44 protein-coding genes (1 of these 44 cut by a window edge) are annotated in these 43,401 nt (G+C 40.9%); 28 read left to right on the top strand and 16 right to left on the bottom strand.

Going from position 1 to position 43,401, the window contains the following annotated elements:
• Positions 1 to 314: 314 nt before the first annotated feature.
• From gyrA to dnaA, 7 genes are all read right to left on the bottom strand, one after another.
• Positions 315 to 2,819, bottom strand: coding sequence for a DNA gyrase subunit A (gyrA, locus tag ACTJJQ_RS16135; protein ID WP_017359864.1), 2,505 nt, complete (start codon positions 2,817 to 2,819; stop codon positions 315 to 317).
• Between the two features lie 234 nt (positions 2,820 to 3,053).
• A complete protein-coding gene (gene gyrB, locus ACTJJQ_RS16130; protein ID WP_024718422.1) occupies positions 3,054 to 4,970 on the bottom strand; it encodes a DNA topoisomerase (ATP-hydrolyzing) subunit B in 1,917 nt (638 codons plus the stop codon).
• Positions 4,971 to 5,027: 57 nt separating this feature from the next.
• On the bottom strand, positions 5,028 to 5,273 hold the full coding sequence (gene remB, locus ACTJJQ_RS16125; RefSeq protein WP_008360920.1) for an extracellular matrix regulator RemB: 246 nt from the start codon (positions 5,271 to 5,273) through the stop codon (positions 5,028 to 5,030).
• A gap of 17 nt (positions 5,274 to 5,290) precedes the next feature.
• On the bottom strand, positions 5,291 to 6,403 hold the full coding sequence (gene recF, locus ACTJJQ_RS16120) for a DNA replication/repair protein RecF (protein ID WP_007497487.1): 1,113 nt from the start codon (positions 6,401 to 6,403) through the stop codon (positions 5,291 to 5,293).
• 16 nt (positions 6,404 to 6,419) lie between these two features.
• Positions 6,420 to 6,635, bottom strand: coding sequence for a S4 domain-containing protein YaaA (yaaA, locus tag ACTJJQ_RS16115; RefSeq protein WP_008347598.1), 216 nt, complete (start codon positions 6,633 to 6,635; stop codon positions 6,420 to 6,422).
• 150 nt (positions 6,636 to 6,785) lie between these two features.
• Complete coding sequence (dnaN, locus tag ACTJJQ_RS16110; protein ID WP_008347596.1) at positions 6,786 to 7,922, bottom strand: DNA polymerase III subunit beta; 1,137 nt, start codon at positions 7,920 to 7,922, stop codon at positions 6,786 to 6,788.
• Positions 7,923 to 8,118: 196 nt separating this feature from the next.
• A complete protein-coding gene (gene dnaA, locus ACTJJQ_RS16105) occupies positions 8,119 to 9,459 on the bottom strand; it encodes a chromosomal replication initiator protein DnaA (RefSeq protein ID WP_250027104.1) in 1,341 nt (446 codons plus the stop codon).
• A 620-nt stretch (positions 9,460 to 10,079) separates the two neighbouring features.
• Between dnaA and rpmH the strand changes: the two genes are divergently transcribed.
• From rpmH to ACTJJQ_RS16050, 11 genes are all read left to right on the top strand, one after another.
• Entirely contained in the window at positions 10,080 to 10,214 is a 135-nt protein-coding gene (gene rpmH, locus ACTJJQ_RS16100) for a 50S ribosomal protein L34 (protein WP_008360908.1), read from the top strand.
• A gap of 78 nt (positions 10,215 to 10,292) precedes the next feature.
• Positions 10,293 to 10,652, top strand: a complete 360-nt coding sequence (gene rnpA, locus ACTJJQ_RS16095; RefSeq protein ID WP_008347592.1) for a ribonuclease P protein component — start codon at positions 10,293 to 10,295, stop codon at positions 10,650 to 10,652.
• A gap of 158 nt (positions 10,653 to 10,810) precedes the next feature.
• Positions 10,811 to 11,593 carry a YidC family membrane integrase SpoIIIJ gene (gene spoIIIJ, locus ACTJJQ_RS16090; protein WP_089374159.1) on the top strand — a complete coding sequence of 261 codons (783 nt, stop codon included), beginning with the start codon at positions 10,811 to 10,813 and terminating at the stop codon, positions 11,591 to 11,593.
• Positions 11,590 to 12,213, top strand: a complete 624-nt coding sequence (gene jag, locus ACTJJQ_RS16085) for an RNA-binding cell elongation regulator Jag/EloR (protein ID WP_057078773.1) — start codon at positions 11,590 to 11,592, stop codon at positions 12,211 to 12,213. The genes spoIIIJ and jag overlap by 4 nt, the downstream gene beginning before the upstream one ends.
• Positions 12,214 to 12,615: 402 nt before the next feature.
• Complete coding sequence (gene mnmE / locus ACTJJQ_RS16080; RefSeq protein ID WP_039169035.1) at positions 12,616 to 13,995, top strand: tRNA uridine-5-carboxymethylaminomethyl(34) synthesis GTPase MnmE; 1,380 nt, start codon at positions 12,616 to 12,618, stop codon at positions 13,993 to 13,995.
• A gap of 17 nt (positions 13,996 to 14,012) precedes the next feature.
• On the top strand, positions 14,013 to 15,899 hold the full coding sequence (gene mnmG, locus ACTJJQ_RS16075; RefSeq protein ID WP_039169033.1) for a tRNA uridine-5-carboxymethylaminomethyl(34) synthesis enzyme MnmG: 1,887 nt from the start codon (positions 14,013 to 14,015) through the stop codon (positions 15,897 to 15,899).
• A 13-nt stretch (positions 15,900 to 15,912) separates the two neighbouring features.
• Positions 15,913 to 16,632 carry a 16S rRNA (guanine(527)-N(7))-methyltransferase RsmG gene (gene rsmG / locus ACTJJQ_RS16070; RefSeq protein WP_440600392.1) on the top strand — a complete coding sequence of 240 codons (720 nt, stop codon included), beginning with the start codon at positions 15,913 to 15,915 and terminating at the stop codon, positions 16,630 to 16,632.
• 105 nt (positions 16,633 to 16,737) lie between these two features.
• The gene (noc, locus tag ACTJJQ_RS16065) at positions 16,738 to 17,613 is read left to right on the top strand and encodes a nucleoid occlusion protein (protein WP_024718432.1); all 876 of its coding nucleotides are present in this window, start codon (positions 16,738 to 16,740) and stop codon (positions 17,611 to 17,613) included.
• 128 nt (positions 17,614 to 17,741) lie between these two features.
• Entirely contained in the window at positions 17,742 to 18,575 is an 834-nt protein-coding gene (locus tag ACTJJQ_RS16060) for an orthopoxovirus pf05708 family protein (protein WP_345911626.1), read from the top strand.
• A gap of 236 nt (positions 18,576 to 18,811) precedes the next feature.
• On the top strand, positions 18,812 to 19,573 hold the full coding sequence (soj, locus tag ACTJJQ_RS16055) for a sporulation initiation inhibitor protein Soj (RefSeq protein WP_008360890.1): 762 nt from the start codon (positions 18,812 to 18,814) through the stop codon (positions 19,571 to 19,573).
• Positions 19,566 to 20,420, top strand: a complete 855-nt coding sequence (locus tag ACTJJQ_RS16050) for a ParB/RepB/Spo0J family partition protein (protein WP_017359871.1) — start codon at positions 19,566 to 19,568, stop codon at positions 20,418 to 20,420. The genes soj and ACTJJQ_RS16050 overlap by 8 nt, the downstream gene beginning before the upstream one ends.
• Before the next feature lie 25 nt (positions 20,421 to 20,445).
• Here ACTJJQ_RS16050 and yyaC read toward each other — a convergent pair whose 3' ends face one another.
• On the bottom strand, positions 20,446 to 21,072 hold the full coding sequence (gene yyaC / locus ACTJJQ_RS16045; RefSeq protein ID WP_242731385.1) for a spore protease YyaC: 627 nt from the start codon (positions 21,070 to 21,072) through the stop codon (positions 20,446 to 20,448).
• A gap of 72 nt (positions 21,073 to 21,144) precedes the next feature.
• Here yyaC and ACTJJQ_RS16040 point away from each other — a divergent pair, with 72 nt between their 5' ends.
• Positions 21,145 to 22,200: a YkvI family membrane protein gene (locus ACTJJQ_RS16040; RefSeq protein WP_007497464.1), complete on the top strand. Its 1,056-nt coding sequence runs from the start codon at positions 21,145 to 21,147 to the stop codon at positions 22,198 to 22,200.
• Positions 22,201 to 22,225: 25 nt separating this feature from the next.
• Here the strand turns inward: ACTJJQ_RS16040 and ACTJJQ_RS16035 are convergent, their stop codons facing one another.
• Positions 22,226 to 22,636, bottom strand: coding sequence for a hypothetical protein (locus ACTJJQ_RS16035; protein WP_007497462.1), 411 nt, complete (start codon positions 22,634 to 22,636; stop codon positions 22,226 to 22,228).
• A 15-nt stretch (positions 22,637 to 22,651) separates the two neighbouring features.
• Positions 22,652 to 23,971 carry a hydrolase gene (locus tag ACTJJQ_RS16030; RefSeq protein WP_440600391.1) on the bottom strand — a complete coding sequence of 440 codons (1,320 nt, stop codon included), beginning with the start codon at positions 23,969 to 23,971 and terminating at the stop codon, positions 22,652 to 22,654.
• Positions 23,972 to 24,265: 294 nt separating this feature from the next.
• Here ACTJJQ_RS16030 and ACTJJQ_RS16025 point away from each other — a divergent pair, with 294 nt between their 5' ends.
• From ACTJJQ_RS16025 to wrbA, 10 genes are all read left to right on the top strand, one after another.
• The gene (locus tag ACTJJQ_RS16025; protein ID WP_440600390.1) at positions 24,266 to 24,472 is read left to right on the top strand and encodes a DUF951 domain-containing protein; all 207 of its coding nucleotides are present in this window, start codon (positions 24,266 to 24,268) and stop codon (positions 24,470 to 24,472) included.
• A gap of 215 nt (positions 24,473 to 24,687) precedes the next feature.
• Positions 24,688 to 25,788 (top strand): redox-regulated ATPase YchF, encoded by a 1,101-nt coding sequence (ychF, locus tag ACTJJQ_RS16020; protein WP_007497458.1) that lies wholly within the window; start codon positions 24,688 to 24,690, stop codon positions 25,786 to 25,788.
• Between the two features lie 108 nt (positions 25,789 to 25,896).
• A complete protein-coding gene (gene rpsF, locus ACTJJQ_RS16015; RefSeq protein ID WP_008347557.1) occupies positions 25,897 to 26,184 on the top strand; it encodes a 30S ribosomal protein S6 in 288 nt (95 codons plus the stop codon).
• 36 nt (positions 26,185 to 26,220) lie between these two features.
• A complete protein-coding gene (gene ssbA, locus ACTJJQ_RS16010) occupies positions 26,221 to 26,763 on the top strand; it encodes a single-stranded DNA-binding protein SsbA (RefSeq protein WP_007497456.1) in 543 nt (180 codons plus the stop codon).
• A 41-nt stretch (positions 26,764 to 26,804) separates the two neighbouring features.
• A complete protein-coding gene (gene rpsR, locus ACTJJQ_RS16005; RefSeq protein ID WP_008347556.1) occupies positions 26,805 to 27,044 on the top strand; it encodes a 30S ribosomal protein S18 in 240 nt (79 codons plus the stop codon).
• Between the two features lie 199 nt (positions 27,045 to 27,243).
• Positions 27,244 to 28,209, top strand: a complete 966-nt coding sequence (locus ACTJJQ_RS16000; protein ID WP_217967631.1) for an ABC transporter ATP-binding protein — start codon at positions 27,244 to 27,246, stop codon at positions 28,207 to 28,209.
• Complete coding sequence (locus ACTJJQ_RS15995; protein WP_156061478.1) at positions 28,202 to 29,719, top strand: ABC transporter permease/substrate-binding protein; 1,518 nt, start codon at positions 28,202 to 28,204, stop codon at positions 29,717 to 29,719. Before ACTJJQ_RS16000 ends, ACTJJQ_RS15995 begins: the two co-directional genes overlap by 8 nt.
• Before the next feature lie 189 nt (positions 29,720 to 29,908).
• On the top strand, positions 29,909 to 30,880 hold the full coding sequence (locus ACTJJQ_RS15990) for a ring-cleaving dioxygenase (protein ID WP_217967632.1): 972 nt from the start codon (positions 29,909 to 29,911) through the stop codon (positions 30,878 to 30,880).
• A complete protein-coding gene (locus ACTJJQ_RS15985; protein WP_024718443.1) occupies positions 30,877 to 31,488 on the top strand; it encodes an alpha/beta hydrolase in 612 nt (203 codons plus the stop codon). Before ACTJJQ_RS15990 ends, ACTJJQ_RS15985 begins: the two co-directional genes overlap by 4 nt.
• A gap of 68 nt (positions 31,489 to 31,556) precedes the next feature.
• Positions 31,557 to 32,171 (top strand): NAD(P)H:quinone oxidoreductase, encoded by a 615-nt coding sequence (gene wrbA, locus ACTJJQ_RS15980; RefSeq protein ID WP_008347543.1) that lies wholly within the window; start codon positions 31,557 to 31,559, stop codon positions 32,169 to 32,171.
• Between the two features lie 48 nt (positions 32,172 to 32,219).
• Here the strand turns inward: wrbA and katX are convergent, their stop codons facing one another.
• Positions 32,220 to 33,809: a catalase KatX gene (katX, locus tag ACTJJQ_RS15975; protein WP_440600389.1), complete on the bottom strand. Its 1,590-nt coding sequence runs from the start codon at positions 33,807 to 33,809 to the stop codon at positions 32,220 to 32,222.
• A 106-nt stretch (positions 33,810 to 33,915) separates the two neighbouring features.
• On the opposite strand from katX, the gene ACTJJQ_RS15970 reads away from it, so the two are divergent.
• The 3 genes from ACTJJQ_RS15970 (at position 33,916) to ACTJJQ_RS15960 (ending at position 36,077) form a co-directional block, all read left to right on the top strand.
• Positions 33,916 to 34,575, top strand: coding sequence for a hypothetical protein (locus ACTJJQ_RS15970; RefSeq protein ID WP_076821503.1), 660 nt, complete (start codon positions 33,916 to 33,918; stop codon positions 34,573 to 34,575).
• Positions 34,576 to 34,724: 149 nt separating this feature from the next.
• Positions 34,725 to 35,219, top strand: coding sequence for an RNA polymerase sigma factor (locus ACTJJQ_RS15965; RefSeq protein ID WP_007497431.1), 495 nt, complete (start codon positions 34,725 to 34,727; stop codon positions 35,217 to 35,219).
• Positions 35,220 to 36,077, top strand: coding sequence for a DUF3298 and DUF4163 domain-containing protein (locus ACTJJQ_RS15960; protein WP_217967634.1), 858 nt, complete (start codon positions 35,220 to 35,222; stop codon positions 36,075 to 36,077).
• Positions 36,078 to 36,118: 41 nt separating this feature from the next.
• Here ACTJJQ_RS15960 and ACTJJQ_RS15955 read toward each other — a convergent pair whose 3' ends face one another.
• On the bottom strand, positions 36,119 to 37,048 hold the full coding sequence (locus ACTJJQ_RS15955) for a manganese-dependent inorganic pyrophosphatase (RefSeq protein WP_048001996.1): 930 nt from the start codon (positions 37,046 to 37,048) through the stop codon (positions 36,119 to 36,121).
• A 303-nt stretch (positions 37,049 to 37,351) separates the two neighbouring features.
• Between ACTJJQ_RS15955 and ACTJJQ_RS15950 the strand changes: the two genes are divergently transcribed.
• From ACTJJQ_RS15950 to rplI, 3 genes are read left to right on the top strand one after another with little or no spacing between them, the layout of a single operon-like run.
• Entirely contained in the window at positions 37,352 to 38,299 is a 948-nt protein-coding gene (locus tag ACTJJQ_RS15950; RefSeq protein ID WP_008347532.1) for a YybS family protein, read from the top strand.
• A 20-nt stretch (positions 38,300 to 38,319) separates the two neighbouring features.
• Positions 38,320 to 40,299, top strand: a complete 1,980-nt coding sequence (locus ACTJJQ_RS15945) for a DHH family phosphoesterase (RefSeq protein WP_217967635.1) — start codon at positions 38,320 to 38,322, stop codon at positions 40,297 to 40,299.
• Entirely contained in the window at positions 40,296 to 40,745 is a 450-nt protein-coding gene (gene rplI / locus ACTJJQ_RS15940) for a 50S ribosomal protein L9 (RefSeq protein ID WP_007497423.1), read from the top strand. The genes ACTJJQ_RS15945 and rplI overlap by 4 nt, the downstream gene beginning before the upstream one ends.
• Before the next feature lie 40 nt (positions 40,746 to 40,785).
• On the opposite strand, the gene ACTJJQ_RS15935 is transcribed toward rplI, so the two are convergent.
• The 4 genes from ACTJJQ_RS15935 to ACTJJQ_RS15920 form a co-directional block, all read right to left on the bottom strand.
• Positions 40,786 to 42,000 carry a CynX/NimT family MFS transporter gene (locus ACTJJQ_RS15935; RefSeq protein ID WP_017368453.1) on the bottom strand — a complete coding sequence of 405 codons (1,215 nt, stop codon included), beginning with the start codon at positions 41,998 to 42,000 and terminating at the stop codon, positions 40,786 to 40,788.
• A gap of 22 nt (positions 42,001 to 42,022) precedes the next feature.
• A complete protein-coding gene (locus tag ACTJJQ_RS15930; protein ID WP_008347524.1) occupies positions 42,023 to 42,166 on the bottom strand; it encodes a YycC family protein in 144 nt (47 codons plus the stop codon).
• 18 nt (positions 42,167 to 42,184) lie between these two features.
• Complete coding sequence (locus ACTJJQ_RS15925; RefSeq protein ID WP_217029227.1) at positions 42,185 to 42,973, bottom strand: alpha/beta hydrolase; 789 nt, start codon at positions 42,971 to 42,973, stop codon at positions 42,185 to 42,187.
• 90 nt (positions 42,974 to 43,063) lie between these two features.
• Positions 43,064 to 43,401, bottom strand: partial view of an iron-hydroxamate ABC transporter substrate-binding protein gene (locus ACTJJQ_RS15920; protein WP_056703837.1) — the 3' end only. 628 nt of this gene lie beyond the right edge of the window; 338 of the gene's 966 nt are visible here — the last part of the coding sequence; its start codon lies beyond the right edge, outside the window; its stop codon occupies positions 43,064 to 43,066.

Genomic DNA, 43,401 nt, shown 5'->3' with positions numbered 1-43,401 from the left:
ATGTATCATAGGATTTTTTTATAAAAACTCGAATTAACAGGTACGTTTTGTCTTGTTTAGTTTTCAAAGAACTTGTTTGTCACTCTCTCAAAGCGACCACTTAAATATATCATATATCTCTATCAATAGTCAACATTTTTCTTGAAAAACATTTTATTTTTTTAAGAAGTTTTTGTTATGAAAGAGATAAAAAATAGAGCCTCTTTTTGCTCCTTTGAAAGATTAACACATATCTATGAAAAAAGCATTATAAACTTCAAAAAAAATCATGTTTTTCAAAAAAAAATAAAGCCGGTGAAAAACCGGCTTTATCTTTACTCAGATTGCTCTTGATCTGACTCTACATTTTCTACGTTTTCTTCACTATTCTCTTCATCGTCTTCTGGTGATTGTTCTACTAATGCCACTGTAGCGACATGTTCATCATCACCTAGACGGATCAGACGGACACCTTGAGTGACTCGGCCTGTTGTGGAGATATCTGAAACAGCCATACGGATGATGACACCACTACCTGTAATAATCATCAAGTCTTCTTCAGCTTCAGCGTTAGTCGCCTTCACTGCAACAAGCGGACCGTTGTTGTCAGTGATCTTGCACGTTTTCAGACCTTTACCACCACGGCTTTGGACACGATATTCTTTTTCAGGCGTTAATTTACCATAACCTTTTTCCGTTACGATCAATACGTTTGCATCTGGCTCAAGGATTTCCATTCCAACGACGATGTCATCCTCAGAAAGTGTGATCCCTTTAACTCCAGCTGCTGTACGTCCCATTTCACGAACATCTGTCTCGTCGAAACGAATGAGCATTCCTTTTTTCGTTCCGATGATGATTTGTTTTTCACCATTGGTTAAACGAACAGCCATCAATTCATCTTCATCACGCAGGCTGAGTGCAATCAAACCGTTGTTACGGATGTTTGCAAATTGAGACAATGACGTTCGTTTCGATACACCGTGTCTTGTTGTAAAGAAGAGATACGAATCTTCATCAAATTCGCTGACTGGAATAATGGCGTTTATCCACTCTCCCTTTTCTACTTCAAGAAGGTTAATAATCGGAATCCCTTTCGCTGTTCGTCCGAATTCAGGGATCTCATAGCCCTTCGCTCGATAGACCTTCCCTTTATTAGAGAAGAAGAGAATCGTATCGTGCGTAGATGTTGAGATCAGCTGTTCAACGAAATCATCTTCGTTGGTTCCCATTCCTTGTACACCTTTACCGCCTCTTTTTTGACTGCGGTATGTTGATGCAGGCAGGCGCTTAATATAACCATTATGAGTCAGTGTGATCACTATATTTTCAACAGGAATCAAATCTTCGTCTTCGATTGTTTCTATACCCGCTGTCACAATTTCTGTGCGACGCGTATCATTGAAGCGTTCTTTGATTTCTGTTAATTCTTCTCTAATGATTTCTAGAACTTTCTCATTGTCTGCTAGAATGGCTTTCAATTCAGCAATCAATTCAACAAGCCCTTTGTATTCATCTTCTATTTTCTCTCTTTCTAAACCAGTCAAACGCTGGAGTCGCATATCGAGAATGGCCTGTGCTTGTTTTTCAGACAAGCTATAGTTTTCCATCAAACCATTTCTTGCAATTTCAGCAGTTTGAGAGCCTCTAATTAAGGCAATGACCTCATCTAAGTGATCAAGCGCAATTCTTAAGCCTTCTAAAATATGAGCTCTTGCTTCCGCTTTACGCAATTCATATGCCGTTCTTCGACGAATGATCACTTTCTGATGCTCAAGGTAATATTCAAGACATTGTTTGAGAGACAACACTTTCGGCTGTCCATCAACAAGTGCAAGCAAGTTAATACCGAAGGACGTTTGAAGTGTCGTTTGTTTATAAAGATTGTTTAATAGAACATGGACGTTTGCGTCTCTTCGTAGTTCAATGACAATTCTCATTCCATTACGGTCAGATTCATCACGAAGATCTGTAATGCCATCAATCTTTTTATCACGGACAAGATCAGCGATTTTTTCGATCAAACGAGCTTTGTTAACCTGGTAAGGAATCTCATTGATGATAATGCGCTGCTTACCACTAGATGTTTCTTCGATATTTGACTTTGCACGTAATGTAATAGAGCCGCGTCCTGTTTCATACGCTTTACGAATACCGCTTCGGCCAATGATTTGTCCCGCAGTTGGGAAGTCTGGACCTGGAATGATGTCCATTAGTTCCTGTGTCGTCATTTCAGGATTTTGACTAATTGCCAATACCCCATCAATCACTTCACCTAGTTGGTGAGGCGGGATATTCGTTGCCATCCCTACAGCAATTCCAGTTGCCCCGTTCACTAATAAGTTTGGGAACCTAGCAGGCATAACGACTGGCTCTCTTTCACTGCCATCGTAGTTATCTTGATAATCAATGGTGTCCTTTGTGATATCACGCAGGATCTCCATCGAAATTTTAGAAAGACGTGCCTCGGTATAACGCATGGCTGCTGCACCGTCTCCATCGACAGAACCAAAGTTCCCGTGCCCTTCAACCAGCATATTACGATAGTTGAAATCTTGCGCCATCCGAACCATCGCTTCATATACAGCGCTATCACCGTGAGGGTGGTACTTACCGATAACTTCCCCAACGATACGTGCAGATTTCTTAAATGGTTTATCACTTGTCATACCTAGGTCATTCATCGCATACAAAATTCTTCGATGCACGGGCTTCAATCCGTCTCGCACATCTGGTAATGCACGCGAAACAATAACACTCATTGCATAATCTAAAAAGGACGTACGCATTTCATGGCTAATATTCACTTCGCGTACATTTGGTGTATGTTGTTCACTCACTATAAGAACCTCCCTTTACGTATCACATGAAATAAATTATGTGGGAGTAAAATATGTATTTATCTTCACAAGACTATTCTCCATTATATCAATAATCTTGCCTTTATACACATTTATTTACTAGAAAATCAACGAAACGCAGAAAACCAGGACATTCGTTTCACGCCCCTGTTTCTTGAAAAACAACCTTATTCCAAACAAGAAATAAGGTTGCTCTCAAGGGGGGATACCTATCTAAATATCAAGATTTTTTACGTATTGTGCATTTTCTTCGATAAAGTTACGTCTCGGCTCTACTTTATCTCCCATTAGCATTTCAAAAGTCTCATCAGCATCGATTGCATCCTCAAGTGTCACTTGAAGAAGTGTTCTCGCATCAGGATCCATTGTTGTTTCCCAAAGCTGAGTAGCATTCATCTCTCCAAGACCTTTATAACGCTGAAGTCCAGGTTTCGGTGTTTGAGGCAGTGTTTTTAACAGTTCATCTAGCTGTTTATCGTTATACACGTATTCAACACGCTTTCCTTGCTGCACTTTATATAAAGGCGGCTGTGCAATATACACATAACCGTTTTCAATGATTTCACGCATGTAGCGATAGAAGAATGTTAGGAGTAGCGTCCGAATATGCGCTCCATCAACATCAGCATCAGTCATGATCACAATTTTGTGATAACGTGCTTTCTCTAAAGTGAAGTCTTCTCCGATTCCGGTCCCTAGCGCTGTAATCATTGAACGAACCTCGTTGTTAGATAAAATTTTATCTAGTCGTGCTTTTTCAACGTTTAGGATCTTCCCTCTTAACGGTAAGATCGCTTGGAAATGTCGATCACGACCTTGCTTAGCAGATCCGCCCGCAGAATCTCCCTCTACGATATAAAGCTCAGAGATGGAAGGATCTTTAGAAGAACAGTCTGCCAGTTTCCCAGGCAAGCTAGAGACTTCCAGTGCACTTTTACGTCTTGTCAGCTCACGTGCCTTTTTGGCAGCCATTCTTGCACGAGCTGCCATCACACCTTTCTCCACAATTTTCTTTGCAGCATCAGGGTTCTCTAGGAGGAATTTCTCAAGTGCTTCGGAGAAGAGGGAGTCGGTAATGGTTCTTGCTTCTGAGTTACCGAGCTTTGTCTTCGTTTGTCCTTCGAATTGAGGGTCTGGATGTTTGATAGAGATAATGGCTGTTAAGCCTTCTCGTACATCTTCACCGCTCAAATTCGAGTCACCATCTTTGAATACGCCATTTTTACGAGCATAATCATTGATCACACGCGTCAGACCTGTTTTAAAGCCTGCTTCATGTGTTCCGCCTTCATACGTGTTGATATTGTTAGCGAAGGAATAGATGTTGCTTGTATAGGAATCGTTGTATTGCAGTGCAACTTCAACGGTGATTCCGTCTTTTTCACCCTCGATGTAAACTGGTTCTTCATGAACGACTTCCTTCGAGCGATTCAAATGTTCTACATAGCTCTTAATACCGCCTTCATAGCAGTATTCGTTTCTTCGCTCTTTGCCTTCACGTAAGTCTTCAATGATGATGTTGACGCCTTTTGTTAAGAAAGCTAACTCACGTACACGGTTAGCAAGTGTGTCGTAATCAAATTCAATGGTTTCAGTGAAAATTTCTGGATCTGGCACAAAATGAGTGGTTGTCCCTGTTACATCTGTTTCACCAATGATCTCTAAATCTCCAACTGGAACACCGCGTTTGAATTGTTGATAATGAATTTTCCCATCACGATATACAGTCACGTCTAAGGTCGTAGATAACGCATTAACAACAGATGCCCCTACGCCATGCAAACCGCCAGATACTTTATAACCGCTGCCGTCAAATTTACCACCAGCGTGAAGAACCGTCATAATGACTTCTACAGCAGGACGTCCCATTTTTTCGTGAATCCCAACAGGAATTCCGCGGCCGTTATCTTTCACTGTGATGCTATTATCTTTTTCAATTTGCACTGTAATGTCTGTACAATAACCAGCTAAAGCCTCATCAATACTGTTGTCGACAATTTCCCATACAAGATGGTGAAGTCCTTTTGCACTGGTTGACCCAATGTACATTCCTGGACGTTTTCTAACCGCTTCTAGTCCTTCGAGCACCTGTATCTGATTTTCATCATAACTATTATGTTGCTGTTCCATTGCCACGTACATTCACCTACACTTTTCTTAAACGATATATTTATATGAATTGAGCTTTTAGACTTCAATTTCAATCACAAATGAAGCACGTTTTTTGAGCGTGCTTGAGGAAAGAGGAGAGTAATACACGGATTCAGTTGTGACGACGATGGATTTGGGTGTCCCTTGTGACAACGAAATGATTTGTTCTTCTTGTTTTTGAAGAAATTCCTCTACAACAGAAGATGACCTCATTTTGTAATCAACAATTGCGACAATCTCTCGTGTAGAAACAACACAATCATCACCTAAATGAATATACAAGACTCACACCTCATTTATCAGTCAATTACTTTTCCACTGGCTACTCTGAAAATTTCCGCTTCTTTCAGGGTGGCGTGGTCGATGCCTTCAACACTCGTAGTGGTGACAAAGGTCTGTACACGTCCCTGAATGGTATGGAGCAAATGAGACTGTCTGTAATCATCAAGTTCAGATAAAACATCATCGAGTAGAAGAATTGGGTATTCACCGATTTCTTCATGAATCAGATCAATTTCTGCCAGCTTTAGTGAAAGAGCTGTTGTTCTTTGCTGCCCTTGAGAGCCATATGTCTGAACATCCCGACCATTCACAAAGAAAAGAAGATCATCTCTGTGAGGCCCCCATAGCGTCACCCCTCGGTCTATTTCTCTGTCTCTTAGTTTCTGAAACGATTCTTCATAGCTATTTTTTATTTTCGACAAGTCTGACGCTTCTGATACCTCTATTGCCGTCTGGTATTGGAGCGTGAGCGTTTCCAGCTCTCTTGAAATCCCAAAATGCAGCGGCTGCGCCCATTTTTCGAGCTGTTTCGTAAAAGTCAGTCTTCTTTTGACAACCTTCGCTGCCGCATCAATCAACTGCTCTGTTAAAATCTCCAGCATCGCTTGATCCGTTTGCTTTCTTGTTTGCAATTGTTTCAAGTAATGATTTCGCTGAGTGAGGATTTTTTGATAGAGCGATAAATCATGCAAGTAGACAGCAGACACTTGTCCAATCTCCATGTCGAGGAATCTTCTGCGGATTTGCGGGCTACCTTTCACAAGGCTGAGATCCTCTGGTGCAAACATGATGGTGTTCAAGGCACCAACATAATGACTGAGTTTCTGTTGTTCAATGTGATTGACCTTGCCCTTTTTTCCTTTTTTTGAGATCACGAGCTGCATGGGGAGTGGACCATTTTTTTTGATGACTCTACCTTCTATTTTAGCATAGTCTTCGTCCCATCGGATAAGTTCTTTATCATTTGACGTACGATGAGACTTTGCCATCGACAATACATAGATCGCTTCCATCAGGTTCGTTTTACCTTGGGCGTTCTCACCAATCATCACATTCACCTTATTGTCGAATTGAAGCTCGGTGTGTTCATAGTTTCGGTATGAAGTTAACGCCAGACTTTGAATGTACATGTATTGTCACCCGTTTCTAATTCACAACTTGAAATGTGCCGTGACCTTCTATCTCGACAACATCTCCTGGGTATAATTTGCGTCCCCGTCTATTATCTGGCTCTTGATTGATGAACACCTCATGTTCACTTAAAAACCACTTCGCCATTCCACCAGATTGAATGACTTCGGCTAATTTCAAAAACTGCCCTAATGTAATCATTTCTGTTTCAATCGTTATCAGATTAGGCATTGTATCGACCTCTTTCAATATCACTAATATCTAATTGTACTAAAAAACAAGACAAGAAGGAAAGGGGGAAAGCGAACTGGGATGAAAGAAAGCTGAGGAAACGAGGAAAAAAGCTGCTGTGCGCTCACACAGCAGCCATTTTAGACCAAATTAATACGTTCTAACTGGAAGAATCAATTGCAAAATGGAATCATCATTTGGCGTGCGTAATAGGAATGGTCTCATTGCGCCAGTGAAACTGACATGAATCTCTGTTCCCTCTAATACTTTTAAAGCATCAAGCATATATTTCGGACTGAAAGAGATTTTGAGATCCTCCCCTTTAATGTCATCTGCTTGCACCGTTTCAACTACTTTACCGATTTCAGGCGAATTAGAAGAAATTTCAAGGCTTTGCGCAGGATCAGCAGAAAGCTTCACAACGTTGTTACGCCCTTCTCTTGCTAAAAGTGACGCGCGATCAATCGCTTGAAGGAATTCTTTCGTATTCACCACTACATCCGTTTTACTTTCTTGCGGAATGAGGCGAGCTGTATCTGGGTAATTACCATCCAGCAATCTTGAGAAGAACAGCACGTTCTGTGCTTTAAAGAGAACCTGTGTCTCCGTAATGACGATGCTCACAAGATCTTGTCCATCATCAAGAATTTTACTTAGCTCTGTTAAACTCTTTCCAGGAATGACCACATTGTACGAGCTTTCCTCGTTAATATCCAACTTCGCTTTTCTTAAAGCAAGACGATGACTATCCGTTGCTGTGCATATTAATTCACCTTTTTCAACCTTCCAGTTTACACCTGTCAAGATAGGTCGTGTTTCTGAGGTGGACACTGCGAAAACCGTTTGACGGATAAGGTTTTTAAGCAAATCTGTTGGAATTTGAAAAGCATGATGCTCTTCAATTTGTGGCAGATGCGGATATTCTTCAGCATCTAAGCCGTTTAAATTAAATTCTGCTGAACCAGAGCGGATGATGGTCAGATGATTTTGTTCTACCTCAATTTCGACAGTAGACATAGGCAGTTTCTTAACGATTTCGCTAAAGAAGCGGGCTTGCAGCACAATACTTCCTGGTCGATCAATTGTAATGACTTCTAAATCTCCATCTCTTTGAGGAATAAAAGATTCGATTGAGATATCAGAATCGCTCCCTGTGAGAGAAACCCCTTCGTCAGATGCAACAATTTTAATCCCTGTCAAAATAGGAATCGTTGTTCTAGAGGATACGGCCTTTAATACATCTTGGACACTTTCAACAAGACGATCTTTTTGAATCGTGAATTTCATAGTGGTCCTCCTAATTTTTCTTAATGACATGTATATATATTTATTTAATAAAAATCGTAGAAGTACTAGTAGGGCCTGTGAATATGTGGATAAGTCAGTAGAAAGAAAGGAAAGACAGCCTATCCACATGTGGACAGACTGTGTATGACTATGCTCTAGTTATTCACATTTTCCCGTACTTATCTTATCAGCTTGATTATTTTAGTTGTTCTTTGATCTCTTTGACATGCTGCTGAAGCTGTTCATCTTCAACGATTAATTTTGAAATTTTCTCATGAGCATGAATGACGGTCGTATGATCTCGTCCGCCAAATTCTTCTCCGATTTTAGGTAGAGAGGAATCTGTCATTTCTCTAGAGAGATACATCGCAATTTGTCTTGGATAAGCAACTGATTTCGTACGTTTCTTCGCTTTGAAATCTTCTAATCGAATATTAAATTGCTGCCCTACAATTCTTTGAATATCTTTAATTGTAATCACCTTAGGTTTCGATGAAGGAATGATGTCCTTTAGGGCTTCAGCCGCTAGATCAGCATTGATGTCTTTATTGATTAAAGAAGAGTAAGCAACAACACGAATCAAAGCACCTTCCAGTTCCCGAATGTTGCTGTCGATTTGATTGGCAATATAAAGCATGACTTCATTCGGAATGTCTAAACCTTCTGCTTTTGCTTTTTTACGTAAGATCGCAATACGCGTTTCTAGATCTGGCGGGGTAATGTCTGTAATTAAGCCCCATTCGAATCGAGAGCGTAATCTGTCTTCAAGTGTCGGAATTTCCTTTGGCGGCCGGTCACTAGAAATGACGATTTGCTTACTTTCTTCGTGAAGTGTGTTGAATGTATGGAAAAACTCTTCTTGTGTTTGTTCTTTTCCTGCTAAAAATTGAATATCATCTATCAAAAGCACATCTACATTCCGATAGCGATTACGGAAATCGACTGCTTTGTTGTCCCGGATTGAGTTGATAAATTCATTTGTAAATTTTTCAGATGATAGATAGACCACTTTGGCTGATGGATTATGGTCGATGACGTAATGACCGATCGCATGCATTAAGTGAGTCTTTCCTAAACCAACGCCCCCATAAATAAAAAGCGGGTTATATGCTTTTGCTGGTGCTTCTGCGACTGCAAGTGAAGCGGCATGAGCAAAACGGTTGCCTGAACCAATAACAAAAGTATCAAATGTATATTTTGGATTCAGCATATTTTGTGGAATTTCAACGGGTTCTTCTTTCGACATTTTTTTGATTGGAGATTTTGGCATGGCGTCCTCTTCGTCCTGATTTTGAGGAATGATAAATTTGATGCTGAGCTCTTCGCCTGTCAGTTCATAGATGGTATCTGCAATTAAGTGAAGGTATCTTGACTCGAGCCAGTCTCTTGCAAATTCATTAGGTGCAGTAATAGTCAGCGTATCTCCTTGAAGAGAATGGGCTTTAGTGGACTTCATCCATGTTTCAAAACTAGGTTTGCTCAATTTTGTCTCTATTTTTTGAAGTGCTTTATTCCACAGATCCAAAATATTTTCCATAAGGCTTCTCCCCCCTCCTTTTCTTTTTAAAATGACCAGTATCAAACTGTTATAGAACACGAAAAAGAGCAAATGGTCATCACCATTCGTGCACATAATTTGTTGAAAACAATTAATATAGTAGAAAAACGTCTTTTCGACAAATTACACAGGTTGTGGATAAACAATTCAACAAGCTGTGCAATAACTTTCCACAGGTTATCCACAAATTGTGGATAAGATAAATAGGCCAGATAAGTAATTAAGAGTTAAAACACAAATATAATATCAAAATAAACAAGATGGTGCAATGGGTGTCACAAACTTATCCACACACTTTACATGCTGTTGAAAAATAATTATCCACATAGGTTATTTGTGTGAAAAAAATGTCGATAATGGATGTGGATAGTCAAAATATGCCGGAAAAATATCCACAACCTTGTTTTGAAGGTTTTTTTGAAGGAAAAAAAGAATAAAATGCTGGAAACTAAAAAAGAAGGTTTCTTCACTTGATAACTTGTGTTATGCTTATAAGGTTGATAATAAGAGTTTTATCATTGATATTGACAATCGATGGGTTACACAAATATAATGAGTTAGACTGTCTTAAACAGCTATTCCTCAGGGAGGTGTCATAAATGAAAAGAACGTTTCAACCAAATAACCGTAAGCGTAGTAAAGTTCATGGCTTCCGCAGCCGTATGAGTTCTAAAAACGGACGTCTAGTTTTAAAGCGACGCCGCAGCAAAGGTAGAAAAAAATTATCAGCTTAGGCCACTGAATAATGTCAGTGGTCTTTTTTACATAAAATCGTAAATGAACTGTCAGTTTTTATCGGAGTGGAAGAAAACATGAAGAAGCGAAACAGGCTAAAAAAAAATGAAGAGTTTCAAACAGTGTTCAAAAAAGGTCAATCAATGGCTAATCGCCAATTCGTCATTTATCAGCTGGACCAACCAAATCAAGAAGAACTGCGTTTAGGATTGTCTGTCAGTAAGAAGATAGGTAATGCAGTGATAAGAAACCGGATTAAACGACTAATCCGTCAGGTGTTCTTAGAGGAAGGTCATAAGCTAAAGCAAGAAAAAGACTACATTGTTATCGCACGAAAGCCAGCAAGCGAATTGACCTTTGAAGAAACAAAGAAGTCTCTCCAGCATTTATTTAGAAAATCCGCTGTTTATCAACAACAACCGAAAAAGTCTTCGTAATAGAAACTTTCGTTGAATCAATTTTTAAAAGCGCTTCCTTCATCTAGTGAATTAAAATGAAACCACCACTTTGTAATGAAAAAATGTTACCATACTGATTAGGTGAGTCACTTTCGTAATCAATTCCAACTTAAATAAAGTTTGAAGTAATGGGAGGAATCTTGTTGAAAAGGCGATTATTACTAATATTTAGCTTGATTGGCGTGTTGGTTCTATTGGCAGGATGTACACAAATCAATGAACCAATCACATCAGATAGTAAGGGATTCTGGAATTCTTACATTGTATACCCGCTATCTCAATTAATCACTTACATGGCAAACTTAACTGGTGAAAACTATGGTGTAGCGATTATTATTGTAACTCTTTTGATTCGTTTGCTCATTTTACCATTAATGATTAAACAGTTAAGAAGTACAAAAGCAATGCAAGCACTTCAGCCAGAACTAAAGAAGCTTCGTGAAAAATATAGCTCAAAAGACCAGAAAACACAGCAGCAGCTTCAACAGGAAACAATGGCTCTTTTCCAAAAGAATGGTGTAAATCCATTAGCAGGGTGTTTCCCAATCTTAATTCAAATGCCAATCTTAATTGGTTTTTATCATGCGATCATGAGAACAGCTGAAATCAAGAAGCATACTTTCTTATGGTTTGACTTAGGCAGTCCAGATCCATTATTCCTGTTACCGATTATTGCAGGTGTAGCTACTTTTATTCAGCAGAAGCTAATGATGGCTGGCAATCCTTCGGACAACCCTCAAATGGCGATTATGCTTTGGGTGATGCCAATTATGATCATTGTATTTGCAATCAGTTTCCCAGCGGCACTTTCACTGTACTGGGTTGTAGGTAACATTTTCATGATCATTCAAACGTTGGTCATTAAAACACCTCAAGTAAAAGTTGATACAAAAGAAAAAGCTGGCGGGAACAAAAAATGAAGGAAATAACTGCTGTCGGTCGCACAGTCGAAGAAGCAGTAGATTCCGGACTGAAACAAATTCAACTACTACAAGAAGAAGTAGATATCACAATAGTAGATGAAGGAAACAAAGGGTTTTTAGGATTATTTGGTAAAAGACAAGCTGTTGTCAAGTTAGTAGAAAAGCGAGATGCGCTCAAATTAGCAACACAGTATTTAGATAAAATTGTTAAATCAATTGATCCTAAAGCAAACATTGTTTCGAAAAAAGAAACGAAAAAGATCTCTTTTCACATTAATGGAGACAAAACTTCATTAATGATTGGAAAAAGAGGACAAACACTGTACTCTTTAGAAACCTTGGTGCAGTTAGTGTTTAATCGTTATTCTGATCAGTATCATCATATTACAATTGATATTGGAGATTATAGGAAGAAACGACAAGAAGCACTTGAACAATATGCAATCAAAACGGCAAACCGTGTTTTAAAAACGAAGAGAAAGGTTCATTTAGAACCGATGCCTTCGAATGAACGAAAAGTCGTTCATGATACGATTGCAGCATTTTCTAAAGAACTTGCCACGGCATCCGAAGATACAGGCAGCAAGCGTCATGTTGTGGTGATGTATAAAAAATAGCAGAAAGGCTAAGATTCAGCAAAGCTGGATTTTAGTCTTTTTTTATTGAAAAATTACCTTTTAATAGTAGATTCCTCCTTTATTTCTAAAAAGTTAGTGTGTTATTTAGATCGAAAACGTCATTTTCCCTTAGTTGCAAAGGGAGAAGGACGTTTTAATTTATTGGATTTAGGTGTAAGATGTGAAGACAAGTTTAGAACGTCGTTATTCACATGTGGATAAGTTAAGTGTTAAAATAGACAGGGTGCAAAACTGTGGATAATTAAATGTGGGCTACTTTCGCTTCGCATGCATTTGTGGTATCTTTAAATTTTGGATTAAGCGTTTTTGATATAGAGATGGACAACGTCCATTTAATAGATATAAGACTGTCTATTGAATAGAGAAAGAGGTGAATGAGCGGTGGATACAATTGCAGCAATTTCTACACCAATGGGTGAAGGGGCAATTGCCATTATACGTTTAAGCGGGCCTGATGCAGTTCAGATTGCTGATCGCATGTATAAGGGGCCTAAGGAAAAAAAACTTGTATCAGTGGATTCTCATACCATTCATTATGGTCATATTGTAGATTCAAGTACCGAGCAAGTGATAGAAGAGGTCATGGTGTCTGTATTAAGAGCGCCAAAAACATTTACGAGAGAAGACGTTATTGAGATCAACTGCCATGGCGGAATTGTCACGGTCAATAAAGTCTTGCAGCTTGCTTTAAAAGAAGGAGCGAGATTAGCGGAGCCAGGTGAGTTTACAAAACGTGCTTTCCTAAATGGAAGAATCGACTTGTCACAAGCAGAAGCCGTAATGGACTTGATTCGTGCAAAGACTGACCGTGCGATGAATGTCGCAATTACTCAAATGGAGGGACGTCTCTCCGGTTTGATTAAACGTCTTCGTGGTGAGATATTGGAGACACTTGCCCATGTAGAAGTGAATATTGATTATCCAGAGTATGACGATGTTGAAGAAATGACACATCGAGTCTTAGTTGAGAAGGCGACATCTGTGAAAAAGGAAATTGAATCGCTTCTAACGACTTCACAGCAGGGGAAAATCCTACGTGAGGGCTTATCTACTGTTATTATTGGAAGGCCAAATGTTGGGAAGTCTTCCTTATTAAATAGTCTTGTTCAGGAAACAAAGGCGATTGTGACCGATATTCCTGGAACAACCAGAGATGTCATCGAGGAATATGTGAATGTAAGAGGAGTACCGCTCCGTTTAGTAGATACTGCGGGTATACGTGAGACTGAAGACATTGTTGAGCGTATTGGGGTCGAACGATCAAGACAGGTCTTAAAAGAAGCTGACCTGATTTTACTTGTGCTCAATTATAGTGAAGAGTTATCTGAGGAAGATATTAAGCTATTTGAGGCTGTCTCAGGTATGGATATTATTGTGATTGTCAATAAGACTGATCTTGAGCCTAAACTTGATGTAGAAAAAGTAAAAGAGTTAGCGAAAGATCGTCCAGTCGTGACAACATCTTTATTGCAAGAAAAAGGGATTGATGAGCTTGAAATGGCTATTCAATCATTATTCTTCACTGGCTCAATTGAAAGTGGAGATTTAACGTATGTGAGCAATACTAGGCATATTGCGCTCCTTCAAGAAGCAAAACAATCGATTGAGGATGCTCTAGAAGGAATTGAAATGGATGTACCGATCGACATTGTTCAAATAGATTTAACACGCTGTTGGGAGCAGCTAGGTGAAATTATTGGGGATGCTGTTCATGAAAGCTTAATTGATCAGTTATTCTCTCAATTCTGTTTAGGAAAGTAAAGGGAGGAACAAAAGAAATGGGTTATGAAGCTGGCCAATATGATGTAATCGTCGTCGGTGCCGGTCATGCTGGTGTTGAGGCTGCTCTTGCTTCTGCAAGACAGGGCGCCAAAACACTTGTATTGACCATCAATCTCGATATGGTTGCTTTTATGCCATGTAATCCGTCCGTAGGAGGTCCCGCTAAAGGGATTGTCGTCAGAGAAATTGATGCGCTAGGCGGAGAAATGGCACGAAATATAGATAAGACACATATTCAAATGCGTATGCTGAATACTGGGAAAGGACCTGCTGTCCGTGCGTTAAGAGCGCAAGCAGATAAGTTTCAATATCAGCACGAAATGAAAAAAACAATGGAAAATGAACCAAACCTAACAATGCTGCAAGGGATGGTAGACCATTTAATTGTAGAAGATGATGAATGTAAAGGTGTTGTGACTCAAACAGGTGCAAATTATCGCGCGAAGTCTGTTGTTCTAACGACTGGTACTTTCTTAAAAGGCCGCATTATTTTAGGGGATCTTTCTTATTCAAGCGGTCCTAATAATCAGCAGCCTTCCATTAAATTATCGGATCATCTAGCAGAATTAGGATTCGATTTGGTTCGCTTTAAAACTGGGACACCACCTCGAGTAAACAGCCACTCGATTGATTATAGTAAGACGGAAATTCAACCAGGTGACGATGTACCACGTGCGTTTTCTTATGAAACTGTGGAATATATTACAGATCAATTACCATGCTGGTTAACATACACGAGTTTAGAGACTCATCAAATTATTGATGAGAATCTTCACCGTTCTCCTATGTATTCAGGTATGATTAAAGGAACAGGTCCTAGATACTGCCCGTCTATTGAGGATAAGGTGGTTCGTTTTAATGATAAACCGAGACATCAAATTTTCTTAGAGCCAGAAGGCCGTAATACGCAAGAAGTGTATGTTCAAGGTTTATCTACAAGTCTGCCAGAGGATGTACAGCAGCGAATGCTGTCAACCATTCCAGGACTTGAAAATGTACAAATGATGCGAGCGGGTTATGCCATTGAGTATGATGCGATTGTGCCTACACAATTGTGGCCGACACTTGAGACGAAGAAAATTTCTGGATTATATACAGCTGGCCAAATTAATGGTACCTCTGGTTATGAGGAAGCTGCAGGTCAAGGAATTATGGCAGGTATCAATGCAGGAAGAAAAGCATTGGGTAAAGAAGAAGTCATTTTAAGCCGATCTGATGCATATATCGGTGTTCTCATTGATGATCTTGTCACGAAGGGTACAAATGAACCTTACCGTCTTTTAACTTCTCGTGCAGAGTACCGCTTACTTCTGCGTCATGACAATGCTGATTTAAGATTAACGGAACTTGGATATAACATTGGTTTAATTTCTGAAGAGAGATTCCAAGCATTCACACAGAAAAAAGAGGCTATTGAAGCAGAGAAAAAACGTTTATATTCTGTCATTATTAAACCTACAGCAGAGACACAGGAATATATCCGTTCTCTTGGTGGAAGTGAATTGAAGGACGGTATTCGCGCTAGTGATCTGATGAAGCGTCCAGAGATGAACTATGAATCTGTTGTGAAACTAGCTCCTGCTGACACACCGCTTCCTGCTGATGTGTGTGAACAGGTAGAGATTCAAATTAAATATGAAGGTTATATTGAAAAGTCGCTCCAACAAGTTGAAAAGCTGAAAAAGATGGAAAATAAAAAGATTCCGGATCGAATCGATTATGATGCCATCAAAGGGATTGCAACTGAAGCGAAGCAAAAGCTAAAAGAAGTCCGACCGCTTTCTGTTGCACAGGCTTCTCGTATTTCAGGCGTTAACCCTGCTGATATTTCTATCCTTTTAGTGTATTTGGAGCAGGGACGTATTGCGAAGATAGCAGAGTAGAAAGGATGTCGGCATGAACATTGAACAATTTACAGCAGCACTAGAGGAGAAAGGGATCACTCTTTCTCCAGTGCAGCTTGAACAATTTGAAACTTACTTCCATATGCTTGTAGAATGGAACGAGAAGATGAATTTAACGTCCATTACAGAAAAGGGAGAAGTATATTTAAAGCATTTTTATGACTCGATATCAGCAGCATTTTTTATTGATTTTCACAATGTGACAACAATTTGTGATATTGGAGCTGGTGCTGGTTTTCCAAGCATTCCTCTTAAAATTTGTTTCCCTCATCTACATGTGACCATTGTTGATTCTCTCCAGAAACGCATTACGTTTCTCAATGAGTTAGCAAAAGGGTTAAACTTACAAGATACTACTTTTTATCATGATCGTGCGGAGACCTTTGGACAACGTAAAGATCAACGTGAAAGCTATGACCTTGTCACCGCTAGAGCAGTTGCGCGCTTATCTGTCTTGAGCGAACTATGCCTGCCTCTTGTGAAAAGGGAAGGTTTGTTTGTTGCATTAAAAGCATCTGCTGCAGATGAAGAGATGCAAGCAGGAAAAAAAGCCGTCACTGTCCTCGGAGGAGAGGTTGTTGAAAAGCATTCCTTTGTTCTTCCTTTAGAAGAAAGCGAACGGAACATCATTGTCATTGAAAAGAAAAAACAAACACCAAAAAAATATCCTAGAAAACCAGGAACACCTAATAAATCACCAATAGAGGGTTGATCATGTAAAAGGTCGGTTTTTCTTCAATATTTATGATTTTACAGAAGGAAAAAACATGAGAAAATAGAATTATAAAAAGGTAGTTTTTAAAGGTGGTGTAGGTTCATGAAGCATTCACTCTCACGCTTCTTCGGGCTTGGTGACAAAGAACATCCTGAGCGTGATACCGAAATAGAGGCAGAGATTGCTGAGCATGAAACATTAAAGGAAGAGATACAGGAGCTCCCGGTCGACACAATTATGCCTAACCGTTTTCAGCCACGCACCATTTTTTCAGAAGAAAAGATACAAGAGCTGGCCACAACCATTCATACCCATGGCATTATTCAACCGATTGTTGTTAGACCAACAGAAGAAGAAGGAAAATATGAACTGATCGCCGGCGAAAGACGTTGGAGAGCGGTACAAACTCTTCAATGGGAGAAGATCCCCGCTATTATAAAAGATTTTACTGATACGGAAACGGCATCTGTGGCATTGATTGAAAATTTGCAAAGAGAAGAGCTGTCTGCAATTGAAGAGGCTCATGCTTATGCTCGTCTTTTAGAGCTTCATGATTTAACGCAAGAAGCGCTTGCTCAGCGTTTAGGTAAGGGACAATCGACTGTTGCAAACAAACTAAGACTTTTAAAGTTGCCTGAAGAGGTACAGCAAGCCATTTTGGAGAAAAAAATCTCTGAGAGACATGCCCGTTCACTTGTACCTCTAAAGCTGCCAGAATTACAGATCACGCTGTTGCAGGAAATCATCGAAAAGCAGCTGAATGTGAAACAGACTGAAGAGCGTGTAGTGAAGATGCTTGAACAAAAAACAGATCGCAAACCGAAGCCGAAACGTAAGGCGTTTAGCCGAGATACGCGAATTGCGATGAATACCATTCGTCAGTCTCTCCACATGGTAGAAGACAGCGGACTTAAAATAAATACCGAGGAAGAAGAATTTGAGGAATATATCCAATTAACGATTCGAATTCCTAAATAGAAAGAAGCTGATGAGCATTACTCGTCAGCTTTTTTGTCTTTCTCTCCCTTCAATTCATGATATTTACTTATTATTAATTAATTGGTAAAATATGATTTTCATAGTAGAAGGGAGGTGACATATAACTGATGAAAATGAAAAAGACTGTTTTTGCTATTATCTGTTATTTACTAATCTCTTTTTCTCTTTTTTCAAATGAAACGACTGTGTTTGCTGTGAGCACGTCAACAAATCATGATACTCATTCAGCGGAAGAAACGATTACGAAAGAAGAACTGAGTACTCTGAAGAAACAAGGTGTGGTTTCGACAGATGTAACGGTTCAACAATTAAATCAAGAGCAAGCGTCTCAGGACGATGCGATCGATGTGATCACAGCTGATGATGATTTGGAGAACTATGGTTTAAGGCAAAACAAACAGGATGGAATGGTAACGGATGAAAGGCCGAATACCATTCGCCATCTTTTTGGTAAACCGTATCCTGGAACCGATATTATGCCTCAAAAAGGGGATATATTGGTGACGAGCACTGGTGCTTTGAATGGTTTAATTGGTCATGCAGGCATCGTCATTAATGAGAAAAGCTATGCATCCATTCCTGGGTTCCGGCAGCATCCAAATATTGATTCGATTCAAAGCTGGTTTCGCTATAGTGCCAATACAAAGGTGATTCGGATTAATCATCAGGAAAAGGCAGATTTAGCAGGGGATTGGGCGCATGATTATGTGAAAGACCATCCGAAGGCTCGATATTCGATCACTATGTCTATTCAATCCTTGGACCCTACTTATTGTTCAAAGATTGTATGGCAGGCTTACGCGAAAACCGGGGACGCTGTTGGACATGCGACATTTACCATTAAAGCACCCTATGGGTTTTTGAAAAAGAAGAACTATAAAACAGTGACACCTAAAGTCATTGTAAGTGAAGGCCGAAAAATTGGCGGGCTAAACTTTTGATTGTATCTCCCTCACTTTTATAAAAGTGGGGGTTTTTTGTCTCGTTATTTTCTTCAAAAAGATATATTAATATACTTTTAAAACGTATTTTTATGCATCTATCCATGTACGGAAACACAGATTCATTCACGAATTTATAGTGGAGAAACAAAAAAAGCAAACGTTTCATACTTTTTTTGATAGAATAGGAAGTATGAATCAATGAGAAACTTGTTAAGTTGAAAGTGGGTGACATCGTGGGGAAAATCATAGCGATTACCAACCAGAAGGGCGGCGTTGGGAAGACGACAACTTCTGTTAATTTGGGTGCGTGTTTAGCATACATAGGAAAACGAGTGTTGTTAGTTGATATTGATCCGCAGGGAAATGCCACGAGTGGTATTGGGATTGAGAAGGCAGACGTAGAGAAGTGCGTGTACGATATTTTAGTAGACGATGCAGATGTACTTGATGTGATTAAGACGACAGAGGTCGAAAATCTTGATGTCATTCCTGCGACGATACAGCTTGCAGGGGCGGAAATTGAGCTTGTGCCTACGATCTCACGTGAAGTGAGGCTGAAAAGAGCACTTGAATCTGTGAAGCAAAATTATGATTATATGATTATTGACTGCCCGCCATCGCTTGGATTACTGACGATTAATGCGTTAACTGCATCCGATTCTGTTTTAATACCGGTTCAGTGTGAATATTATGCGCTTGAAGGATTGAGTCAATTGTTGAATACGGTTCGTCTTGTGCAGAAACATCTAAATACCGACCTTGCCATTGAAGGTGTCTTACTGACAATGCTTGATGCAAGAACAAACCTTGGAATCCAAGTCATCGAAGAAGTAAAAAAATACTTTAGAGATAAAGTCTATCAGACCGTGATTCCGAGAAATGTGAGACTAAGTGAAGCGCCTAGTCATGGGAAACCTATTATCTTGTATGATCCACGTTCAAGAGGTGCAGATGTCTATTTAGACTTAGCAAAGGAAGTGGATGCGAATGGCTAAAGGTCTTGGGAAGGGTATTAATGCGCTATTTAACAATGTGGATTCCAATGAAGAAACTGTCGAAGAAATTAAGTTGAAGGATTTGCGTCCGAACCCTTATCAGCCAAGGAAAACGTTTGATGATGATGCATTGTCTGATCTCAAAGAATCAATTCAGCAGCACGGTGTTTTACAGCCGATTATTGTTCGTAAATCGATTAAAGGATATGACATTGTCGCAGGAGAACGCCGTTTCCGTGCAGCACAACAAGCTGGTTTGACAACGATTCCTGCGATCGTCAGAGAATTTTCAGAAACATTGATGAGGGAGATCGCTCTTTTAGAAAACTTACAGCGCGAGGATTTATCTCCATTAGAGGAAGCGGAAGCCTATGCCTCCTTACTAGATCACTTAAGTGTGACTCAGGAGGAATTAGCCAAGCGATTAGGCAAAAGCAGACCGCATATTGCGAACCACCTTCGTCTATTAACATTACCGGACGAAGTACAAAAACTGATTGCGGATGGGACATTATCCATGGGACATGGACGCACGTTGCTTAGTTTGAAAAACAAAAAGAAGCTGGCTCCATTGGTAAAGAAGGTCGTGGACGAAGGATTGAATGTCCGTCAGGTTGAGAAACTTGTTCAGCAATTAAATGAAAATGTTCCACGTGAAACAAAGAAAAAAGAAGCACCAAAGGATCGCATGTTGAAAGAAAGAGAATCTTTCTTACAAAATTACTTTGGTACTTCAGTGACGATCAAGAAACAGAAGAAAAAAGGGAAAATTGAGATTGAATTTCTCTCAAATGAAGATTTAGAAAGAATCCTTGAATTGCTTTCTACGAGAGAATCATCGGAATGACCATCTTGATATGAGATGGTCTTTTTTATATTCTTCCCGTGATATTTTGAATAGGGGTAAAGAGAGAACGGCTTTTTTCTCTCGTCCAATCCATTTGATCAATGTGGGATAGACTTTCAGAAAGTGTATTGGCCATTGACATCACAAGATGAAGACGTGTGTTTTGAAGAACGAAGTATTCCATAAAACCGCTCACGTTGACGATTCCATTAATATGAATATTGCCTACTTCTGGCAGCTCTTTTTGCACACCTGCACCGGGCTTTAACGGCCCTTCTCCAATTTGAAACGATCCTACACTTTTCACTCTTCCTAAACAGGCATCAACGGCTACGATAAATGGGTGTTTATGAGCTTGTTCAATTTCAGCGAGCTTTTCCTTTAAATTGACCGCATGCACTGGGTCAGAGAGAGTGCCGTATACATACAGCTTTTTTAAATCAAGACTTGAAAGCTTTGTTCCTACAAGTGGACCTAGAGAGTCACCGGTTGAGCGGTCTGTTCCTATGCAGACGATGGCAACGGGTCTTTTTCCTGCTTTCTGAAGATGCGAGAATAAAATACTTTTAAGCTGCTGAATGGCATTTGTATCCGTATGGGACACGTATTCTTTCACCCTATTTCTTAAAAAAAGACCGTTCTTGCTATTCATAGGTCTCACTTCCTTGTCATAGTAGTTAGTAACAGTATACGGAAACAAGCTTAATTCTATACCTATGAGGTGATGATTGTGTGGAAGGCTGGTTCAAGGTGGACGCTTTTAATTTTAGGAAGCTTGATAGGAGCGGGATATGCCTCAGGTCAAGAAATTTGGCAGTTTTTTGGCCTTGATAGCGGACTAGCCATTCTACTGTTTACGCTCATGTTTATGCTATCTACCTATGTGGTGTTAAAAATTAGTTATGAGGTGCGTGCCGATCATTTTGTGCCGGTGTTAGAGCGTCTTGTAGGTCCTTGGCTGGCCAAGGTGTATGATATTTTAATTGTTCTTTATCTATTCACGACAACAACAGTCATGATTGCCGGTGGCGGGGTGACACTTGAGATGTATCATGTACCATTTTGGGTTGGAATCGGTGCATTTTGTTTATTCTCATTTATGATTTTTTTCTGGGATGTGAAAGGGCTCTTATCTGTGAATGCCTTCATTATACCAATTTTGGTGGCGGGGCTCATCTATGCGTTTGTTTTTTATTATATGAATCATGATCATATGTGGAGAATTGATTTTGGCCAGCAATACAATTGGCCTGCCAGTATCGTCTTTGCTTCTTTGAATATATTATCTGTTGTGGCGGTGCTGTCTTCAGTGGGGAAAGAAATGAAGGGGCTTGGAGAGGCCAAGGTTGCGAGTATATTAAGCGGTTTGATTTTTGGTGTCATTTCTTATGTGTATAACGAAATACTAGTTGATATTTCTGGGAGTCTTTCAGCAGAAGGGATTCCTTTGTTTACAGTATTAGAGGGGGCACCAACATCATTGTTTGTGTTTATGACCATTGTTCTTTGTTTAGCGATTTATACAACAACCGCTGCGGGATTATTTGGTTTATCCAGCCGCATGCTCTCTTTTATACGAATGCCCCGCTGGTTCATTGTATTCATCATGCTTCTTTTGATGGCACCTTTAACCTCTCTTGGATTTGCTGATTTGATTGCTTTCTTGTATCCGATTTACAGCTTGCTCAATCTTTATTTGCTTGTCTGTTTAATGCTGTATCCGATTTTAAGTAAAAAGATATTTTTCCGTTCTAAAAATTATACTGATAAAATAAAATAAACACCTCTCTTTCAAAGAGAAGTGTTTATTTTATCCGAATGGAATCAATCGCTTCCTTGATATCGTCATATACAGGCATGTGCTGAAGACGCTGCATGCGTTCCTCTATTTCTGAGATGGCTTGTCCCTTTAAATGCTGGGATACGTGTTGTTTGACAATGGTTGTCTGGTTCATCATGTCTTCTGTTTTGGACAATTGGTACTCCAAGTGCATGCGTGTGTTTGCCAATTCATCGTGAAGCCGCATTTTCAGCAATCGCTTTAAATCTTTTCGTTGTCCTTCTCTGCGCATGGCCTGAATAGCGGCAATTTCTTCAGGTGATTGCGATTGTGTTTGTGGTGCAGATTGACTTTCGAATACAGACATGGAGCGGCGAGCACTCACATTTTGCAAGAAACGCTGGGCGTCACTAGGAGGTTTATTTTGATTGATCATATGGCGACTCCTTTCTTAACGAATACCCATTTGCATCGCAAGGCGTCTATCTGCCTTGGCATAGTCATCACCCATTGTGTACATATGTCTTGAAAGGGTGGAAAGTTCTTGTTCGTAGTCTCTCAAGGTGTACAAGGCATTCAGTTGTTTTTCATGAGAATAAAAGGTTGATTGCGGCTGCTCCATCCTTACTTCCTCTAACAGTGCTTCTACATCGCTATGGGTTAATAAATCATAGTGACCGAAGCCGACAAGTCCTTTCAGTTCTTGTTTTACATGATGGACGGCATCTTTTACACTATCATCAATTCCATCTATTTTCTCAAATACAGTGTGTACTTCATGTTCAATAATACTTTGTAGATCATACGATGAATTTTTTAGTAAATGGGATTTTATGATAATTTCAAGCCCGTTTTGTGCATATGCACGGCCTGAATGGATTTCTTGTAAAAGCATCGCTGTAAAACTTGTATTGTGATCAAGCTGTTCATCTAAAATACGAGCGGTTCCATTCGAATGGAATGAATACCCATTTACTTTAAATTCTCCTGAAACGAGAGCTAAAAATGCATTTGTATCAAACGATTCGTTCCACTCTATATTCATTGATGCAAAAGCTGATCTTAAAAAGTTGTCAATTTCTCTTGGTTTATATTTTATGGATTCTTGGACCGATCCCTGCTCCCGGGGCGGTACGGTGTACTTGACTTGTCCAACTCCATGATCATGGCGATTGAGTAAACCTACATAATGATTGGGTTGAATATATTCCGTGAGAACATGGGTATATTTTCCTTCTACTGCTTTTTGCTGAATGGAAGGTGCCAGGCTGCTCCATATATTTGGGCTATCGAATGTGATGGCTTTTTTGACAGCTGGCTGTTCTGTCGCAATGTAAGCACAAACAGCACCGGCAAGCGCTTGTCCAGTGAGATAGATGGTTGCATTCGGGTGCTTCTGACAGACGTCCTCGATGTATTCCTTCCCTTTAAAAAAGACATGATCTTGTTTTCCGGCTAAGGATTTTCTTTCAATGGGGTAGGCATAATCCGTTTTTAACAATGATTGGGTAGCCGTTTGAACATCTTGTGTCGATGTCACCGTCATTTGTTTTGGCAGAGGACAGTGAAACGCGACAATGAACTCATCTGACTGTTCCTGCTGCATCGTTAAACCATATAATTGATGATCTATTTTTAGAAAATCGTTGACAGTGAGCGTATGCTGACCTACTTCTATCGTATGGTTCTGCTGGTAATTCTCTGCGTTTCCAGCGTGATCGGATATGATTTTATAATCTTTGTCGGTTAATCTATCCTTTCGATTGACCATCGTACCTGCTCCCTCACATAACATTTATGCAGATATCATAAATCAAAAAATATGGAAAAACCACAGCGTTCTACCAATAAAAACCTTTTGACCTACAGTGTTTGTGACAATATTGAAAAAAAGCGGAGTTTAAGTAACTATTGGTCACAAATAAAATGATCTAAAAGAAGGGTTTTTTCTATAAAAAAGAACGGGATTGATACATGACAACGCCTCTTTATTTTGTGCATTGCTCTCTATCGGCATTTTTTTGTACAATAGATTTAATGAAGTGAGCAAGAGAGGTGAATGCTGATGGCAGACAAAGCATTTGGGTTACATGACGTTGTTGAAATGAAAAAACCCCATCCATGTGGTGCCAATCGGTGGAAAGTCATTCGTTTGGGCATGGATATTCGTATTAAGTGCGAAGGGTGTGGGCACAGCGTGATGATCCCAAGAAGAGATTTTGAACGAAAAATGAAGAGAATTCTCGTCAAGCATGAGGAGCCAACTGCTTAAGTAGGCCTCATGCTTTTTTGATGAAATTTGTCTTTTGTTCAGAGAAACAGATGCAATTTCTTATTTTAAAGCTCCGATTTAGTCTTTTTGGTAATGTTTCTTCTATTGAAAATGCATGATGGTTAGCTTGTCTTTTCATGTAAACCTACTTATAATTGCTCTAGGTTCATATTACGCAGTATAACGAGCACGTTTCATATAGAGGAGATGAAAGAATGGCTTTAACAGCTGGTATTGTTGGCTTACCTAACGTCGGGAAGTCAACGCTATTTAATGCAATTACACAGGCTGGAGCGGAGTCTGCTAACTATCCGTTCTGTACCATTGATCCAAACGTCGGAATTGTAGAAGTTCCAGACGAGCGTTTGCAAAAACTGACAGAATTAGTGCAGCCAAAAAAGACAGTTCCGACTGCTTTCGAATTCACTGATATTGCTGGTATTGTGAAAGGTGCATCTAAAGGAGAAGGTTTAGGGAATAAATTCCTTTCTCACATTCGTCAAGTAGATGCGATCTGTCACGTGGTGAGAGCTTTTGCTGATGATAACATTACACATGTGTCAGGTAAGGTTGACCCAGTGTCAGATATTGAAACGATTAATTTAGAATTGATTTTGGCTGATCTAGAAACGGTTGAAAAGCGTTTAACTCGTGTGAGTAAGCTTGCGAAACAAAAAGATAAGGAAGCGGTAGCTGAATTTGATATTTTGGAAAAGCTGAAGGACGCATTTGAAGCTGGAAAATCTGCAAGATCGGTTGAATTTACAGATGAGCAGCAGAAGCTTGTGAAGCAGCTTCATTTACTCACGTCAAAACCTATTCTGTATGTAGCAAATGTGAGTGAGGACGAAGTAGCAGATCAGGACGGAAACGAATATGTACAGCAAATTCGTGAGTTTGCATCTGGCGAAAACGCTGAAGTCATCGTCGTTTGTGCGAAGATTGAGTCTGAAATTGCAGAGCTTGAAGGAGAAGAGAAGCAAATGTTCCTTGAAGAGCTAGGCATCAAAGAATCAGGTTTAGATCAGTTGATTAAAGCGTCTTATTCACTTCTTGGCTTAGCTACGTATTTCACAGCAGGTGAGCAAGAAGTACGTGCTTGGACATTTAAAAAAGGAATGAAGGCGCCGGAATGTGCTGGAATCATTCATACGGACTTCGAGCGTGGATTTATTCGTGCTGAAACGGTTGCTTATGAAGATTTACTAGCTGGCGGAAGTATGTCTGCTGCAAAAGAAGCAGGAAAAGTTCGTTTAGAAGGTAAAGAATATATAGTGAAAGATGGAGACGTCATTCATTTCCGTTTTAACGTATAGGTTCTTGTCATAGGCAAAGTAATTTGTTATAATATACAATTGTGAGTAATATAATTTATTGCTCCTTGCCCGTATAGGGCCGCTTAGACCAAAAGGAGGTGCAATCAGATGAGAAAGTACGAAGTTATGTACATCATCCGCCCAACAGTTGACGATGAGGCTAAAAAAGCAGTTATCGACCGTTTTAATAACGTGTTAACTTCTAACGGTGCGGAGATCACTGGAACAAAGGATTGGGGTAAACGTCGTCTTGCATACGAAATCAACGATTTCCGTGAAGGCTTCTACCAAATCGTAAACGTTCAATCTGACGCTGCAGCAGTTCAAGAATTTGACCGCTTAGCTAAGATCAGTGACGATATCATTCGCCACATTGTTGTTAAAGAAGAAGAATAAATCATTGAAATATATATTTAAAGGTGGTCTTTCAATATGCTAAACCGTGTTGTATTGGTCGGAAGACTAACAAAAGACCCTGAGCTTCGCTACACGCCTAATGGTGCGGCTGTAGCCACGTTTACTCTAGCTGTGAATCGTACGTTTACGAATCAATCTGGAGAGCGTGAAGCCGATTTCATTAACTGTGTTACTTGGAGAAGACAAGCCGAGAACGTGGCTAATTTCTTGAAAAAAGGAAGTCTTGCCGGTGTAGACGGTCGCTTGCAGACAAGAAACTATGAAAACCAGCAAGGACAGCGTGTCTTCGTGACAGAAGTTCAAGCTGAAAGTGTTCAATTTCTTGAGCCTAAAAGCGGCGGTGCTGGTTCAGGTGGATACAGCGGCGGTGGCAATAGCGGAGGCCAGTATTATGGCGGTAGCCAAAATGATCAGAATCCATTTGGAAATGAACCAAGTCAAAATCCATATGGCAATCAAAACAACCAAAATCGTAATCAGGGAAATAGCTTCAATGATGACCCATTTGCGAATGATGGTAAACCGATTGACATCTCCGATGATGATTTGCCATTCTAATTGATCTGAAAAAAATGACCAAAGGAAAGGTGTGAAAACAAATGGCAGGTGGACGCAGAGGCGGTCGTGCGAAACGTCGTAAAGTATGTTTCTTTACTTCTAACGGAATCACGCACATCGATTACAAAGATGTTGATCTTCTTAGAAAGTTTGTTTCTGAGCGTGGTAAAATTTTACCTCGTCGTGTAACAGGAACTAGCGCTAAGTATCAACGTAAATTGACATTAGCGATTAAAAAATCACGTCAAATGGCATTACTTCCATACGTTACTGGTGAGTAAGTCGTTGACTTAAAAGCGAAGGGCCTTGAGCTCTTCGCTTTTTTTATTTGTCTCACTTTTATGAGAAAGCCGTTTCTGGCAGTCTAACTAGGGGAAGTATGTAAAAAGAGAGTCAACGTGACAGTTTGTTCTATACAAATACTAGGTCAATCTGTCATATTGGTATTTTAAAATATACTTGCAGTCAGGGCGTGGGAAGATGATTGAATTTAAGAATGTATCGATGCAATTTTCTGATGACCGCTATGCCGTTCAATCTGTTGATTTGGAGATTCAAAAAGGTGAATTTTTTGTATTGATTGGACCTAGTGGAAGCGGGAAAACGACGACTTTGAAAATGATCAATCGTCTCATTTCTTCTACAGAAGGTGAGATTTACATAAAGGGTCGAACCATCAGCGATTATGATATTTATGAGCTGCGCTGGGATATTGGTTATGTGCTTCAGCAAATTGCGCTGTTCCCTCATATGACCATAGAAGAGAATATTGCTGTAGTGCCAGAGCTGAAACAATGGAAGCGGACTGAGACGAATCAGCGTGTTGATGAGTTGATGTTCATGGTGGGGCTTGAGCCTTCTACCTATCGACATCGAAAGCCAGCAGAGCTTTCAGGAGGACAGCAGCAGCGAGTCGGCGTAGCACGGGCACTTGCTGCTGATCCTGAGATTGTCCTGATGGATGAACCTTTTAGTGCGTTAGATCCACTGACGAGAGAGAAATTACAAGATGATCTGCTCGAGTTACAGCGCCGTATTCAAAAGACCATCGTTTTTGTGACACATGATATGCAGGAAGCCATGAAGCTTGGAGATCGGATATGTGTGATGAATGAAGGAAAAGTGGTGCAGGTTGGACGCCCAGAGGAATTGATTCAGCATCCAGTTACTCCATTTGTGCGGGAGTTTGTTTCAGGAGCTGCCCGTCATGTAGACCATCAAGCATTTGAGCTGACAACTATTTCTCAGCCCATGCCTCAAGATGATCTGTTAGGCGAAGAGGCGGTCTCCATCCATGCGACGCTGGAAGAGGTTCTATCTCGACTGGCAGAGCATGAAGAGCTTGTTGTTGAGAAGGATGGGGAACGGATCGGGCTCATCACTCGTCAAGCGGTGATCCAGTATTTAGCCGGTACTTCTGCTGAGAGGGGCGAGACACATGAATGAATGGACCAGTGTGCTATGGGCTCGAAAAGATCAGCTCGGACACGCCTTACTTGAGCATATTCAAATTTCCTTCATTGCGTTATTTCTAGCGATTTTGATTGCCATTCCATTAGGGATTTATTTAACGAGAGTCCCTAAGATAGCAGAGTGGATCATTGGGGTGACGGCTGTCTTGCAGACAATTCCGTCTTTGGCGCTGCTTGGACTGCTAATTCCTCTCGTTGGGATTGGTCAAGTGCCCGCAATTATCGCTCTTGTCGTCTATGCTCTTCTTCCTATTTTAAGAAACACATATACAGGCATTCGTGAGGTCGATCCGTCGCTGCGAGAAGCGGCGCTCGCTATGGGAATGAATCACCGCAAACGCTTATTAAAAGTAGAGCTCCCTCTTGCTATGCCTGTGATCATGGCAGGTATCCGAACGGGGATGGTTCTCATTGTAGGGACAGCCACCCTTGCAGCTCTTATTGGGGCAGGTGGATTAGGGAGTCTGATTCTGCTTGGAATTGATCGGAATGATATGTCGTTGATCATCATTGGTGCTATTCCAGCTGCATTACTTGCGCTCTTATTTGATGTGGTCTTGCGGACACTTGAGAAAATCTCCTTTAAAAAAACCGTGATCTTTGTGACGGTCTTTGCTGTAATAGCAGGAGCAGTTGTCGCTGCCCCATTGCTGTTTCAACAAGAAAAGAAAGAGATCACCATTGGAGGGAAGCTGGGGTCAGAGCCTGAAATTTTGATCTCCATGTATAAGCTTTTAATTGAGCAGGATACAGATATCCAAGTCAATCTTAAGCCTGGTCTTGGTAAGACGTCCTTTGTTTTTCAAGCACTGCGGTCTGGTGATATTGACATCTATCCTGAATTTACAGGGACAGCGATTTCTGAATTTCTGAAAGAAACAGCGAAAAGCACGGATAAGGAAAAAGTGTATGAGCAGGCGCGCCAAGGTTTGGCGTCATCCTTTCAGCTTCAGCTTCTTCAGCCGATGGCTTATAACAATACATATGCTTTAGCCGTGCCTCAATCACTAGCGGATCAATATGATTTATCAAAGATTTCAGATCTGGGTCAAATCAAGAATCGTATACGTGCTGGCTTTACTTTAGAGTTTTCTGATCGTCAGGATGGATATTTAGGCATTCAAAAAGCTTATCAGTTTTCTTTCGACGATGTGGTCACGATGGAACCGAAACTTCGATATCGAGCCATTCAAAAAGGGAATATTCAGTTGGTCGATGCGTATTCGACAGACAGTGAATTGAGACAATACAAGTTGAAGGTGCTTGATGATGACAAGCATGTTTTCCCGCCCTATCAAGGAGCGCCCTTGCTAAGACAGGAGACATTAAAAGAGTATCCTGAGATTGAGGCCTCTCTCAACAAGCTCGCTGGTCAAATCACAGATGATGAGATGAGAGAAATGAATTACGAAGTCAATGTGAAGGGGAAAGATGCATTTCAAGTAGCCGAAGCCTATTTAAAAAAGAAAAAATTGCTTCAATAATCAAGGGAAAGCAGGTCTGCTATAACAAAGCGGCCTGCTTTTGAAAAGAAAAAAACAAAAATCATTGACATCTATTTCAAAAAAGAATATCCTTAATTCGAGATAAATATATTTTTTGGTCATATATCTCGAATTCGAGATAATATAAAAGCGTCAGTCAAGACATAATGAGTAGGGACATGTTACGTCATGAAGAGGAGGTCATTAGAAGTGAAGAAAACAGAAGGAATTCACCATATCACAGCAATTGTTGGTCATCCTCAGGAGAACGTTGATTTTTATGCAGGTGTTTTAGGTCTGCGTCTCGTGAAAAAGACCGTCAATTTTGATGATCCAGGCACATATCATTTATATTTTGGAAATGAAGGAGGTTCTCCAGGTACCATTATTACGTTTTTCCCTTGGCCAGGTGCACAAAAGGGACAAATTGGAGCAGGTCAAGTAGGTGTGACAACATATGTCGTACCGACCGGTGCCTTCTCTTTTTGGAAGGAACGGCTTGAGCAGTTTGACGTTTCTTATGAAATGATTGAACGTTTTGGTGAGACCTTTCTCTCATTTGAAGATCCGCACGGTTTATTGATAGAACTTGTAGAACGTGAAGAAGGAAAACAGAATGACTGGACATTTAATGGGGTGACACCAGAAGTAGCGATTAAAGGGTTTGGCGGAGCTGTTTTATTAACTTCACAGCCTGAGCAAACGATGCAGTTGCTAGAGCAAACGATGGGACTTGAAAAAGTCGGCACGGAAGGAGATTATGTGAGATTCCGTTCGTTTGGAGAAATCGGCAATGTCATTGATGTGAACAAGACACCTGTTGCACGAGGACGTATGGGCGTGGGTGTTGTACATCATATTGCGTGGAGAGCAACAGATGATCAGGATCAATTGGATTGGCAAAGACATGTTGCGCAAAGCGGATATCAAGTGACGCCTGTGCAAGATCGAAATTATTTCAATGCGATTTATTTTAGAGAGCTTGGCGGCATATTATTTGAGATTGCGACCGATCCTCCAGGGTTTGCACACGATGAATCTGTGGAAACGATGGGTGAAGCGTTGAAACTGCCGCCGCAATATGAGGCGCAGCGTAGTCAAATTGAACAAATCGTGCTGCCGATTGAGGTAAGAGAAATCAAAGGGAAAGGAGATTCATGATGAAGCATCTTTTTCAAAAAGGAAAGAATGAACAAAAACCTGTCCTTCTCATGCTGCATGGAACTGGCGGGACAGAGCAAGACTTATTGCCGCTTGCAGAAGTGGTAGACCCTGAAGCATCTGTTCTTAGTGTGAGAGGAAATGTATCAGAAAACGGCATGCCGCGTTTTTTCAGGCGTTTGGCAGAGGGTGTTTTTGATGAACAAGATTTAATTGAGCGTACAGAGGAATTATATACATTTATCGGGGAAGCAGCAGATAAGTATGGATTTGATCGTCACAATGTTGTAGCCATCGGCTATTCAAACGGGGCGAATATTGCTGGAAGTCTGTTATTCCATTACGGAGATGCGTTGAAAGGAGCGATCCTGCATCATCCAATGGTCCCAAGACGAGGGGTTTCATTACCTTCATTAGCGGGGAAACAAGTCTTTATAGCAGCTGGTGAAAATGATCCAATGTGCCGTCCTGAGGAATCTCAGGAACTGGAGCAACTGCTTCAGGAGGCGGGAGCATCCGTAACGCTTCATTGGGAAAATCGTGGACATCAGCTAACGAGAGAAGAAGTCGATGCTGCGGCATTGTGGTATCGTCGTCAATTTAAATAAGGTGGGGAATACAGGTGGGATTTTTACAGAAGCTTTTTGGGCAAACCAAACAAAAGGAGATGGAACAAATGGAAAACGTAAAACTAGCGATTATTTATTATAGTTCAACAGGTACAAACTATCAGATGGCAAAATGGGCTGAGGCTGGAGCGAAAGAAGCTGGTGCTGAAGTCAAAATTTTAAAGGTTCCTGAATTGGCACCAGAAGCAGTTGTTGCATCAAATCCAGCATGGAAAGCACATTTAGATGAAACAAAAGATGTCCCTGAGGTTCAGTTAAGTGACTTAGAGTGGGCAGATGCCATTATTTTCAGCATGCCGACACGTTTCGGTAACTTACCGGCTCAAATGAAGCAATTCTTAGACACAACAGGCGGTTTATGGTTCCAAGGGAAACTAGCAAACAAAGCAGTGAGTGCGATGACATCTGCACAAAACCCAAATGGCGGACAGGAGCAGACAGTTCTGAGCCTTTATACAACGATGTTCCACTGGGGAGCCATTATTGCCGCTCCTGGATACACGGATGATTCCCTATACGGCGCAGGGGGTAACCCTTACGGTGTGAGTGTGACTGTTGACCAAAATGGAAAGATCCAAGAGGATGCAGAAGCAGCCGCAAAACATCAGGCGAAACGTACAGTAAATGTAGCAGAATGGATCAAAAAAGGTCAAAACGCTTAATAGATGTATACAAAAAGAATGCAGCCACTCCGCTGCATTCTTTTTTCATTAATAAGGATCTGAAGGGGTGCTGTTGTTGATCGCATCGTTGACAGCCTGTGCCGCACCTGTTGATCCAATGGGTCCGCTTGGCTCCTCTTGTTTGAAGGCTTTTAAGCCATCGGCCACACGTTTTCCGTAGTCAGGATCAGCTTTTGTGAAGTTTTCGATCATTTGGTCTTGGATGTCTTTTTGGCAGGTAGCTAAGGTGTTGACTAAGTTTTTAATTAGTTCCTCACGTTCCCAATCATTGAAGCGACGATAGGTTTCTCCGGCTTGTCCGAAATTGTTCGGGCGGTCAATGGCTTCTCGTTTGACTTCACCCTCTACAAAAGGCGTATGATCCTTTCCATCTTGCTGTGATTCTTTTAATCCCCCGAGAATGGACGGTTCATAATTCACATGGGGGTTTTGTCCTTTTCCTTGATCCACATGATATTCCATTTGCCCATCTCGCTGATTGGTGGCAACATGCTTTTTCGGTGCATTGATCGGCAGCTGTAAATAATTTGGCCCGACTCGATATCGCTGCGTATCAGAGTATGAGAAGGTACGTCCTTGCAGCAATTTATCATCTGAGAAATCTAATCCGTCTACAAGAACCCCCGTCCCAAAGGCAACCTGTTCCACTTCTGCAAAATAATTTTCTGGATTTTTGTTTAGCACCATTCGTCCGATCGGTTTCCATGGATAGTCATCCTTGTACCAGAGCTTTGTCGGATCGAGTGGATCAAAGTCTAGGAGGGGGTGGGCGTCATCTTCCATGATTTGAGCATATACTTCCCATTCAGGATGATCCCCTTGTTCAATGGCTTCATATAAATCCTGTGTGGCATGATTAAAGTTTTCCCCTTGAATGGCTTGGGCTTGTTCTTGTGTCAGGTTGCGAATTCCTTGCTTTGGTTCAAAGTGATATTTGACCAACACTGCTTTTCCTTCATGATTCACCCATTTATAGGCATGGACGCCAGAGCCTTGCATGTGCCGGTATGTGGCAGGAATGCCCCATGGCGAGAAGAGAAATGTCACCATATGTGTTGCTTCAGGTGATTGTGAAACGAAATCAAAAATGCGCTCACCATCCTGACGATTGGTGACAGGGTCAGGCTTAAAGGCATGAACCAAATCAGGGAATTTCAAAGCATCTCGAATAAAGAAAATCTTGAGGTTGTTCCCAACGAGATCCCAGTTGCCGTCTTCTGTATAAAATTTGATCGCAAATCCCCGCGGATCGCGTAAAGTTTCTGGTGAATGTCCGCCGTGAATAACAGAAGAGAATCGAACGAAGACAGGGGTCTTTTTTCCTTTCTCCTGAAATAATTTGGCTCTTGTATAAGTGGAAATGGGTTCGTCACCGAATGTACCGTAGGCTTCAAAGTATCCGTGTGCGCCGGCACCTCGTGCGTGAACGACACGTTCAGGGATGCGTTCACGATCAAAATGACTGATTTTCTCTAGGAAATCGTAGTTTTCAAGTGTAGTCGGTCCTCGATTCCCAACGGTTCTTATGTTTTGATTATCTGTTACCGGGTGACCTTGTCGATTCGTCAAGGTTTCTTCTGACTCTGAAGATGATGTAGGCTGTTGATCTTCTTTCAAGGTAGAATCCCTCCTTCAATATCTCCCTAACAATATGGTCATGTTGCTCCCTATTTCATACAAGGATTGATATAATGAGTGAAAACTTTTATGAGGAGCGGACCTAATGATTCGATTACACTGCCTTCACGCACATCCATCTAATATTTCTTACATTGACGACGCTTTCTATGACACAGGATTTGATCTGCATCACATCGTCGATTCATCCTTTATGGAACGAGCCAAACAAGATCCTGCATTTGATCTTGAGCAGCAGCAAACCTATGCGATCAACAGACTCATGCAAGAAGCAGAGGCTGATCTTGTTTTATTAACGTGTACACAATACATTGCGGCTTTGGGGGAGCAGCAGCACCTGTTCAAACAACCAATTGTTCCGATAGATGAGCCGTTATTTGAGCAGATTTGTGAGCGAGAGGGTCCGCTTCAGCTAGTGTTTTCAAACCCAGATACAGTAGAAGGAACGATGAAGCGACTGTCTTCATATGTAAAAGAGCGGGGAAAGCAGTTGAAGGCAGAAGTGGTTGTGCTAGAGGATGTCTTTCATCTTTGCTTGAACGGCGATATACAAGCCTACCATGAGCGAATTATGGAACAGTTAAGGCAATCTGTGAAGCAGCAGCATGGAGATATTTGTGTGATGCAGCTCTCGATGGTTCACGCTGCAAAGCAGGTGGAGCAGGAAACAGGAGTGTCCATCATTCATCCGCTATCACCACTCAAACCATTTGTTTATCAAAAAATAACGGCTTTAAAAGAGTGAACCCGTCAGGTTCGCTCTTTTTGTATAGAAACGTAAATGGGATGACATGTTAAAAAAATAATGGAGCGCAAACTATTTTTAACAGGTGCGCGTCTATCCAATGTAAGAAATAACAGATGCGCATTTAAGATAAAGGAGCTCTTTGTAAAATGAAGAAACGAAAGATTGATGATCAATTTGCGGATTACGTAATGGAACATAAACACAGTTTTTATCGATTGTCCTATAGCTATGTCAAAAACCCAGAAGATGCGATGGATGTCGTTCAAGAGGCGATTCATAAAGCACTCAAATCTGTTCACCGATTAGAGGATGCGACCAAGATGCATAGCTGGTTTTATAAAATCGTCGTAAACGCTGCCCTCGACTTTTTACGAAAGAAGAAGCGTGTGCAAGTGACAGACGATGACACGCTGGAATTTTTATCACAGGGTGAATCGGATGTCTATGAGGATCAAGATGTCAGACGGGCGATAGAAGATTTGCCGGAGATGTATCGGGTCATCATTATATTAAGATTCTTTGAGGATTTAAAGCTAGAGGACATTGCTCATATTCTTGGAGAAAATGAAAACACCATTAAAACAAGATTATATAAGGCGTTGCGGCTTTTAAAAGTAGAATTATCGCAGGAGGAAATATAAATGGATAAGCATTTGGAACAGTTAAAAGAAGAATATCTAGAAATCCCTATTCCCCCGGAATACGATGCTATGGTTGAACGGACATTAAAACGAAAAAACAAGAAACCTCATTTTCAGAAATGGACGATCGGACTTGTTGCTGCGGCTGCTTTATTTGTCACCACTGTAAATGTCAGTCCGCAGGCAGCAAGAGCGATTTCAGAAGTACCCATCATTGGAGAGCTTGTGAAAGTCGTGACGTTCACAGAATTTAAAAAGAGCGATCAGGGAACAAATATTGATCTCAAAACACCACACGTTTCAGGGATTGGGGACGGAGAATTACAAGACAGCCTGAATCAAAAATATTTAGCTGAAAACAAAAAGCTGTATCAAGATTTTGAAAAGGAAACAAAGGGTTATAAAAATGGTCATTTGAGTGTAGAGAGCGGATATGAAGTAAGAACAAATAATGATCAAATTCTTTCACTAGGTCGATACAAGGTGACGACTCAGGCTTCTGCGGCAGAGGAAATGACATATGATACGGTGGATAAGAAAAACCATGTACTCATTACATTACCAAGTCTGTTTAAAGATGACCGTTATATTGATGTGATTAGTGAAAATATTAAAGAACAAATGAAGAAACAGATGAAAGAGGATTCAAATAAGATTTACTGGATGACGAAGCAAGATACGGTTGATCCGTTTAAGAAGATTCAGCCAGATCAAAGCTTCTATATCAATTCAAAAGGCAAACTGGTGATTTCCTTCAACGAATATGATGTGGCGCCTGGTTACATGGGTGTAGTTGAATTCACGATTCCAACAAGCGTGCTAAAGGATATTCTCGTCAGCGATATGTACATTCATTAAAAGAAGAAAAAAGACTGCTGATGTCAGCAGTCTTTTTGAGTTTATGAAGAAAGTGCGTCTGTTAGTGCAGGCACGACTTGTTTCTTTCTTGATACAACACCTTTGAGTAAAGCAGTGTTGTTTTCAAGTGTGACATTAAATGCTTTTTCTACTTTTGCTGCTTCAGCACCAAGGGCAAGAGCAAGAGAGTCATTTTCTAGAATGTCTGTGATCACTAAAACAAATAGATCAAGACCTTTCGCTGCGATGACTTCATTGATTTTTGCTTCGATGTCAGCTTGTCTTGCTGTTACTTCAGCGATATCAACTGTATTAACTTGTGCAATTTCGACTTTGCTGTTACCTAGTGCAAATTCTTTTGCATCCAGTGTGATTAATTCTTGAACTGTTTTTTGGCTTAGGTCAGCTCCTGCTTTCAGCATATCTAAACCATATACGTCAGGGTCTACTCCTGCGATTTTTGCCAGCTCATGCGCAGCATCAACATCCTGCTGTGTGCATGTTGGGGATTTGAATAGCAAGGAATCAGAAATGATCGCAGACAAAAGCAAACCAGCGATTTCTTTTTCAATTGTGACTTGGTGCTCTTTGTACATTTTGTTTAAGATCGTTGCTGTGCAGCCAACTGGCTCAGCACGATAGTAAAGAGGTTCACTTGTTTCAAAGTTGGCAATACGGTGATGGTCAATGACCTCTGTCACTTGTACTTGATCAATATCGCTTACACTTTGTTGGAATTCGTTATGATCGACAAGAATGACTTGTTTTGTTTCGTTTGCAGCCGTTTCAATGAAACGAGGTGCTTCTTGTTTAAAGAAATCTAATGCGTATTGTGTTTCTCCATTGATTTCTCCAAGTCTGACAGCTTCTGCTTGAACGCCAATTTTGTTTTTCAGATCAGCGTAAGCGATAGCAGAGCAAATCGTGTCTGTGTCAGGGTTTTTGTGTCCGAATACGAGTGTTTTTCCCATGTGAATTCTCCTTCTTACTTTTATTGATGATGTTTCTATTCTAACAGCTTTTGACCTTGAATTCAGGGTTTATAGCTAAGAATAATCTAAAAAATTGTAACATGTCGTCTGGAAAGTTGCATGTACAAGACGATCTAAGTTGTTCCACGTGAAACGCTCTTGGGATAGCCTGCATTTTACTTGCGATTTACGGCTATGGTAAAATAAAGGTTGGGTCAAGATATGCCGGAGCGTACATCGTACGTATACATAGAAGTACACATTGAGCAAGATATAGAAAAATGATTGGATTGAGGTGAAGGTGTGAAACAAACAAAAGCGTTAGTAGAAGGCGCTATCATGATCAGTATTTTTGCGGTCATGACGCTGTTTTATTTGTATGTGCCACTTTTAGCCATTATTTTCTTCATGGCTGCTCCGATTCCGATCATTCTCTATACAATCAGGCATGGCTTGAAAAAAGGAATTGCGGCTGGCGCTATTGGCATAGTGATCAGCTTTTTAATTGGGTCTATTAATGGGCTGTTAAGTGCGCCAATGCTGATTGCTGTTGGAGTAGGTATGGGTGTTTTCTACAGCAGGAGGCAGCCAGGTCAGGCTATTATTACGGGTGCGCTGATCTACTTATTCAGTTTTCTCATTTACTTTGTTGTCAGTGTCCAGCTGTTTCAAGTAGATATACTGGGTGTTGCAAAGGAATCAATTGACCAAATCATGCCGATGGTAGAGAGTACCCTAAAACAATCTGGCGCTTCTGATCAGGACATAGCAAAACAACTCAAGCAGTTTAGAGAGATGCAGGATACGGCATTAAATTCTTTACCTGTAGCGCTTTTGATTTTTGTCACGCTGATGTCTTTCGTCAATCATTGGTTTGTGCGGCCGTTGATCAAACGGTTTGTTCCAGACATGCCAGCTCTTAAGAAATTTAAGGATATGCGACTGCCAAAAAGCATGGTATGGTATTATTTACTCACACTGCTTTTGATGCTGATTCAGCCGGAGAAAGGCAGCTTTTTATCGCTCGTGCAAACGAGTGCTTTTCAAATTTTATTTATACTGGTGCTTATTCAGGGCTTTTCTTTTATCTTCTATTATTGCCACGAAAAAAACATCTCAAAAGTGGTACCCATTTTTGCCGTCGTATTGACGATTCTCTTTCCGCCAATCGGTGTGATTGTGCGTATTATAGGGATTGCTGACATAGGCTTTGATTTAAGAGAAAAAGTAAAAACAAATAATTCACTCTGAATGTTGAGGAGTTGATATCAGTGCCAAGCTTCTATCGAAAACCTGTCATCAAGTATCCGATCTTCGCGTTAATTGTCCTTGCGGTGATCACAGTCCTCCTCAACCTTTATTTTAATTGGATCATAGGAGCGGTTGGTCTTTTAGTCCTTGCGGGTGTGCTCTACTTTTTAAAGTGGGCAGATACGCAGGTACAAAAAGAGATTGATTCATATATTTCAACATTATCCTATCGAGTCAAAAAGGTTGGAGAAGAAGCATTAATGGAGATGCCAATTGGTATTATGCTGTTTAATGACCAGTATTTTATCGAATGGACCAATCCATTTCTCGCTTCGTGCTTCCATGAAAGCACACTTGTCGGCAGATCCTTGTATGATACATTTGAATCCATTGTGCCTCTTATTAAACAAGAAGTTGAGACAGAAAATGTGACGCTGAATGACCGGAAATTCAAAGTCATTATTAAACGGTCAGAGCGCCTTTTATATTTCTTTGATGTCACGGAACAAGTGCAGATTGAAAGGCAGTATGAAAATGAACGAACGGTGTTATCTTATATCTTTTTAGACAATTATGATGATGTGACGCAGGGTCTTGATGATCAGGTACGTAGCGCGATAAATAGTGAAGTCACATCGCTGTTAAACAATTGGGCACAAGAATACGGCATTTTCCTAAAAAGAATTTCATCTGAACGATTTATGGCGGTATTAAACGAGAGCATCTTAGCAGAGCTTGAAGCGTCGAAGTTTTCCATTTTAGACGAGGTTCGTGAGAAAACAGGGGCACATAGCGCCACGCTTACCCTTAGTATTGGAATCGGTGCGTCTGTTCCTTCTTTAAAAGAACTTGGCGCACTTGCGCAGTCGAGTCTTGACCTTGCCCTCGGACGAGGCGGGGATCAGGTAGCGATTAAGCAGCCGAATGGGAAAGTGAAATTCTACGGTGGAAAAACCAATCCAATGGAAAAACGGACACGAGTACGCGCACGGGTCATTTCACATGCTTTAAAAGAAATTGTATCTGAAAGCGGTAATGTCATGATCATGGGGCATAAGTTCCCCGACATGGACTCTATCGGTGCCTCGATCGGGATTTTAAAGGTTGCTCAGGCGAATGGAAAAGAAGGTTACATCGTCATTGATGCCAACCAGATTGGGGATAGCGTTCAACGCTTAATTAGTGAAATTAAGAATTATGAAGAACTTTGGTCCCGTTTTATCACGCCTGAGGAAGCGATGGAGCTTGCAAAGGATGACACATTGCTTGTGGTCGTAGATACACATAAACCGTCGCTTGTGATGGAAGAACGACTGCTAAATAAGATCGAAAACGTCGTTGTCATTGACCACCATAGACGTGGTGAGGAATTTATCCGTGATCCTTTACTTGTCTATATGGAGCCGTATGCTTCATCTACAGCAGAACTTGTGACAGAGCTGTTAGAGTATCAGCCGAAGAAATTGCGAATTAACATGATTGAAGCCACAGCACTCCTTGCTGGGATCATCGTGGATACGAAGAGTTTCTCCCTCAGAACGGGGTCAAGAACGTTCGATGCAGCATCCTACCTTCGTGCAAAAGGGGCAGATCCTGTCCTTGTGCAAAAGTTTTTGAAAGAGACAGTCGATCATTACATCAAACGGGCAAAGCTCATTCAGCATACAGAGCTGTATCAAAATCAGGTAGCGATTGCTTCCTTGCCGTCTGACAGATCTGAGTATTATGATCAAATTACGATCGCACAGACGGCTGATTCTCTCTTGTCGATGAGTGAGGTTGAAGCATCATTTGCTGTCGCAAGGCGAGATGACGATACGGTCTGTATTAGTGCAAGATCGTTAGGGGATATCAATGTTCAAATTATTATGGAAGCATTAGATGGCGGCGGTCATTTGACTAACGCTGCGACCCAGATTTATGGTATAACCATTGAAGAAGCGGTAGAGAAGTTAAAAGCTGCCATAGACGAATATTTCGAAGGAGGGGTTCAAAGATGAAAGTCATCTTTCTAAAAGACGTAAAAGGCAAAGGGAAAAAAGGCGAAGTCAAAAATGTAGCTGACGGATACGCTCACAACTTTCTCATCAAACAAGGGTTAGCTGTTGAAGCAACTCCAACGAACCTAAGTGCATTGGAAGGGCAGAAAAACAAAGAGAAAAAGAATGCCATCCAAGAGCTTGAGCAAGCGAAACAATTAAAAGAAACACTTGAGGCGCTGACAGTGGAACTCACTGCTAAATCAGGTGAAGGCGGTCGTCTATTTGGATCGATTACAAGCAAACAAATCGCTGATAAATTGCAAAAAGAACATCAAATCAAACTCGATAAGCGTAAAATCGAGTTGAATGATGCCATTCGTGCGTTAGGATACACAAATGTACCGGTGAAGCTTCACCCAGAAGTACAAGCAACATTAAAAGTGCACGTCACAGAACAAGCATAAACAGAAAAGAACCCGTCTCCTCGTGAGGCGGGTTCTTTGTTTATGATGGATCTGAAATATAGACGCTTCGTCCAGCACGCATACCGGATATAAACATGAAAAATAGGACGATGATAAAGATGATAATGGCTGGTGTCCATGTATGTGTCACATCAAAAAGGATACCGATCATGAATGGACCAACAGCGGCTAATAAATAACCGAGTGACTGCGCCATTCCAGAGAGGGCAGCTGCTTGTTCCATATTGGTTGTTCTTAATCCGATAAATGTGAGGGCAAGACTGATACTGGCCCCTTGTCCGACGCCGATGAATAGCACAGAGATGACAAGAATAGGCGTCGACCCTCCGAGAAGGAGTCCAATCATGCCGAGTAAATACACAAGGACAAGGCCGACGACAAGCGGTCTTTGCGTTTTTAATTTTTCTGCAAAGACGGGCGTTAAGAAGGTGGATGGCAGACCAGTGAACTGCATAATAGAGAGCATCCATCCCGCTGTCGCCAGGTTCATGCCATGTGATGTCAAAATATCAGGAAACCATGCGATACTGCTGTAGAAAAGGAATGATTGCAAGCCCATAAAAAAGGTCACCTGCCATGCGACACGTGAACGCCATATTGGCTGCTCTTTGAGCGAAATGCTTTTGACAGCAGCTGTGTTCTGATGAAGAAGCTGCGGCGCCCACACCATCATCGCAAGAAGGGCAAGTCCGGCCCAGACAAGGAATGATGTATTCCAGCCCCCAGGCATCGCATGACTGAGCGGAACGCTGACACCAGATGCAAGTGCAGCAAAAACGGACATCGATGTCGTATACACGCTTGTCATTAATCCAGCATGTGCAGGGAATTTATGTTTCACAAGTCCAGGTAAAAGCACATTACAAATCGCAATCCCGACGCCAACTAGCGCCGTTCCCATCATTAAAAAGGTGATGCTGCCAAATGAACGAATGACAATCCCAAAGAGCAGGACAGCAAGCCCAAGCCAAAGTGTTCGTTCATTCCCAAGACGTTTTCCGATTTTAGGTGCAATGGGAGATAGCAATGCGAATGAGAGCAGTGGTAATGTCGTGAGGAAACCAGCAAGTCCATTTGATAGCTGTAAATCAGAACGAATGGCACCGATCACAGGACCAACAGACGTAATGGCTGGCCTCAGGTTAAAGGCAATGAGTAAAATCCCAGCAATCAGCAAAATGGTTTGCCCTGTACTGCGAGGATGAAATGTTGATTTTTCTAGTTGTTGTTCCATGAATGTAAACTCCTTTATTTCTTTAAGAACGATCTTTCTTCTGTTCAAGCTCCGCTAATTTAGCTAATAAGATGTGCTGCGGCATATGCATGATTTGCTCTAACGGTACATTGAGTGATGCAGCAAGCTTTTGTGCGGTATCGGCTGAGATTTGTAAAGGTCTCATGCGCAAATCCCTCCTCTTTCAATCTATACGTTCCAATATACCATATCGACTTTGTGACTTGCTGATAAAAAATTTGGGTTTTCTTTTATAAAACCACTTGATGGCCGATAAGAAATTTTTTTGAAATTGTTTCAGATGGTGGCCCTCTCCTTGTTCAATGTGAAAGTGAAGCTTTCGTTCCTGCATCCCTTTCTGTAATAAAAGATCATGGAGTTGTTTGTTGAATAAAGGCATGTGCTGTTGGGCAGATGTTTTGCCTTTCCCTTCTTCACTGCCTACAGACAAATAGACAAGGTGGTCCACAGACTGAATGCTTTGTTGTTTAGCAAACGATAGAAAATCTGGATACCAAAATGACCCAGAGATAGATGCGATACGTTGAAAAAGGGTAGGGTGCATCAATAGGGTATAAATAACAAATAGCCCACCTAATGAAGCACCTACATGGCTATGTTCATGACCGGTCTGTTTGACTGGGTATTCTCTTTTGATATATGGAAGCAAGTCATTTTCTAAAAATGACACATATGTCTGTGCCTCACCTTTAAAGTCAGGGAATCCAGAATGCAGTGATGATGCTTTCCATGGTGTATATTCGTCAAGTCGATTGAAGGGGTGTATACCGACGATGATGATTGGCGAGATGGTTTTGGCTTCAATCATGCTTTCGATCTCTAGCAGGTGGGTTCTAAACAAAGAAGAGCCATCTTGTACAAAGACAGCTGGAACATCAATAGAGGTGTCCGGTGGAAGGTAAATATCAAGCTGCCGCCCGTTCAATTCGTCATATAGAAACGTTCCGTTCATGTGTATTCTCTCCTTCAAGTTTTCAAGCTCCGCTGAAAAAGAAGAACAAAGGACTAAAATGTTTAGCCCTTTGTCAAGATGCGCATCTTTTTAGTTGGTTTGATCTAGCCATTTGACAGCCTGATCAAGGAAGGTGGTTTTGCTTAGTGCTGTTCCTCCCTGAAGCATAGGATCAACGACATTTTCATTGATGTGTCCATTTTTCACAGCTTTTAGGCTGTTCCAAATTTTATTTCCCTCTAAGTCCTTCAATGCATTTGGATTCGATGAGTTTTCCTCTTGGGAGAACTGAACAAAGATATAATCAGGATTGAGTTCACCTAGGCGTTCCAATGAAATCATTGCTTGTGCTTTGGCTTTTTTGATATCACTTGGTGTTGTAAATCCTAAGTCCCCATATAAAGTAGAGTTGAAGTATACGTCTTCAG

It is taken from the genome of Bacillus sp. 22483 (assembly GCF_052044605.1).
Taxonomy (GTDB): Bacteria; Bacillota; Bacilli; order Bacillales; family Bacillaceae; genus Bacillus; species Bacillus altitudinis.
Note: the sequence above shows the minus strand (reverse complement) of the source record. Positions and strands in the feature narration are given on the sequence as shown.

What these genes read in the sequence shown, in the direction of transcription:
- yyaC (WP_242731385.1), bottom strand. Translation starts at nt 21,072, where the DNA reads ATGAATAGCAAGAACGGTCTTTTTTTAAGAAATAGGGTGAAAGAATAC.
- wrbA (WP_008347543.1), top strand. Translation starts at nt 31,557, where the DNA reads ATGGAAAACGTAAAACTAGCGATTATTTATTATAGTTCAACAGGTACA.
- ACTJJQ_RS15925 (WP_217029227.1), bottom strand. Translation starts at nt 42,973, where the DNA reads ATGAACGGAACGTTTCTATATGACGAATTGAACGGGCGGCAGCTTGAT.
- jag (WP_057078773.1), top strand. Translation starts at nt 11,590, where the DNA reads ATGAAGGAAATAACTGCTGTCGGTCGCACAGTCGAAGAAGCAGTAGAT.
- yaaA (WP_008347598.1), bottom strand. Translation starts at nt 6,635, where the DNA reads ATGCCTAATCTGATAACGATTGAAACAGAAATGATTACATTAGGGCAG.
- ACTJJQ_RS15990 (WP_217967632.1), top strand. Translation starts at nt 29,909, where the DNA reads ATGAAGAGGAGGTCATTAGAAGTGAAGAAAACAGAAGGAATTCACCAT.
- dnaN (WP_008347596.1), bottom strand. Translation starts at nt 7,922, where the DNA reads ATGAAATTCACGATTCAAAAAGATCGTCTTGTTGAAAGTGTCCAAGAT.
- ACTJJQ_RS15935 (WP_017368453.1), bottom strand. Translation starts at nt 42,000, where the DNA reads ATGGAACAACAACTAGAAAAATCAACATTTCATCCTCGCAGTACAGGG.
- rsmG (WP_440600392.1), top strand. Translation starts at nt 15,913, where the DNA reads ATGAACATTGAACAATTTACAGCAGCACTAGAGGAGAAAGGGATCACT.
- ACTJJQ_RS16000 (WP_217967631.1), top strand. Translation starts at nt 27,244, where the DNA reads ATGATTGAATTTAAGAATGTATCGATGCAATTTTCTGATGACCGCTAT.
- rpsF (WP_008347557.1), top strand. Translation starts at nt 25,897, where the DNA reads ATGAGAAAGTACGAAGTTATGTACATCATCCGCCCAACAGTTGACGAT.
- ACTJJQ_RS16025 (WP_440600390.1), top strand. Translation starts at nt 24,266, where the DNA reads ATGGCAGACAAAGCATTTGGGTTACATGACGTTGTTGAAATGAAAAAA.
- gyrB (WP_024718422.1), bottom strand. Translation starts at nt 4,970, where the DNA reads ATGGAACAGCAACATAATAGTTATGATGAAAATCAGATACAGGTGCTC.
- rpmH (WP_008360908.1), top strand. Translation starts at nt 10,080, where the DNA reads ATGAAAAGAACGTTTCAACCAAATAACCGTAAGCGTAGTAAAGTTCAT.
- ACTJJQ_RS16060 (WP_345911626.1), top strand. Translation starts at nt 17,742, where the DNA reads ATGAAAATGAAAAAGACTGTTTTTGCTATTATCTGTTATTTACTAATC.
- ychF (WP_007497458.1), top strand. Translation starts at nt 24,688, where the DNA reads ATGGCTTTAACAGCTGGTATTGTTGGCTTACCTAACGTCGGGAAGTCA.
- ACTJJQ_RS15995 (WP_156061478.1), top strand. Translation starts at nt 28,202, where the DNA reads ATGAATGAATGGACCAGTGTGCTATGGGCTCGAAAAGATCAGCTCGGA.
- noc (WP_024718432.1), top strand. Translation starts at nt 16,738, where the DNA reads ATGAAGCATTCACTCTCACGCTTCTTCGGGCTTGGTGACAAAGAACAT.
- ACTJJQ_RS16030 (WP_440600391.1), bottom strand. Translation starts at nt 23,971, where the DNA reads ATGGTCAATCGAAAGGATAGATTAACCGACAAAGATTATAAAATCATA.
- ACTJJQ_RS16050 (WP_017359871.1), top strand. Translation starts at nt 19,566, where the DNA reads ATGGCTAAAGGTCTTGGGAAGGGTATTAATGCGCTATTTAACAATGTG.
- ACTJJQ_RS16040 (WP_007497464.1), top strand. Translation starts at nt 21,145, where the DNA reads ATGATTGTGTGGAAGGCTGGTTCAAGGTGGACGCTTTTAATTTTAGGA.
- rnpA (WP_008347592.1), top strand. Translation starts at nt 10,293, where the DNA reads ATGAAGAAGCGAAACAGGCTAAAAAAAAATGAAGAGTTTCAAACAGTG.
- mnmG (WP_039169033.1), top strand. Translation starts at nt 14,013, where the DNA reads ATGGGTTATGAAGCTGGCCAATATGATGTAATCGTCGTCGGTGCCGGT.
- rpsR (WP_008347556.1), top strand. Translation starts at nt 26,805, where the DNA reads ATGGCAGGTGGACGCAGAGGCGGTCGTGCGAAACGTCGTAAAGTATGT.
- ACTJJQ_RS15970 (WP_076821503.1), top strand. Translation starts at nt 33,916, where the DNA reads ATGATTCGATTACACTGCCTTCACGCACATCCATCTAATATTTCTTAC.
- rplI (WP_007497423.1), top strand. Translation starts at nt 40,296, where the DNA reads ATGAAAGTCATCTTTCTAAAAGACGTAAAAGGCAAAGGGAAAAAAGGC.
- ACTJJQ_RS16035 (WP_007497462.1), bottom strand. Translation starts at nt 22,636, where the DNA reads ATGATCAATCAAAATAAACCTCCTAGTGACGCCCAGCGTTTCTTGCAA.
- ACTJJQ_RS15985 (WP_024718443.1), top strand. Translation starts at nt 30,877, where the DNA reads ATGATGAAGCATCTTTTTCAAAAAGGAAAGAATGAACAAAAACCTGTC.
- ACTJJQ_RS15960 (WP_217967634.1), top strand. Translation starts at nt 35,220, where the DNA reads ATGGATAAGCATTTGGAACAGTTAAAAGAAGAATATCTAGAAATCCCT.
- ACTJJQ_RS15930 (WP_008347524.1), bottom strand. Translation starts at nt 42,166, where the DNA reads ATGAGACCTTTACAAATCTCAGCCGATACCGCACAAAAGCTTGCTGCA.
- recF (WP_007497487.1), bottom strand. Translation starts at nt 6,403, where the DNA reads ATGTACATTCAAAGTCTGGCGTTAACTTCATACCGAAACTATGAACAC.
- ACTJJQ_RS15965 (WP_007497431.1), top strand. Translation starts at nt 34,725, where the DNA reads ATGAAGAAACGAAAGATTGATGATCAATTTGCGGATTACGTAATGGAA.
- ACTJJQ_RS15955 (WP_048001996.1), bottom strand. Translation starts at nt 37,048, where the DNA reads ATGGGAAAAACACTCGTATTCGGACACAAAAACCCTGACACAGACACG.
- dnaA (WP_250027104.1), bottom strand. Translation starts at nt 9,459, where the DNA reads ATGGAAAATATTTTGGATCTGTGGAATAAAGCACTTCAAAAAATAGAG.
- ssbA (WP_007497456.1), top strand. Translation starts at nt 26,221, where the DNA reads ATGCTAAACCGTGTTGTATTGGTCGGAAGACTAACAAAAGACCCTGAG.